At 37.5% G+C, this 43,992-nt stretch carries 36 protein-coding genes; 15 read left to right on the top strand and 21 right to left on the bottom strand.

Annotation, left to right across the window (positions count from 1 at the left end; translation table 11 throughout):
• Positions 1-2,371, top strand: a 2,371-nt coding sequence (locus BGO88_RS06595; RefSeq protein ID WP_286706361.1) for a GEVED domain-containing protein, incomplete at its 5' end; no start/stop codon positions are given.
• Positions 2,372-2,612: 241 nt separating this feature from the next.
• On the opposite strand, the gene holA is transcribed toward BGO88_RS06595, so the two are convergent.
• The 3 genes from holA to BGO88_RS06580 form a co-directional block, all read right to left on the bottom strand.
• Positions 2,613-3,617: a DNA polymerase III subunit delta gene (holA, locus tag BGO88_RS06590; protein ID WP_286706360.1), complete on the bottom strand. Its 1,005-nt coding sequence runs from the start codon at positions 3,615-3,617 to the stop codon at positions 2,613-2,615.
• A gap of 225 nt (positions 3,618-3,842) precedes the next feature.
• On the bottom strand, positions 3,843-4,205 hold the full coding sequence (locus BGO88_RS06585) for a hypothetical protein (RefSeq protein ID WP_286706359.1): 363 nt from the start codon (positions 4,203-4,205) through the stop codon (positions 3,843-3,845).
• A gap of 166 nt (positions 4,206-4,371) precedes the next feature.
• A complete protein-coding gene (locus BGO88_RS06580; protein ID WP_277017389.1) occupies positions 4,372-5,196 on the bottom strand; it encodes a helix-turn-helix domain-containing protein in 825 nt (274 codons plus the stop codon).
• A gap of 258 nt (positions 5,197-5,454) precedes the next feature.
• Between BGO88_RS06580 and BGO88_RS06575 the strand changes: the two genes are divergently transcribed.
• The 4 genes from BGO88_RS06575 (at position 5,455) to BGO88_RS06560 (ending at position 8,611) form a co-directional block, all read left to right on the top strand.
• Complete coding sequence (locus BGO88_RS06575) at positions 5,455-6,213, top strand: phosphatase PAP2 family protein (protein WP_286706358.1); 759 nt, start codon at positions 5,455-5,457, stop codon at positions 6,211-6,213.
• Positions 6,214-6,238: 25 nt separating this feature from the next.
• Complete coding sequence (locus BGO88_RS06570; RefSeq protein WP_056073165.1) at positions 6,239-6,682, top strand: type I restriction enzyme HsdR N-terminal domain-containing protein; 444 nt, start codon at positions 6,239-6,241, stop codon at positions 6,680-6,682.
• An 18-nt stretch (positions 6,683-6,700) separates the two neighbouring features.
• Positions 6,701-7,696, top strand: a complete 996-nt coding sequence (locus BGO88_RS06565) for a glycosyltransferase family 2 protein (protein ID WP_286706357.1) — start codon at positions 6,701-6,703, stop codon at positions 7,694-7,696.
• Positions 7,697-7,771: 75 nt separating this feature from the next.
• Entirely contained in the window at positions 7,772-8,611 is an 840-nt protein-coding gene (locus BGO88_RS06560; protein WP_056073162.1) for an OmpA family protein, read from the top strand.
• 213 nt (positions 8,612-8,824) lie between these two features.
• Here BGO88_RS06560 and BGO88_RS06555 read toward each other — a convergent pair whose 3' ends face one another.
• From BGO88_RS06555 to BGO88_RS06545, 3 genes are all read right to left on the bottom strand, one after another.
• Positions 8,825-9,445, bottom strand: coding sequence for an L-threonylcarbamoyladenylate synthase (locus tag BGO88_RS06555; protein ID WP_056073159.1), 621 nt, complete (start codon positions 9,443-9,445; stop codon positions 8,825-8,827).
• Positions 9,446-9,573: 128 nt separating this feature from the next.
• Complete coding sequence (locus BGO88_RS06550) at positions 9,574-11,910, bottom strand: ATP-dependent helicase (RefSeq protein ID WP_286706356.1); 2,337 nt, start codon at positions 11,908-11,910, stop codon at positions 9,574-9,576.
• Positions 11,911-12,018: 108 nt separating this feature from the next.
• Entirely contained in the window at positions 12,019-13,353 is a 1,335-nt protein-coding gene (locus BGO88_RS06545; RefSeq protein ID WP_286706355.1) for a peptide-N-glycosidase F-related protein, read from the bottom strand.
• Positions 13,354-13,562: 209 nt separating this feature from the next.
• Here BGO88_RS06545 and BGO88_RS06540 point away from each other — a divergent pair, with 209 nt between their 5' ends.
• The gene (locus tag BGO88_RS06540) at positions 13,563-14,084 is read left to right on the top strand and encodes a DUF7935 family protein (RefSeq protein WP_286706354.1); all 522 of its coding nucleotides are present in this window, start codon (positions 13,563-13,565) and stop codon (positions 14,082-14,084) included.
• A gap of 33 nt (positions 14,085-14,117) precedes the next feature.
• Here BGO88_RS06540 and BGO88_RS06535 read toward each other — a convergent pair whose 3' ends face one another.
• Both BGO88_RS06535 and BGO88_RS06530 read right to left on the bottom strand, forming a co-directional pair.
• Positions 14,118-15,020 (bottom strand): patatin-like phospholipase family protein, encoded by a 903-nt coding sequence (locus tag BGO88_RS06535; RefSeq protein WP_056073150.1) that lies wholly within the window; start codon positions 15,018-15,020, stop codon positions 14,118-14,120.
• 66 nt (positions 15,021-15,086) lie between these two features.
• Positions 15,087-17,156, bottom strand: coding sequence for a M1 family metallopeptidase (locus BGO88_RS06530; RefSeq protein WP_286706353.1), 2,070 nt, complete (start codon positions 17,154-17,156; stop codon positions 15,087-15,089).
• Positions 17,157-17,282: 126 nt separating this feature from the next.
• Between BGO88_RS06530 and BGO88_RS06525 the strand changes: the two genes are divergently transcribed.
• A complete protein-coding gene (locus BGO88_RS06525; protein ID WP_286706352.1) occupies positions 17,283-17,786 on the top strand; it encodes a hypothetical protein in 504 nt (167 codons plus the stop codon).
• 4 nt (positions 17,787-17,790) lie between these two features.
• Positions 17,791-18,477: an aspartyl/asparaginyl beta-hydroxylase domain-containing protein gene (locus BGO88_RS06520; protein WP_286706351.1), complete on the top strand. Its 687-nt coding sequence runs from the start codon at positions 17,791-17,793 to the stop codon at positions 18,475-18,477.
• 126 nt (positions 18,478-18,603) lie between these two features.
• On the opposite strand, the gene BGO88_RS06515 is transcribed toward BGO88_RS06520, so the two are convergent.
• Complete coding sequence (locus BGO88_RS06515; RefSeq protein ID WP_286706350.1) at positions 18,604-20,298, bottom strand: carbamoyltransferase family protein; 1,695 nt, start codon at positions 20,296-20,298, stop codon at positions 18,604-18,606.
• 157 nt (positions 20,299-20,455) lie between these two features.
• Here BGO88_RS06515 and recG point away from each other — a divergent pair, with 157 nt between their 5' ends.
• The gene (gene recG / locus BGO88_RS06510) at positions 20,456-22,561 is read left to right on the top strand and encodes an ATP-dependent DNA helicase RecG (RefSeq protein ID WP_286706349.1); all 2,106 of its coding nucleotides are present in this window, start codon (positions 20,456-20,458) and stop codon (positions 22,559-22,561) included.
• A gap of 22 nt (positions 22,562-22,583) precedes the next feature.
• Positions 22,584-23,450, top strand: a complete 867-nt coding sequence (locus BGO88_RS06505; RefSeq protein ID WP_101472704.1) for a bestrophin family protein — start codon at positions 22,584-22,586, stop codon at positions 23,448-23,450.
• 221 nt (positions 23,451-23,671) lie between these two features.
• On the opposite strand, the gene BGO88_RS06500 is transcribed toward BGO88_RS06505, so the two are convergent.
• A complete protein-coding gene (locus BGO88_RS06500; protein WP_056073127.1) occupies positions 23,672-25,615 on the bottom strand; it encodes a KUP/HAK/KT family potassium transporter in 1,944 nt (647 codons plus the stop codon).
• Positions 25,616-25,853: 238 nt separating this feature from the next.
• On the opposite strand from BGO88_RS06500, the gene pheT reads away from it, so the two are divergent.
• Positions 25,854-28,277 carry a phenylalanine--tRNA ligase subunit beta gene (gene pheT / locus BGO88_RS06495; protein WP_286706348.1) on the top strand — a complete coding sequence of 808 codons (2,424 nt, stop codon included), beginning with the start codon at positions 25,854-25,856 and terminating at the stop codon, positions 28,275-28,277.
• Between the two features lie 79 nt (positions 28,278-28,356).
• On the opposite strand, the gene BGO88_RS06490 is transcribed toward pheT, so the two are convergent.
• The 10 genes from BGO88_RS06490 to BGO88_RS06445 all read right to left on the bottom strand — a co-directional run bounded on the left by BGO88_RS06490 (position 28,357) and on the right by BGO88_RS06445 (position 40,956).
• Positions 28,357-28,914, bottom strand: a complete 558-nt coding sequence (locus BGO88_RS06490) for a fasciclin domain-containing protein (protein ID WP_101472706.1) — start codon at positions 28,912-28,914, stop codon at positions 28,357-28,359.
• Positions 28,915-29,137: 223 nt separating this feature from the next.
• Complete coding sequence (locus BGO88_RS06485; RefSeq protein WP_286706347.1) at positions 29,138-29,701, bottom strand: fasciclin domain-containing protein; 564 nt, start codon at positions 29,699-29,701, stop codon at positions 29,138-29,140.
• 148 nt (positions 29,702-29,849) lie between these two features.
• Positions 29,850-31,622 (bottom strand): 30S ribosomal protein S1, encoded by a 1,773-nt coding sequence (rpsA, locus tag BGO88_RS06480; RefSeq protein WP_056073082.1) that lies wholly within the window; start codon positions 31,620-31,622, stop codon positions 29,850-29,852.
• 279 nt (positions 31,623-31,901) lie between these two features.
• Positions 31,902-33,227 (bottom strand): nucleoside permease, encoded by a 1,326-nt coding sequence (locus tag BGO88_RS06475; protein ID WP_056073079.1) that lies wholly within the window; start codon positions 33,225-33,227, stop codon positions 31,902-31,904.
• A 68-nt stretch (positions 33,228-33,295) separates the two neighbouring features.
• Positions 33,296-33,991, bottom strand: coding sequence for a (d)CMP kinase (cmk, locus tag BGO88_RS06470; protein ID WP_056073076.1), 696 nt, complete (start codon positions 33,989-33,991; stop codon positions 33,296-33,298).
• 6 nt (positions 33,992-33,997) lie between these two features.
• Positions 33,998-35,017 carry a type IX secretion system protein PorQ gene (gene porQ, locus BGO88_RS06465; protein WP_056073073.1) on the bottom strand — a complete coding sequence of 340 codons (1,020 nt, stop codon included), beginning with the start codon at positions 35,015-35,017 and terminating at the stop codon, positions 33,998-34,000.
• A 142-nt stretch (positions 35,018-35,159) separates the two neighbouring features.
• Entirely contained in the window at positions 35,160-37,610 is a 2,451-nt protein-coding gene (gene lon / locus BGO88_RS06460; RefSeq protein ID WP_286706346.1) for an endopeptidase La, read from the bottom strand.
• Between the two features lie 188 nt (positions 37,611-37,798).
• Positions 37,799-38,680 (bottom strand): DUF6252 domain-containing protein, encoded by an 882-nt coding sequence (locus BGO88_RS06455; RefSeq protein ID WP_286706345.1) that lies wholly within the window; start codon positions 38,678-38,680, stop codon positions 37,799-37,801.
• 73 nt (positions 38,681-38,753) lie between these two features.
• Positions 38,754-40,055, bottom strand: coding sequence for an MFS transporter (locus BGO88_RS06450; protein WP_286706344.1), 1,302 nt, complete (start codon positions 40,053-40,055; stop codon positions 38,754-38,756).
• A gap of 82 nt (positions 40,056-40,137) precedes the next feature.
• On the bottom strand, positions 40,138-40,956 hold the full coding sequence (locus tag BGO88_RS06445; protein ID WP_286706343.1) for a M48 family metallopeptidase: 819 nt from the start codon (positions 40,954-40,956) through the stop codon (positions 40,138-40,140).
• A 258-nt stretch (positions 40,957-41,214) separates the two neighbouring features.
• Between BGO88_RS06445 and BGO88_RS06440 the strand changes: the two genes are divergently transcribed.
• The 4 genes from BGO88_RS06440 to BGO88_RS06425 are packed head-to-tail and all read left to right on the top strand — an operon-like array spanning position 41,215 to position 43,618.
• Positions 41,215-42,075, top strand: coding sequence for an alpha/beta fold hydrolase (locus tag BGO88_RS06440; protein ID WP_286706342.1), 861 nt, complete (start codon positions 41,215-41,217; stop codon positions 42,073-42,075).
• A gap of 5 nt (positions 42,076-42,080) precedes the next feature.
• Positions 42,081-42,569 carry a peptide-methionine (R)-S-oxide reductase MsrB gene (gene msrB / locus BGO88_RS06435; RefSeq protein ID WP_286706341.1) on the top strand — a complete coding sequence of 163 codons (489 nt, stop codon included), beginning with the start codon at positions 42,081-42,083 and terminating at the stop codon, positions 42,567-42,569.
• Between the two features lie 4 nt (positions 42,570-42,573).
• Entirely contained in the window at positions 42,574-42,966 is a 393-nt protein-coding gene (msrB, locus tag BGO88_RS06430) for a peptide-methionine (R)-S-oxide reductase MsrB (protein ID WP_286706340.1), read from the top strand.
• Between the two features lies 1 nt (position 42,967).
• Positions 42,968-43,618, top strand: a complete 651-nt coding sequence (locus tag BGO88_RS06425) for an endonuclease III domain-containing protein (protein WP_286706339.1) — start codon at positions 42,968-42,970, stop codon at positions 43,616-43,618.
• An 8-nt stretch (positions 43,619-43,626) separates the two neighbouring features.
• On the opposite strand, the gene BGO88_RS06420 is transcribed toward BGO88_RS06425, so the two are convergent.
• On the bottom strand, positions 43,627-43,926 hold the full coding sequence (locus BGO88_RS06420) for a hypothetical protein (RefSeq protein ID WP_056073048.1): 300 nt from the start codon (positions 43,924-43,926) through the stop codon (positions 43,627-43,629).
• Positions 43,927-43,992 lie beyond the last annotated feature (66 nt).

Raw genomic sequence — 43,992 nt, 5'->3', positions numbered from 1 at the left:
TACAACGGCACAGCTTTCCTGGATGGGTGAAGGAACCGTATTTGATGTGGAATATGGTCCTACAGGTTTCACGCAAGGAACAGGAACACTAATGTCTTCTGTAGGAAATCCTTATGATGCTACAGGATTAACATCAGATACTAATTATCAATACTATGTGCGTAGAGATTGTGGTTCCGGAGATAAGAGTCCATGGGCTGGACCATTTAGTTTCAGAACCGGATACTGTCTTCCAGCTGCTACATCTACTTCTTACTTTATCAGAGATTTCTCTACTACAGAAGGATATGTAAACATTAGCAATACAGGTACTGCAATAGGAACCGGAGGTTATTCCAACTTCTCAACCTTAAAAGTACAGCAATCTGAAGGCAGAACAATCAATTTTAGCGCAGCATACAGCGGTGGTTCCGGTTTTGCTATCTGGGTAGACTGGAACAAAAACATGGCTTTTGATGCTGACGAAAGAGTATTCAATACTACAGCCTATGGTGCATCATCTACAGGAACTATTACTGTTCCCGCTGGAACTCCAATAGGAAGCTACAGAATGAGAATCCGTATGGACTACAACAACAGCAGTCCTTCAGACGCTTGTGGATTTAATTCAGGAAATGGAGAAGCAGAAGATTATACACTTGAAGTAATTGCTGTGCCATCTTGTATACCTCCAACAAATCTAAACATTGCAAGTATGACTCCAACAACGGCACTTCTTGCCTGGACGAGCGACGGAACATTGTTTGATGTTGAATACGGACCAAATGGATTTACACAAGGCACAGGAACTACACGTACCGGTGTAACAAGCCCATACAGTGTTACAGATTTAACTGCAGATACTGCTTACCAGTTCTATGTGCGCAAAGACTGTGGTTCCGGAGACAAGAGCCTTTGGGCTGGACCATTCCGTTTTACGACTGCTTATTGTACGCCTGCTGCAACCTCAACAAGCTATTACATTAGTAGTTTTACGACTACCGGTGGAGCAACAAACATAAACAATACAGGTACAACTATTGGAACCGGAGGTTATTCTAACAATACTGGAATGAAAGTACAGCAGTATGAAGGTGCTTCTGTTGATTTTAGTGCAGCTTACATTGGTAGTTCTGGTTTTGCAATCTGGATTGACTGGAACAATAACATGACTTTTGAGTCATCTGAAAGAGTATTCAACACTACTGCTTATGGTGCTGCTGCTACGGGAACTATTACCGTTCCGGCGTTGACACCTGTAGGAAACTACAGAATGAGAATCCGTATGGATTATAACAACAGCAACCCAACTGATGCCTGTTCGTTTAATTCAGGAAATGGTGAAGCAGAAGATTATACTTTTGAAGTTATCACTCCACCATCCTGCCCTGCTCCAACAGGAGGAATTGCAGGAAGCCTGACAACTGCAACAGCACAATTATCATGGACAAGTTCTGGAACTTTGTTCGACATTGAGTACGGACCAAGAGGATTTACACAAGGTGCAGGAACTATGGCTTCGGGGGTACCTAACCAACACACCATTTCAGGACTTTCAGCCAATACTGCTTATCAATTCTATGTACGCAGAGATTGTGGTTCCGGAGACAAGAGCACATGGGCTGGACCATTTGCATTCAGAACTGCTTGCGGAACACAAACGGTTCCTTATCTGATTGATTTTGAAGATGCAACTACACCTGCATTGCCAGCTTGTACTTCAAGTCAAAATGCCGGAACGGGTAACAACTGGAAAACAGACAATATCAACAGAGGTGGATTCAACTCTAAAGTACTGAATTACAGTTACAATTCTTCAAATCCGGCTAATGCGTGGTTCTATACTAATGGTGTACAACTGGAAGCGGGAACTAACTATACGCTGAAATTCCAATATGCTAACAGTGGTAATACTACTTATGTAGAAAGTGTGAAAGTTAACATCGGAACTGCTGCAGATTTTAATGCGATGACAAGGAATTTAGCTGATTATCCGTCTATTGTAAACGACTCTCAGTTAGAATCGTCTACTACTTTTACAGTAGAAGCCAGCGGTATATATTATTTAGGTTTCAATGCTTATTCAATCACAGACAGGGCTCAGATTTATATAGATAACATCTCTGTTGATGTTTCTTTATCTAATCCTGATTTTGATGCGGCATCCTTTAAGGCATATCCAAACCCGGTTAAAAATATCCTGAATCTGTCTTATGACAAAAACATCAGCGATGTTGCCGTATTCAACCTTATCGGACAGCAAGTGATGACAAGAACAATAAACAATGACAAAGGACAAATTGATATGTCTGGTCTGCCAGCCGGTACTTATATGGTTAAAGTAACTGCTGATAATGCCATGAAGACTATCAAGATAATCAAACAAGATTAATAATTGGATTAAGTTTAGGTTTCTTTTAAATCGGGCATATAGCAGATAGAGATAGAAATAGGGCTTCTTGTTCTATATATGCCCAAATTATTAAGATCGCGGTGGTAGTAGATCTTAATGTCCAGAAACACTCCAGGTTTTCCTGGAGTGTTTTTTTATTAAGAGGTTATTTTCCTAATGAGTAAAAAAAATGCGTACTTTAAAAAAGTACGCATCAATTATAAATTGGTAATTTCTTCTTTTAACTGAAAATATTTGCCAGCATTTCTTTCATCAAATCACCGGGCGGTAACCCATTGGCTCCAACTCCCTTACTTTTAACATCAATATCCCGAAGAGAAGCCACAATATGGCTCACTTTTTTCATTGGGTAATTCTTAATAGCCACATCATATTCCTTCACAAAAAAAGGGTTAATACCTAAAGCAGAAGCAACGCTTTTTGGACTACGATCTTTCAAACCATGGTATTTGAGCAATTGGACAAAAAAACCAAAAGTCTGGCCTACTGTTAACACCAGTGGATTGTCTTTCGGATTGTCTGCAAAATATTGTGCTATCTGATAGGCTTTTTTTACGTTACGCTCGCCAATCGCCTTACGGAGTTCAAATACATTAAAATCTTTGCTGAAACCAATATTTTCTTCAATCACTTCCGGTGTTATGGTACTGCCTTGTGGTAAAATAATGGCTAATTTATCCAATTCATTGGCTATTTTACTTAAGTCTGTACCTAAAAAATCAACCAACATTGCCGCAGCTTTAGGCTCAATATTTAATTTTTTTCCGACCAATACCCGCTTTAGCCAGTCGCCTACCTGATTTTCATACAGTTTCTTGCTTTCATATACAAGACCGGTCTTATCTAAAAACTTGGTCAGTTTCTTTCTTTTGTCTAGCGTTTTATATTTATAGGCAATGACCAGCACTGTCGTAGGCATCGGATTTTCAGCATAACTTTCCAGTTTGTCAATGCTTCGCGAAAGTTCTTGAGCTTCCCTTACAATGACTACCTGACGTTCGGCCATCATTGGATAACGTTTTGCCGTAGAAACTATATCATCAACAGATACATCCCTTCCATACAGCACGGTCTGATTAAAACCTTTCTCATCTTCAGAAAGAAGGTTTGCTTCCATATATTCCGTAAGCTTATCGATATAATAAGGTTCCTCGCCCATCAGGAAATAAATTGGCTTGATGTTTCCTGCCTTAATATCATTGACAATTTTTACAACCTCATCCACTGCTTTTATATTTGGTATTTATCAAAAACCAAAAATAAGGCTTTAATAGCAGAACTATCAAAAAAAATACAAAAGCTCACATTATTTGTATTTGAGTTTTTTTTGGGGGATTAGACCTATTCTCAAATCCTTTTAATGATTATATAAAAAAAGAACTTATTGCCAAAACAGCAATAAGTCCCAAATCCATGACAGTGTAGGTGGCTGCCAGCTAAAACGATGATATTATCTGAGGTTGTGGTGAGTGCGAACGGACAAAATTGTGCCCGTTCCCACTTCTTCCTTTTTTAAAACACCATCTACAAATATCCGCAATTTTAATGTTGAAGCAGCATCTATTCCTACTCCATTCGCTGAAAAATTTACTACACTTGCATTTTCCGGCAGAGCAATTTCCAAACTTGTCCAGGTAGCCACGCCCAGGCCCGATACTGTAGTCTGGTTGGAATCATATCCATATAAAAGATGGCTGAGTGTTGAACCAGAAGAAGTTTCCGCTTTCAAAACCAATGTATGTGTAGATGCATTTGGTATATTTTCCGAACCTCCATCATCCTTGGAACATGCCGTAAAAGCGAGCGATATCATAGTCAAAATAAGCAAACTAGTAATTTTCTTTTTCCTTTTTTTCATAGTTGAATTAATGATTTTAATCTTTAAAGATTTGTTTCAGATAAATCTATCTTTGGGTTAAAACAGAATTCTTTTTCAAAATTAAAATCAGAAATGCGAACAGAATTGTATCAGAACGACATCAGGCCAATTCTTCAATATAAATAAAGGAGGCACTTTCAGAACCCAGGCTGGATTGCTTGACAAATTCATAAGGAGAAAGGCCGGAAAATAATTTAAAATCTTTTATAAAATGAGACTGATCTGAATACTCAAGATCATAGGCCAATTGGGTAAGGCTCCCATAATCTGTCAAAGACAGGGCCGGTAATGACTTTTCAAATTTTGCAACCCTGGCAAATTTTCGGGCAGACACACCCACATTTTGTTTGAACCTGCGTTGCAGCTGCCGTTCAGAAATCTGATAGTGAGAAGCAATTGTTGCCAGATTTTTTTCATTATCTAAACGATCTGCCCAATTTCCAAGGAAAAGATGGTCAATAACCACATCACCTTTTGATTTCGATATTCTTTTATAAAAATATTCGCTGAGTATCGAAACTCTTTCAAGGTGATTTTTAGCGTTTAATAATAAAACTGGGATTTCAGTCTTGTCCAGGAGCTGGATATCAGGCGTCTGATTGGTCAGTTCAGCAGCATTTATACCAAAAAGGAAATGTAAAGCATGCGGTTGGAAACTTACCCCAAAATGAGAAAAATGACTCTCCCAATAAGCATCAGTTGGCTGAGTATCTACGCCGCTCAAATAACATATGGGCTTTATAGTGCCTTGGGCATCTTTGATAGGCGAAAATGAACAAATATCCTGAAAAACAAGTCGTGGATAACGGTCAGCAAAAGAACGGATATGCAAAGCTTCTGTAGCCGATGTGCAAACATCATAACTCCAGAAATAACGGATCCAGTTTTTAAGGGCCGGATGTACGGGATATTGCTTATAATTCATAGTCCTGAATCCTCATTGCTTACAAATTGGCAGAATACAATTAATACATCAATGCTTCAATATTCTTCTGAATATTACTTATTTATTACATTCTACATCCTATTTCAATGCCAAATGTACAAATATTTAAGATTGAAAATAGCAGGCAAAAAAAGTTCATAAATCCAATCCTTAAGATTTGATTAAAGTAGTCATAAGCTCTCAATTAAAATTCTCCTGTTACGTTAAATCTGAAAGTAACCTTCATAATCTTAAATTATGTCTAAAAAAATCGTGCTACTATATATTGTCTGCAATGCAATAGCGACTTATGCCCAACAAAACGTAACAGATTCTATCCCGGTCTTAAAACCAGACAGCCTGAAATTTAACTACAAATCCTTAATTATACCGGGAGCCCTGATAGGATATGGTGTTATTGGACTAGAAAGCGACTGGCTCAAAGGATTTAACTCTGAAATCAAAGAAGAAGTTAATGAAGATATTGATAAAAAAATAACCATAGATGACTTTACGCAATATGCCCCTTTTGTATCTGTGTATGGTTTAAATGCTTTAGGAATCAAAGGAAAACACAACTTCAAAGACCGTTCTATTATTTTAGGCACATCTTATCTGCTAATGAGTGGAACAGTATTAAGCCTCAAAGGCATCACCAAGGTTGAAAGGCCTGATGGAAGTTCCAACAACTCTTTTCCTTCCGGACATACAGCTACTGCCTTTGCCGGGGCTGAATTTTTATGGCAGGAATATAAAGATGTCTCCATATGGTATGGTATTACAGGCTATGCGATAGCTACAGGAACCGGGCTATTCCGTATTTACAACGATCGTCACTGGCTTACTGATGTTGCTGCCGGAGCCGGAATAGGAATCCTCAGTACCAAAGTAGCCTATTGGCTCCATCCTTACATCAAAAGAACATTTTTTGGAGAAAAGGAAACCAAATCTACAGTAATGATGGCTCCATTCTATAATGGAAAACAGTTGGGATGTGGATTCGTAATGAATTTTTAAACCAGAATTTTGTTACTTTGCATTCATGCAGCAACTCAATTTCAACTCCTATGATTTTCGGTTTAGGAATACGGAAGGACGGATTTCCATATTTGACGAAATCCGAAAAAAGTTTATTATCCTGACACCGGAAGAATGGGTTCGTCAAAACGTAGTACAATACCTGCTGCAGGAAAAAAAATATCCGAAATCGTATATTAACGTAGAAAAGGTCATCAAAATTAACGGACTTGTAAAACGTTATGACGTAGTAGTCTTCCAACCCAATGGCAAATTATTTCTGTTAGTAGAATGCAAATCAACAGATATTGTCATAAACCAAACCACCTTCGACCAGATTGCCCGTTATAATATGGTACTGGAGTCGGAATATTTAATGGTAACAAATGGACTCAATCATTATTTTTGCCAGATGGATTATCAAAACGAAAAATATAATTTTCTAAAAGAACTTCCTGCTTTCAATTAGATGAAGCAAACAACAGTCATGAAAAAAACAGCAATCGTCATACTCAACTGGAACGGAAAAAAACTGCTTGAGGAATTTCTGCCTTCCGTTGTGCGATTCTCTTCCGAGGCCACTATTTATGTAGCTGATAATGCCTCATCAGACGATTCTGTTACTTTTATAAAAAATACTTTCCCGTCTGTCAAAATTATTCAAAATACAGACAACTTTGGTTTTGCCAAAGGTTACAATCAGGCACTCCGGTTTGTAGAAGAAGAATATTATGCCCTGGTGAATTCTGATATTGAAGTAACCGAAAATTGGCTGACACCTGTAATCGATTTATTTGACAGCGAACCCGAAACAGCTATCATCCAGCCCAAAATATTAGACTACAAAAACAAGCAAATGTTTGAATATGCCGGTGCCGGTGGCGGATTTATTGACAAATACGGTTTCCCTTTCTGCAGAGGAAGGATATTCCAGACATTGGAAAAAGATAAGGGTCAATACAATGATACTATTGATATCTTTTGGGCTTCCGGTGCCTGCTTTTTTATACGTAAAGAAATCTACAGAAACTTAGATGGCTTTGATGAAGACTTTTTTGCCCATCAGGAAGAAATTGATCTTTGCTGGCGTGCTTTCAATCAAAATCTAAAAGTAAAATATTGTGGAAAATCTACAGTATACCATGTGGGCGGTGCGACTTTAAAAGATTCAAATCCACATAAAACATTCCTTAATTTCCGCAATTCGCTTTGGATGATGCTCAAAAATCTGCCAAAAAATAAGCTCTTCCCTGTCCTTTTCCTGCGGCTTGCACAAGATGGGCTTGCCGGAGTTAAATTTATGACGGAAGGTAAGTTCTCCCATCTGTGGGCAATCCTCAAAGCTCATTTTTATTTTTATTTAAAATTTTTCCGATTCTTAAACAAAAGAGAATCAAAACAATACGACAATTACTACAAAATCAAAAGCATCACCTACCACTATTTTGTCAAAAAAGGCAAGATTTTTGAAAACAAATTTTAACAATAGTTTATACTTGTTAAACTTGAAACCCTATTTTTAATCCTTAAATTTGTTAAAATTTTAAAACCGAAACCTATGAAAAAAGTCATTTTTATACTTTCGATTGCAGCATTCACGCTGACTTCGTGTGGTTCAAAAAAGAAGATTGCTGAATTAGAAGCTAAAAACAAAGAAATTCAAGATTTACTAAACACTGCCACAGTAAAATTGAATACCTGTTTGACAGAGAGAGACGCATTGGCGCATCAAATCGATTTCCTGAAAAAGAACAATTCTGATTTGATCAACAATATGGGTAACCTGACTACCTTATCTTCAAAAGGAGCTGAAAATCTTGAAAAATCATTGGAGAGCCTGAAAGAAAAAGACTTAAAAATTACACGTCTTCAGGATGCCCTAACGAAAAAAGACTCTGTAACATTGGCTTTGGTAACCAGCTTAAAGAGTTCTGTTGGTATCAGTGATCCGGATATTCAGGTTAACGTTGAAAAAGGAGTGGTTTTCATCTCTATTGCAGACAAGCTTCTTTTCAAAAGCGGTAGCTATGTTGTAAGTGACAGGGCCAAAGAAGTATTGGCTAAAGTAGCTAAAGTAGTAAACAGCAAGCCTGATTTTGAATGTATGGTTGAAGGACACACTGATAATGTTCCTTATAAATCAAACGGAGTTTTGCTTGATAACTGGGATTTGAGCGTAAAACGTTCTACATCAATCATCCGTGTATTACAGGAATTGAACGTAAACCCAAAACAATTGATTGCTGCGGGAAGAAGCGAATACATTCCATTAGTTGATAATAATTCAGCTGAAAACAGATCGATCAACAGAAGAACCAGAATTGTGGTATTGCCAAAAATCGACCAGTTCTATGATATGATCGAAAAAGAAATGAAAAATATGACGGCAAAACAATAAGCCATCAGAATAAAGAGTAAATGAAAAAGCAGGCCCAAAAGCCTGCTTTTTATGTATCCCTAATTTTTTTTATTAATAACCAATTAAATATTTAAATTAAGAATAGCATATGGTATAAATCGTTATCACTAGTAGGATTCTTATTAATTGGTACTGCTAATTTAGCAATTATTTATCGCAACAGCCAAAATTTTGAGAAAAAACCCACACAGATTATAAAATATCTATACTTCCTTTCCCTTCTCTGACTACTACAGGTTCGCTTCCGGATAAATCGATTATGGTAGAAGCCTGATTATCGCCATAACCTCCGTCTATTACTACGTCCACAATATTTTGCCATTTCTCAAAAATCAATTCCGGATCGGTGGTATATTCTATCACATCATCATCATCATGAATGGATGTAGACACAATCGGGTTTCCTAACTGTTTTACAATTTCAAGCGCTATCGAATTATCAGGCACACGAATACCTACTGTATTCTTTTTCTTGAATTCCTTTGGAAGATTGTTATTTCCCGGAAGAATAAAAGTATACGGTCCCGGTAATGCCCTTTTCAATAATTTGAATGTAGAAGTATCGATCTGTTTCACATAATCAGAAAGGTTGCTCAAATCATGGCAGACAAATGAGAAATTAGCCTTTTCCAGTTTGATACCTTTGATTTTGGCAATGCGTTCCAATGCTTTCGTATTGGTAATGTCACATCCGAGTCCGTAAACCGTATCCGTTGGATAAATCACCAATCCTCCATCCCGAAGTACTTTGACCACTTTCGCGATTTCTTTTTCATTCGGATTCTGAGGGTATATTTTAATAAACTGAGCCATATGCTGTCATTTTATATTTAAAGTTAGTGATTTGGGGAACTTAAATACTTTGCGAGAAACTATTTCATGCAAAGCCGCAAGGACACAAAGTTTATCTTGAAACAAATAGCTTCGTATCTTATTTAAAGTTACGACAATATGTCAAGTCTTGCAAAACGAAGCAATAATTTCTTAATGCCTCCTACTTCAAATTTGATTTCTGCTTTTTTGTCTGCTCCGGCACCTTCAATATTCAGCACCTGCCCTTTTCCAAAACGTTCGTGCATCACAATATTGCCAACATTCAATTTAGTATCTGATGCTGAACTACCTGAACCTGTTGGCGGATTAGAAGCAACAGGTTTTAACTTTCGAATATTCAGATTAGGTGAAGGTTCGTCGTCATCGTATCTTTTTGGTGGTGTGCCATTAACCGGTTTTGACAACCTCAGCTTTGATTTGTCTACATCACCGAAAATATCCATGTCAATCATCGGCTTGTAACGATAATTGCTTTCTGCAGGGGTTAGATATTCTAAATATTCGCCCGTAATTTCATCTATAAATCGTGATGGCTCAGAATCCATTAATTTTCCCCAGCGATAACGTGACTGGGCATAGGTCAGATAAGCCTGGTGCTCTGCTCTGGTGAGTGCCACATAAAAAAGCCTTCTTTCTTCTTCCAATTCACTTCGTGTGCTGACACTCATAGCGCTTGGAAACAGGTCCTCTTCCATTCCCACAATAAAAACATACGGGAATTCAAGTCCTTTCGCCAGGTGAATGGTCATTAAGGCTACACGGTCATCATCTCCCGTATCTTTATCCAAATCAGTTGCGAGAGCAACATCTTCCAAAAATTCAGACAATGCTCCTCTTGCCCCGTCAACTTCTTTCTGACCTTCAATAAAATCTTTGATACCATTCAGCAATTCTTCAATATTTTCAAGCCTTGCAATACCTTCCGGTGTGCCATCTTTCTTCAGTTCCTGAATCAGTCCGGTCTTTTTGGTTACATGCTCGGCCAGATAAAATGCGTCATGGTTCTGGTCGATGACCTGAAAGCTCTTAATCATTGTGACAAAATCCTGTATCCTTGACTTCGTTCCCGAATTCAATTTAAGATCGATTTTGTCGATATGTTCCATTACTTCAAAAATTGAACGCTTGTAATGATTTGCTGCAATTGTCAGTTTTTCAACAGTCGTATCTCCTATTCCTCTGGCCGGATAATTAATTACACGTACCAATGCCTCTTCGTCCTTTGGATTGATAACCAACCTCAGGTAGCAAAGTACATCCTTGATTTCCTTTCTTTGATAGAAGGACAGCCCTCCATAAATCCTGTAAGGAATATCACGTTTTCTGAGAGCATCTTCCATAGCACGTGACTGCGCATTCGTACGGTACAAAATGGCAAACTGCCCGTTCATCATTTGAAGCTGCATCTTTTTTTCAAAAATCTCACTGGCAACAAATCTTCCTTCTTCACCATCTGTAAGGCTTCGGTGTACTTTTATCCTTGGTCCGTCAGCATTGGCAGTCCAAACCACCTTATCCAGTTTTGTTTTGTTCTTGTCAATAATAGAATTCGCCGCTTCTACAATATTTTTTGAGGAACGGTAATTCTGTTCCAAACGGTAGGTTTTTACTCCGTCATAATCCTTCTGGAAATTTAGGATATTGTTAATATTGGCTCCGCGGAAAGCATAAATACTCTGTGCATCGTCTCCAACAACACAAATATTCTGGAACCTATCTGATAAGGCACGTACAATCAAATATTGAGAATGGTTGGTATCCTGATACTCATCCACCAGAATATAACGAAAACGATCCTGATATTTTGCCAGAACATCCGGAAAACGAGTCAACAATTCATTCGTTTTCAACAGCAGGTCGTCAAAATCCATAGCACCGGCTTTAAAACAACGGTCTACATAATTTTGATAGATTTCACCCAGACGCGGTTTTTTTGACATGGCATCCTGCTCCTGCAATTCCGGATTATTAAAATAAGCCTTGACAGTTATCAAGCTGTTTTTATAAGATGAAATCCGTCCCAATACCTGTTTTGGCTTGTAAACATCTTTATCCAACTGCATTTCCTTGATAATGGCACCTATTAACCTTACGGAATCCTGAGAATCGTAAATCGTAAAGTTAGAAGGATAACCAAGCTTGTCCGCTTCTGAACGTAAAATTCTTGCAAAAACAGAGTGGAAAGTTCCCATCCAAAGGTTCTTTGCCTCACTCGATCCAACAATATCGGCAATACGCTTTTTCATTTCACGTGCTGCCTTGTTCGTAAACGTGAGGGCCAGGATATTAAAAGCATCAACACCCTGATGCATCAGATACGCAATACGAATGGTCAATACTCTTGTCTTCCCAGAACCTGCTCCTGCAATAATAATCATTGGCCCGTCTTTCTGAAGTACAGGCGCCTGTTGGGCTTCATTAAGCTGGCTTATATAATGCTGCATTTTTATTCTTTTTCTCTTGCAAAAATACGCATTTAGATTGTAGAAAAATAATTGGATTTTGGAAGAAAAACAGCAGATTATATCCCAATAATAATTATTCCGTTTTATCTATAGTTTTACGATTTTTTGAGTGGCAATTTCGTTATTCATAAATTCTATCCGAACAAGATAAGTACCTTGAGCAGCCTTTGACAAATCGATCATTTTACCGGTTCCTTTCAAAATTTCTTGTCCCAAAAGGCTAAAAACAGCATAGCCCTTCACCTCCTGATTCGTTTCTATTGCCACCACATTTCTTGTCGGGTTTGGCAAGAGGCTATAGACATTGGACTCAAACTTTTTTATATCAAGAGCCTGTCCTGTTCCCTGCAGGTATAACGAAACGGGGAAGTAACCTTCGCCTCCTACAAAAACAGCATCCGGTACTTCAATCTTAAAAGAATGCTGTCCGGCATTCAGATTACCTACAGAAATCTCCCTGATTGGAATAACAGAACCCGGACACCAGTTACTAAATGACTGCCATTGCTCTGGTGTTTTTGGTGCAGCTCCATAAATGCCGTTACCTTGTGTATTATAAATTCTATAAGGCTCACAAGTAGGTTCTCCGGGACGGTAAGTCAATACCGGAGTGCCGTCAAATGTGATATAATGTAATCTTCTATTGTATTCCTCTCCTCCGCTGTTAGCACCATGATTTGAAGTTATCAGATAAAATTTTGCATCTGTGATAGAATTAGGAAGGTTAAAATTTATTGTCCTAACAGTCTGACCTACAACATCGGTAGCATTTTCATTATAATTATTCAAATTCTTTTTGAAATTCAACGGAAGTAAAAAAGCAGGCAGCGAAGTTGTTGATGTACCCTCTGAAATAAGCTTTAAGGTTCCAAAAAATACATCATTCCTCCCGGAACATCCGGCAACCTGAGTATTTGCAGCATAAGGAACTCCAAAAACTTCCAATTCCATCCAAAAATCACAAGATGCATTTAAACCCGGATCATTTAATATTTGTGACAGATTATTTGCAGAAAAAGTATACGGAACTTCGTCCGGTTGCCTGTTTTTATTCATAAAAGGTGTGATAAACCTGCCTAATTCTATTCGTCTTACGTTATCAGGATTATAACTCACCAATCCTTTTGGAGCCAATACCAGATTCACATTTCCTATACGGTCATAATTATCACATGCCGCCTTAATTGTTACCTCAATAGTCATGGAAGATCCATAAGGCATCTGTAATCCTCCATTAATTCTTTTGGCATACAGATCATTTCTATGTCGAATAACACCATCGGGAGTCGGAAAATTTACGACTGCGGCATACCCGTCATAAAATAAAATCTCATCAAAAACAGTAAGTACATTTTGGGCTTGAACTTTTATTCCGGACAACATCAATAATCCGAAAGTTAAAAACAGTAGATTTTTTTTCATAAATTAATTTATTTTTAAATTCAAGTTATATTATAAAATATAAAAATACAAATATTTAAATAAAAATCAATTTTATAACAATTCAAAATAAAAACTATTTAACTGAACCTCTACGTATCAACTATACACTATCAACTATGCACTATCAACTAATAAATAAATAAACTATACTCAATTTATTCTATTTTTGCTTTCATTAAATAAATTCTATGGACACAACTAAAATAATTGAGCTGTTAAGCTATACATTACCTGCAGTAATAACAGGAGGCGTAGCTTTTTACTTTTTTAAACTACACACAAAAAACGAAGAAGGACGCCGCAGATATTTAATACAAAGAGATGCGCAAAAAAGTGCCCTTCCAATCCGATTACAGGCTTATGAAAGAATGGCCCTGTTTTTAGAAAGAATCAACCCATCCAACCTGTTAATCCGTATTGCACCAAATTCAAGTGACAAAATGGACTATCAAAATCTGGTTGTCATGCATATTGAAAATGAATTTGAACACAATCTTACACAACAGATCTATCTGTCAGACGAGTGCTGGACTATCATCACAACTGCAAAAAATGCCACAATCCAGATGATTCGAAAAGTAGCTTTAAATCCTGAAGTCGATACTGCCAATAAATTACGGGAAGCGGTGTTAAATGAATTGCTGGAAAAACAATCCCCTAGCAACAATGCGTTAGCCTATATAAAAGACGAAGTCGGCGGACTTTGGTAAAAATAAAAAAAGCCTCAAAATTTGAGGCTTTTTTCATATCTGGATCTGGCTCATAGTCTCGCTCTTGTTTTTAGCGTATTCATAGCCCTGATGCCACCAATCGTGCATCAACTTTTTATTAAACACCAATGGATTATCTGTCAACTTAGTGGGCGTATAATAAAAATTGAGCTTGACATTTTTAGCGGCTGCAGCCAACCTTCCAATAATAATATCTTTGCGTTCTACCTGATCAATAATTGTCCCGAACAAATCAATAGTGAGTGAGAATGGATTTTTTCCAATAACTTTTTCTGACGTATTCTGTTCTGTTTCCAATACGATGACATCTATTTCAGTTGCACCACGATTAATTGCTTCCTGTATCGGGATAACATTAGATATTCCACCATCGGCATATTCAAACCTGTTTTTAGTCACAAGACTCATAAACGGAATATAATTGCAGGATATCCAAATCCAATCGCAAAAATCTTCGTAACAGCATTCTAATATGGATTTATACTCCACACAGTTTTTAGTGATATTGGTAACGGCCACAACAATTTCTTTTGAAGAATTTTGTAATTGATCATATTCTTCCTTGGATAGATTGTCTTCAATATAATTTTTCAGGTTCTTGCTTTCACCAAAAGTGCGTTTGCCTTTCATAAACTGCATAATAACATTAAAGTGATTAATTGTAATCACTTCCTGGTTTTTTTTATGCTTAACGATGAAAGGATTAACACTGAAAATTTTATTCATGTCAATATTTGTACACAACTTAAATATTTTGTCTACTCTATTTAAAGCCAAATGCGGAATCAAAAGACTTCCTGCTGACGACCCTATAAATAAATCATAATCAATATTTTTTTCTTTCATGAGATATTGGGCCACGCCACCAGCAAATGCCCCTTTGCTTCCTCCACCCGAAATGACTAATGCTCGCATAAATTCTTCAAATGTTTTCTCTAAAAATAATGTTATTCTGTCAAATTGAGACGAACTTTAACAATCCTATGGATTTAACAATTTTTCCAAAATAGCTTTCTCATTATCCTGCAATGATGACAGAAGTTCTAAATAATACAATCTGTAGCGTTCTTTTTTGGCCAGTTCCCGTATTTTATCTCTTGCAAATTTTGAAAACTGCCATTTGTGGTGTGTCAGCGGATTGACGAGTGCTTTTAAAACATTTGTGTCATTCCCGTTTATATACAAAAGATTGGTAATGGCATTCTGTCGAATTGAACTCTCATAATCAGGTGAAGTATAATCTAAGAGTTCATCATAATAAGCAGGTTTGTGTTCAGGCTCAAAATCTTTTGTTGCCAAAGCCATTGTGAGCCACAGGATTCTAAGATTTTTATCATTCATGCCAATCCAGTTACGGGATTTGTCAAGATATTTGGCACGGTCATCCGGAAACTGTGACCATAAAACATTTAAGGCAATTTCTTTTGTCACATACGATTTGTCATCCAAAAAAGTTTCAAAATCAGGCCTGAATGATTCCGGAAACTGGTTGAGTGTTTTTGCTACAGCCTGCCTTACTTTAATATTGTTTGACTGCATGGCCTGTCTGATAATAGGTTCCTTTTCAGAAAAATCTACAGATTGTAACTGAAAAAGTATTTCTTCCTTTACCGGATAATAGACATCAGATACTATTATTTCCACAAAGACCTGCTGTTTCTCCGCCAAAGGCTTTTCTGCCATTGAAAGTACATTTAAATATTGTTCAATGAATTTATTTTTCTTCAATATTCCTAAAGCTTCTGCTACTTCAAATCCGGATTGTTCAAGCCAAACCTGTTGGAATCTCCTGGTATCATAATTGGAAACGGCATTGATTTCTTCCAAAAAATCGGCAGTATTCACATTTTTAAATGCATATTTTTCAAGGTATTTTTTAACGGCCTTGTTAAAGTTTTTAGCGCCTATATTTTCTCTAAGTACATGCAAAGCCCAGGCTCCTTTTTGATAGAATGTCAGCGAACTTGCTTTTTCATTTAGCAGCGGAATCGTATCATTTTTTGAGGCCTGTTGCAGCCTTTCCGCTATTTCATAAAGCTGCCAGTTAAAATGGTCTTCACCAAACAACTCTCTTTCTGCCAGCAAGGCATAATAGGTCGCAAATCCTTCCTGAAGCCAATGATGTTTTCCGGAAGTGGCCGTAATTAAATCTCCAAACCATTGATGGGCCAGTTCATGGGCATTTACGTTTATGTAATTCCTATCATTATAACCTATTTCATCCACCACATAATCCTCGGAAAAAATAGTCGCTGTGGTATTTTCCATTCCGCCATACAAAAAATCTCTTACAGGAACCTGACGGTAAATTCCCCATGGATATCTGACTCCAATTTCTTTCTCAAGAAAGTCAAAAATAGCCTTGTTGTATCTGTAGGTATATTCAAATTTTGAAGTATCTTCTTTAGAAAGGTACATTTCCAAAGGCGTACCGGAAGCTGCCGTTTCGGTTTGTTTTGCAAATTTTCCAATAGCAAGCATGACCAGATAGGAACTCATGGGCTTTTCCATCTGGTACTCCCATTGCTTTTCATTTCCTTTATCCGACACGCTTTTTAATTTTCCATTAGACAAGACTTCAAAATCTTTGTCGTATGAAATACTCAATCCAAAGACGACTTTTTCATTTACATCGTCAAAACTCGGTAGCCAATGGCTGGTATATTTCCCTTGTCCCTGTGTCCAGATTTGAAGGTGTTCTTTTTCTCCTATGAAATATAGCGTTTGCTTAGGAATGGCTTCATATTCAAATGTCAACGTATTTTTCCCTTTCTTAAAGCCTTTGTAGAGCTGCAATTCTTTACCCGAATTTTTAAATTCCGTAACGGCATTGTTAACCTTCAGATTTGAAAAAGCCATATTCCTGGCATCAATACGGATGGTGTCAATGGCTGAAAGTACTTCAAAAATATAGGTCACTTGTCCCGATATTTTTTTATGGGATGCATCTAAAGCAAGCGTAGCATTTAAGGTTTTAAAATCAACCTTTTGGAACTGCTGTGAAAAAAGACAAGAAGGAACAAGAAGGAAAGTATATAATAATCGTCTCATTTTAAAAATATCTTGATTTCAAAGTTACGAAGGTTTCAGAAACAATTGCTGTTCCTTTCTGAAGAACTTTTTTGATTCGGATTGCGATGGATTTGCTATATTGTATCGCGAAAACCTATCATAATTATGGTTGATAAAAATCCTGATTTGCAAAAAACGGTTCAATTCCTGGAGGGAATTGGTATACCGGTTACTGAAAAAAAACTGGATGACAGTACTTTCCTTCCCGGATTGGCTTTGGGGCCCGGAGTTATCTATGTGGATTATGAAAAGCTAAAATATCCCGGCGACCTGTTACATGAAGCAGGGCATTTGGCCGTTACAACTCCGGCAGAAAGAAATGTTGCAGGAACGGAACAAATGGCCCCGGAATGGCCCACACAGGGAGAAGAAATTGCGGCCATGCTTTGGTCATATGCCGCTGTAAAACATATAGAACTGCCTGTAGAATTTATATTTCATCCTAATGGCTATAAGGATAATTCTGAGTGGCTGATTTCTAATTTCGACAGTGAGAATTATATCGGATTGCCATTGCTGGAATGGGCAGGTTTGGCTTATGGAAAAGAACGTGCCCTGAAAGAAGGAAAGCAGGCTTTTCCTGTAATGACAAAATGGTTAAGAGAATAGCACCATGGAAAATTTAGTACGCTCCATAAAATTCCCATTGTTTTTTGATACCGAAAGGCTTAAAAACGACCTTAGTAAAATTATTGATAAAAATTGGACGGCCCATTATAATGCCAGGGATTATACAGGCGAATGGACTTCCATAGCCCTAATGTCTGAAAATGGAAAATCAGACCAGATTTATGCCTCGCCCGTTTCTGAAAAACTGGTACCTACCGAAATTTTAAATTCCTGTACCTATTTCCAGGAAATCCTTAATAGTTTACTATTTGAAAAAACAGCTGTTCGTTTATTACGACTGGCTGTGGGTGCCGAAGTGAAACCACATAGTGACAACTGCCTTGGTTATGAAGATGGGTGTTTCCGACTGCATATCCCGGTAATTACCAACAGCGAAGTCGAATTTATTTTGGATGGAAACCGGCTAGTGATGAACGAAGGCGAATGCTGGTATATTGACGCTAATTTTACACATTCTGTTGCCAATCGCGGTAAGGAAGACCGCATTCATTTAGTTATTGACGGGTTAAGAAATGCATGGACGGACGAATTATTTTTCAAAGAAGCCAAACCTGACGGATTTGTAAAACCGGAAGCCACCATAAGTGACGAACAAAAAAGACTGATGATAGCCGAACTGCAACGCATGAATACGCCTGCCGCCTTAGAACTATTAAAAACTCTGGAATAAGCTAACAGAAAGAAAGAAAGAAAGAAAGAAAGAAAGAAAGAAAGAACTATCCCACTTCTCCATCTTTGCGACTCTGCGCCTTTGCGAGAGAAAATTGCACGCAAAGGCGCTGAGTCGCTAAGCTAATTATTTTTCGACCACCGTATTTTCCATAACCAGCACATCAAGGTCTGTTATTCCAAACAAATAGAGTGCTTCTTCTGGCGTTTCAACTATAGGCATCCCTTTCTTATTCAGGCTGGTATTAAGCAAAACGGCAATACCTGTCTTCTTATAAAAGGCTTCTATAAGCTTGGCAAACCTGGGATTCCAGCTTTCTTCTACGGTTTGTACCCGGGCCGAACCATCTTCATGCGTGACATTTTTTAATTCTTTATAATGTATTTCACGCGTTCTGTCAACCAGAATCATATACGGACTATAACGTGCCGATTCAAAATATTCACCAACTTTAGATTTCAATACGGCCGGTGCAAAAGGGCGAAAATCTTCCCGAAACTTAATATCCAGATTAATATGGTCTTTCATTTTTTCAATACCGGGATGTGCCAGAATACTCCTCCTCCCTAAAGCTCTTGGCCCAAACTCTGAACCGGATTGAAACCAGGCTATGGTTTTACCTTCTTTTAGTTTTGCTGCGCAATAATCCAACAACTCCTCTTCATTGGTTATTCTTTTCGGGATATATTTTTTGTTTTCTTCTTTTTGGAATGCAGCATCAATTTCTGCTTCAGAATATGGCCTCCCAAAACAGGTGCTGCCATCATGAGGCATTTTTGGCATTTTCAGATATTCCAACCAGCCATAATAAGCACAACCCAAAGCCAGACCATTATCTCCTGCAGCAGGCTCAAAATAAATTTCGTGGACAATCCCGGAATCCTGCAGTTTTGCATTGGCCACGGCATTAAGTGCTACACCTCCGGTATAGCAAAGATTGGAATGGGGAAACTTTTCCAACCGGTTATGGATGCACTGCAATACAGCCTTTTCTACCTGTTCCTGTGCCCAGCGTGCAATGTTGGCATAGTATTCAAAATGTTCTTTAAAATATTCATATCCGGTTGACGGATTATCAAATTTTTTCTTCCAATCTTCCTTAACAAATAAATTTCCCGATTGAAATTCAAAAGCCTCAAAATCATATATGCCGGATTTTCCATACGGAGCCAATCCCATTAATTTGCCTACATCATCCATGTCGCCAAAAACATAATTGCTAACACTGGCATAAAAACCGCCTATTGAATGTTGGGTCGTAGGTAGTGAAAAGTTGCCTGATTGACTAGACATCAAACTGAAATCCTTAACCAGAGGCATTAGCTTTTGTCCATCAAAATGATAAAAGCTATCTTTTTCACAAAGCATCCTTACCTCATTTAAATATTCAGGAGCAATGTATTTCTCCTGCTCGGGATGCAACTTTAAAAACTGCTCAAGCGGGCTTCCACAACCATCAATTACCATCACATTGCATTTCGAAAAAGGAGAAGTTCCTACCGCGCTGTAGGCATGGGCTAAATGATGAGAAATATCTATAATCTCGATTTTTTCATGACCTGAAAAAATCCGCTCTCCTTTAAAATAATTCCGGTTCGGGATGTCAAAATTGGCACATTGAACCACAAGGGTAAGGTCATCTAGTCCTATTCCTTCAGCATCCAGACAATATTGTATTGCCAGCGTGTCATTACCTCCATCATGCTTTTTGCGACTCAAACGTTCTTTTTCGATACCTACACAAACACGCCCGTCTTTGAGTAAAACTGCCGAACCGTTATGTGAAAGACCTGTTCCCAGGATATATATAGGTTTTGCCATAATTTTGATTCCTATTTCTAAATTTCAAATATATCATTTTCTTTAGCCAAAATCTTACTTTCATAAATCAAAACCGCAATTGAGGAATCTGTTTTCCAATCAAAATACCATTTTATAGTTTTCAATTAATGGCTTATATTCGTGTTTTCATATAGCAATGCAAAACAATTTATTAGAAACCCCTATTGAATATCTAAAAGGCGTCGGGCCAGCCCGCGGCGAATTGCTTCGCAAAGAATTAGGCATTCACAAATATGGAGACCTGATAAATTTATTCCCAAACCGATATATTGACCGCACACGTTATTACAAAATAAACGAACTGCAGAATACCAATGCTGAAGTCCAGATCATTGGAAAGATTATCCACATCAAAACCGTTGAGCAAAAAAAAGGAAAACGCCTTGTTGCTACTTTTGTTGACGAAACGGGAGAAATGGAACTGGTTTGGTTTCAGGGACAAAAATGGATACGTGAAAATTTAAAGCTGAATACCGTATATGTTATTTTTGGGAAATGCACTTCATTCAATGGCCAATTCAATATGGCACATCCCGAAATGGAACTACTTGCAGAACACGAGCAAAACCTTCGTTCTGCCATGCAACCCGTTTATCCTTCTACGGAGAAACTGACCCAGAGAGGAATTTCAAACCGCACGATTAATAAAATCATGCAGCAGCTTTTTATTGAAACACAAGCCGCTTTTAAGGAACCACTGCCTAATTATCTTCTGGAAGAATTAAAGCTGATACCGAAAAACGCTGCGCTATTCAACATCCATTTCCCTAAAAGCCCTGACTTACTGGCCAAAGCACAATTCCGGTTAAAATTTGAAGAATTGTTTTTTATACAACTGCAGCTCATTACAAAAAATCTGATTCGAAAGAACAAGATCAAAGGGCATCCTTTTGAAAAAGTAGGCATCTATTTTAATGATTTCTATAACAATCATTTACCTTTTGACCTGACTAATGCCCAAAAAAGAGTACTGAAAGAAATCCGGAACGATATGGGAAATCCCGCACAGATGAACCGTTTGCTGCAAGGCGACGTAGGCTCCGGAAAAACTATTGTGGCTTTGATGAGCATGTTATTGGCACTCGACAATGGGTTTCAGGCCTGTCTTATGGCACCTACAGAAATTCTGGCAAACCAGCATTTTAACGGATTGGTAGAATTGGCTAAACCTTTGAATATAAATATAAAATTACTGACAGGTTCCACTAAAACTTCAGATAGAAAAATCATTCATGAAGAACTGGAAAATGGCAGCCTGCACATCCTTATTGGCACTCATGCCCTGTTAGAAGACAAAGTGAAATTCCATAATTTAGGTCTTGCTATTATTGACGAGCAGCATCGTTTTGGAGTAGAACAACGTTCCAAACTTTGGAAAAAGAACGAAATTCCTCCTCACGTTCTGGTCATGACGGCAACACCAATTCCAAGAACATTGGCCATGAGTTTATATGGCGACCTTGATATTTCTGTAATCGATGAACTCCCACCGGGAAGAAAACCCATTCAAACCGTACACCGCTATGACTCCAGCCGATTAAAAGTCTGGAAATTCATCCGGGACGAAATAGAAAAAGGAAGGCAGATTTATATCGTTTATCCCCTGATTCAGGAATCTGAAAGCATGGATTATAAAGACCTTATGGATGGTTACGAAAGTATTTCAAGAGATTTTCCTTTGCCAAAATACAGCGTGAGCATTGTACACGGAAAAATGAAACCGGCCGATAAGGACTCCGAAATGCAACGCTTTTCGCAAGGCAAAACCAATATTATGGTAGCCACAACTGTTATTGAAGTCGGGGTGAATGTCCCAAACGCCAGTGTTATGATTATTGAAAGTGCCGAACGCTTTGGCTTGTCACAATTGCACCAGCTTCGCGGACGCGTAGGTCGTGGTGCGGAACAAAGCTATTGCATACTGATGACAGGACACAAATTAAGCAATGACAGTAAAATTCGCATGGAAACGATGACAAAAACCAATGACGGATTTGAAATAGCCGAAGTTGATTTAAAACTTCGTGGCCCGGGCGATATTATGGGAACCCAGCAAAGCGGTGTATTGAACCTGCAAATAGCTGATTTGGTAAAAGACCGGGAAATCCTGCAACTGGCCAGACATTGTGCCGTTAAGTTATTAAAAGAAGATGCACCAATGGTAAAACCGGAACATCAGAACCTGCGTCAGGCTTTTATCGAAATGTCAAAAAAGAAGAATATTTGGAACTATATCAGTTAAGAACCCTTAAACCTCAAAATACATGATTTCATACAACCCTAAAGAATGGCTTTCGTTTATCTTCTACTTTCATAAGGGCGATACTTTCCGGAAGCTTTTCTGGATAATGATTCTTATCGCCCTCTATTCAGCCGGAATTGCCTATCTGGAATTGGAGTACTGGAAGCTGTCTGCCAATAGCCTTGTGAAAAACATAACGGTAATGCACAACATGCTCGGGTTTGTCATCTCCCTTTTATTGGTTTTCAGAACCAATACCGCTTATGACCGCTGGTGGGAAGGCAGAAAAATGTGGGGCGCATTGGTTAACAACAGCCGTAATCTGGCTATAAAGCTGTCCGTAATGCTGACGGATAAAGAAGACAAAGAGTTCTTCAAGAAAATCATCCCTGCCTATGCTTCTGTACTGAATCTGCATTTAAAGATGGAAAGTATCAGCCACGAACTTTTTGACGATAAAACCTTATCACAAGACCACTACAAACACAAGCCTAACCAGATAGCCAAAACAATGATACAGCGCATCAACGAAATGTATAAGGATGGGAAAATTACCGGCGACCAGCTCATTGTCCTGAATGCCGAAATACAATCTTTTACTGATATCTGTGGTGCTTGCGAAAGAATCAAAAACACTCCTATTCCCTATTCCTACAGTGCCTTTATTAAAAAATTCATCTTTACGTATGTACTGACATTACCTTTTGGCTATGTTTTCCAATTGGGCTACTATGTCATTCCTGTAGTTGTTTTTATCTTTTATGTACTGGCGAGTTTGGAGCTTATTGCAGAAGAAATTGAAGACCCTTTCGGAAATGACCCGAATGACCTGCCAACACAGAAGATTTCTGAAAACATTCAAAAAAATGTGGAGGAATTGATTTATTGATTATTGCCACTATTGGGACTCCGGATCTTTGTGTAAAAATGTTGCTCGCAAAGGCGCAGTGTCGCTAAGAAAGTAATTGAAGTGAATATTCTTTTTTATCTTCTTTTTGATGATAACTCTTTAAATCTGTGTCATCCTTTTAATCTGCGGCTAAAAATTCCGGTTTATTAGTATAAAAAAGTCGAAGCAATGCTTCGACTTTTTATTTATTTCTATCAAGATTAATCAACCCTTGTCAGGCAAATTTCTCTAGGAGCCGTAATCAATAACGGGAACGACTCAATAGTTACGGAACTGGAATCGAGACCAAATGCTTTCTCTTCTGAAAGTCCCATTTTCTTCAGGATGTTATAGCAGTCCAAAATCCATTTTTCATAGAATGGCAAATCGTTATCATAAGAAATAAATTTCTCTATCAATATAAACCTAAAGTCGCCAATGATATTGTTTTTATTTAACGAAGCATAACGGCTGGTTACGTCTACTTCCTTATTTTTCACCATGTCCTCTACTACCTTTTTAAACATCAGGCTGATTCTTGGTGCCACACGGAAACCAAGCCTGAAATCAATACGAATTACATCATCGTGAATAAATTCATTTACACGATATTCCATTGTATACGGCTCATCAACAACATGAACATGGACAAACCAATAAATATCGGCACGTTTTGGCTGTTTGTTCAAAATCGAATACATGATTTTCGATTCAATTTCAGTCCTGTGGTCAGCGCTTGTCAGATAAACCAGGTTCGTAGCATATTTTGGCACGCTCAAATCTTTGCTCAAATCTTCCAGAACCGGCAGGTAATCTGACAGCTTAACGAACACCAGGTATCGGTTTCTGATTTTTCTGGCAAAGTACCAGACAAACATTGTTGCCATAAGCATCATTGCAATAAGCAATGTGATATAACCTCCATCTGAGAATTTATGAAGATTGGCAATCAGGAATGAAATTTCTATAACGGCATAGGTCGTAATCAACACCGCAATAAAAATCTTATTGTATCTTTTTAGAATCAGGTAGTAATTCAAAAGCGAAGTTGTCATCAACATCGTCATTACAATTGCCAGACCATAAGCGGCCTCCATACCTGAAGATTCCTTAAAATATAAAACTACCAGAACACACCCAATCCATAACATCCAGTTTAATGATGGAATATATAACTGTCCTTTTAGTTCCGTAGGATATTTGATTTTTACTTTTGGCCAGAAATTTAAACGAATGGCTTCGTTAATCAATGTAAATGAACCGCTGATCATAGCCTGGCTGGCAACAACAGCAGCCAAAGTCGCAATTCCAATTCCGAAAGGCAGAAACCAATCCGGCATAATGGCATAAAACGGATTCGTTACTCCGGCCTCTTTCAGGGTTTTCCCTTCATGTGAAATCAGCCATGCTCCCTGTCCGAAATAATTGAGCAAAAGCATACTTTTTACAAAAATCCAGCTTACACGAATGTTTTCTTTTCCGCAATGTCCTAAATCAGAATACAAGGCTTCTGCTCCTGTCGTACATAAAAACACAGCGCCTAAAATCAGGAATCCCTGCTTATGGTTCATCAAAAGTTCATAAGCATGATAAGGGTTAAAAGCCGAAAGGACATTGATGTTTGTACTCAATTGGATTCCTCCCAGAATTCCGAGCATCGAGAACCAGGTAAACATAATTGGTCCGAAAAATTTACCAATAAGTTTGGTTCCGAATTGCTGTAAACCGAAAAGAATGGTGATAATAGCAATAACAATAGGAATAGTAGGAATGTCGGGATTGATTACCCTAAGACCTTCAATTGCCGAAGAAACTGAAATCGGCGGTGTAATAATGCCATCGGCCAAAAGCGTACTTCCTCCTATAATAGCCGGAAAAAGCAGCCACTTTACTTTCGTTTTTCTGATTAAGGTATATAAAGAAAAAATTCCACCCTCGCCCTTGTTATCAGCCCGAAGTGTTATAATTACATATTTTACGGTAGTCTGTAATGTCAGTGTCCAAAATATGGCCGAAATGGCACCTACGATATCTCTGGAATTAATGGGATCGCTCCCAACTATCGCATTTAAAACGTACAACGGAGAAGTTCCGATGTCACCAAAAATAATCCCTAAAGTAACTAATAATCCGGCAGCAGATAATTTGTGAATATGTTTTCCCACGGAAAGTCAATTTAAAAGAGACAAAATTACAAATAATTACCATATCCAAATTAAAATCAGGCAGGTATTATTTTAACAAAATTTTTAGAAGTATGAAACATTGTATTTTCCTGTCCGATATTGTTCGGTTTCCAATAATTTTAAGACATTTTTCTTTAATTTAGAAGCCTTAAAATTCTTTGAAAAATCAAAAAAACCTATCTTTGCAACCTTACAAAAAATAATACCAAAAACAACAATGAAAATTTCATATAACTGGCTTAAGCAATTTATCAAAACAGATTTAAAATCTGATGAGACCGCATCACTCCTAACCGATTTGGGATTGGAAGTAGAAGGTATTGAAAAATACCAGTCTGTAAAAGGCGGTTTGGAGGGTATTGTTGTAGGCCATGTCCTGACGTGCGTTCAGCATCCAAATGCCGACCGTCTGAAAGTAACTACGGTAGACCTTGGAACCGGTAGCCCGGTGCAGATTGTTTGTGGCGCATCCAATATAGCTGCCGGACAAAAAGTGCCTGTAGCTACTATAGGAACTACACTATATGACAAAGATGGAAATTCATTCCAAATTAAAAAGGGAAAAATCAGAGACCAGGAAAGCCACGGTATGATTTGCGCAGAAGATGAATTAGGCCTGGGAACCAGTCATGACGGAATTATGATTCTTGACGACAAATATGCTCCGGGAACACCAGCATCAAAAGTTTTCAGTATTGAAAATGACGAAGTATTTGAAATAGGACTGACTCCTAACCGAGCCGATGCAATGAGCCATCTTGGAGTAGCCAGAGATTTAAGAGCCGGTATGCTCCAGACCAATGCACATACTGAATTGATTACGCCTTCTGTCAGCAACTTCAGGGTTGACAAAAGGACGTTAAAGATGGATATCAAAGTCGAAGATGCAAAACTGGCACCAAGATATTGCGGTGTGACAATTTCCGGAATCGTCGTAAAACAATCACCGGAATGGCTGCAAAACCGACTAAAGGCTATTGGATTGACTCCAAAAAATAATATCGTGGATGTTACCAATTATGTAATGCATGAATTGGGACAGCCTTTGCATGCTTTTGATGCTGCCAAAATAAAAGGTAATAAAGTAATCGTAAAAACAGTAGCTGCCGGAACAAAATTCACAACTCTTGATGATGTTGAAAGAACACTTCATGAAGAAGACCTGATGATTTGTGATGAAAATGGGCCAATGTGTATAGCAGGTGTTTTTGGTGGTAAAAACTCAGGGGTTTCAGAAAACACAACTTCTATTTTCCTGGAAAGTGCTTACTTCAATCCGGTTTGTATCAGAAAATCTGCCAAAAGACACGGATTGAATACCGATGCTTCTTTCCGTTTTGAAAGAGGTATTGACCCAACCATTACCGAATATGCGTTAAAGCGTGCGGCATTATTGATTCAGGAAGTAGCCGGAGGCGAAATTACTTCTGACATTATTGATATCTATCCAAAAAAGATCGAAGATTTCCCTGTATTCCTGAATTTTGCAAAAGCAACAAAAATTATCGGGCAGGAAATATCTAAAGAAACCATTAAGAAGATTTTGGTTTCGCTTGACATAAAAGTAAATAGCGTATCGGATGCGGGATTAGGTCTGATTATACCTTCCTATCGCGTTGACGTGCAACGTGAAATTGACGTGATTGAAGAAATACTAAGAGTTTACGGCTATAATAATATCAACTTCACTAAAAAATTCAACGCTACCGTTTCCAATGCGGCAAGAACAGAAGATTATAAGGTGCAGAATATTATCGCTACCCAATTGAATTCACAGGGATTCAATGAAATGATGGCCAATTCGCTTACTTCACCGGAATATGTAAAACTATCTGAAATGCTTCGCGATGAATTCAACGTATTAATCATGAATCCGTTGAGCAATGATTTGTCGGCAATGAGACAGTCGTTACTATTCTCCGGATTAGAAGCTGTTTCTTATAACATTAACCGAAAAAATTCAGACTTAAAATTGTTTGAATTCGGGAAATCCTATCACAAACTACCTTCCGGATATACCGAAAACAAACACCTTACCCTGTTTACGACCGGAAATCGTTTGGGAGAAAGCTGGAATACGCCTCAAAAACCTTCGGATTTCTTCTTATTCAAAGGTTATGTAATGGGAATCCTGTCAAGACTGGGGATTGAAAAAACAAATAACAAGCCGGTTGAATCTGACGTATTTGCAGAAGGAATTGCCATTGCTGTTGGAAACGATATCATTGTGGAGTTAGGAACAGTAAAAAAATCGGTTCTTAAACATTTTGACATCAAGCAGGAAGTTTTGTTTGCCGACTTTAACTGGAATTCAATCTTGAAATTGATTTCAAACAAAATTAAGTTTACCGATATTCCTAAATATCCTGAGGTAAGGAGAGATTTGGCGCTTTTGGTTGACCAGAATGTAGCATTTGATTCTATTTACACTGTTGCACGCCAGACTGAAAAATCTTTACTCAAAGACATCAATCTGTTTGACGTATATGAAGGCAAAAACCTTCCTGAAGGTAAAAAATCCTATGCGGTTAGCTTTATTATTCAGGATAGTTCAAAAACCCTTACAGATGCCCAGATTGACAAGATTATGGGCAAATTAAAGAACAATCTCGAAACAGAGCTTGGAGCTGTTCTTCGTTAAGACTTATTTTATAAAATAAAAAAATCCCGATTGTATCGGGATTTTTCATTTATAATTCAAAAATAGTATCTAGTTTGAATTATGCTTTTGGCATCACTACAGTATCAACCACATGAATAACTCCGTTAGACTGATTCACATCAGCAATAGTAACTTTTGACTTATTTCCGTTTTCATCTGTGATATAAAGAGTTTTGCCATCCATCCATGCTGTCAGCTTACCGCCTTGAACAGTTGCGAGCACAGCCTTTCCGTTTCCTTTCTTTATGGCTTTAGCAATATCAGCTGAACTCATTTTTCCTGCTACCACATGATAAGTTAGAATAGATTGCAGTTTTGATTTGTTTTCCGGCTTTAACAAAGTCTCAACGGTTCCTTTAGGCAATTTGGCAAAAGCTTCATTTGTTGGAGCAAAAACGGTAAAAGGTCCTTTTCCCTGTAAAGTCTCTACAAGACCTGCTGCTTTTACTGCTGCTACCAATGTGGTATGGTCTTTTGAATTTATTGCATTTTCAATAATGTTTTTTGAAGGATACATTGGAGCTCCTCCTACCATTACTGTTTTTTCTTTTTGTGCAAATACGGCAGTTCCGAATAGTAATGCAATTGCGATTGATAAAAATTTGGTGGTTTTCATAATTAAATGTTTTTTTGTTTATACAGGCATTTACGCAAATACATTTGCTTTGGTTTTAAATATTCTGGATTTATGTTTTTTTTGATTTTTGATTTATGATTTTAGACATTGGGCTTTAGACTTTAGACTTTAGACTTTAGACTTTAGACTTTGGACTTTGGACTTTGGACTTAACAAAAAAAGCCCCGCTAATGCGAGGCTTCTTTTATTGTAAATTCTTCTATTAGTTAGGAGAAAAAGTTTTGTCAATACCGTGAATAATTCCATTACTTTGGATGGCATCTGTGAACACCAGTTTTGCCTTATTTCCTTTAGCATCTGTCAAATAGATAATACTGTTTTCAAGAGTAAGTACAAGGATATCGCCATCTGCCGTTTTGATTTCACCTCTTCCTTTACTCATTCGGATTAATTTCCCGAAATCAGAAGCATACCACTTACCCGGAATCATATAGTAAGCTGCAATATCTTTAGTACGGTGAATATTTTTTGGATCAGTCATGAATTCTAAATTTTCTGAAGACCTGCTGATGACATCATTGCTAGGTGCCAAAATGGTATAAGGTCCTTCTTCGCGCAGCATTTGTTCAAACTCTGCAGCTTTAAAAACCTTTGCTAAAGAAGAATAATTCTGCGAAGCCGTAAGGTTATCGATAATATTTTTAGTTGCGTCAAACTTTGGGTTAACGACATTCATATTTGCCCTTTTTTGGTTCTTTTGGGCAAATGATGCAACGCTTAACAATAATGCAAAAAGAATAATTGCCAGATTTTTATTAGTCTTCATAGTTAGTTTTTAAAAATACATTGGTAATAGGGAACAGAATTCCTTTATTTTAGGATTTCAAATGTAAACAAAATTTTAATATTATCATTTAAAATAATTAAAAAAGCCCCACATTTCTGTGAGGCTTTCGTATTAAAATCAGTCAGGATTAGTTCCCTCCTTTTTCCATTTTAGCTTTCAATTCAGCAAGAATATCATTGTTATCTCCTAAAGTAGATGCAGTAGCATTACTTGAAGACATTGTAGTATTCTCAGAAGCAGCTTTCACGTTTTTCTCTTCTTCTTCACGGAAGATAGCAGTGTGAGAAGCAACTACTCTTTTGAATTCTTTGTTGAACTCGATCACTTTGAAATCAGCTGTTTCACCTTTTTTCAATTTCTTACCGTCCTCTTTTTCAAGGTGACGGGTTGGGATGAAAGCAACGATATCATCACCGAATTCTACAGTAGCTCCTTTGTCAACGATTTCAGAGATTTCTCCAGTGTGGATAGTTCCAACAGCGAATGAATCTTCGTATTTATCCCAAGGGTTAGCAGTAGTCTGTTTGTGACCTAAAGATAATTTACGTCCTTCAACATCCAACTCCAATACTACTACGTCAAGTTTTTCACCAACGCTTACGAATTCAGATGGGTGCTTGATTTTCTTAGTCCAGGAAAGATCAGAAATGTAGATTAATCCATCGATTCCTTCTTCCAATTCTACGAAAACACCAAAGTTTGTAAAGTTTCTAACGATACCTGTGTGTTTAGAACCTACAGGATATTTAGCAGTGATATCAGTCCATGGATCTTGAGTCAATTGCTTGATACCAAGAGACATCTTACGATCTTCTCTATCCAAAGTCAAGATAACAGCTTCAACTTCATCACCAACTTTTACGAAATCCTGAGCACTTCTCAAGTGAGTTGACCAAGACATTTCAGAAACGTGGATTAGACCTTCAACACCTTCAGCAACTTCGATGAAAGCACCGTAGTCAGCGATAACTACAACTTTACCTTTCACTTTGTCACCTACTTTCAGGTTAGCATCAAGTGCATCCCATGGGTGAGCGTTTAATTGTTTCAAACCAAGTTGGATTCTTGTTTTCTCATCATCGAAATCAAGGATAACAACGTTTAGTTTTTGGTCTAATTCAAGAACTTCGCTTGGGTGGTTGATTCTTGACCAAGAAAGGTCAGTAATGTGGATCAATCCGTCAACACCTCCAAGGTCAATGAACACACCATAAGAAGTAATGTTTTTAACAACACCTTCTAATACTTGTCCTTTTTCTAATTGACCGATAATTTCTTTTTTCTGTACTTCGATATCAGCTTCGATAAGCGCTTTATGAGAAACAACAACGTTTTTGAACTCATGGTTGATTTTCACAACTTTGAATTCCATCATTTTGTTTACATACTGATCGTAATCTCTGATTGGCTTCACGTCGATTTGAGAACCTGGCAAGAAAGCCTCGATTCCGAATACGTCAACGATCATACCACCTTTAGTTCTGCATTTAACGAAACCGTTAACGATTTCACCTGTTTCATTAGCTGCAATAACTCTATCCCAAGCTTTGATAGTACGAGCTTTTCTGTGAGAAAGAACCAACTGACCTGTTTTGTCCTCACGAACGTCAATTAATACTTCTACTTTGTCTCCTACTTTTAAATTTGGATTGTAACGGAATTCGTTTAAAGAAATAACACCTTCAGATTTAGCGTTGATATCAACGATAGCATCTCTGTCAGTGATTCTAACTACAACACCTTCAACTACTTCTTCCTGATCTGTAGAGATAAAAGTTTTTTCAACTAACTCTTCGAATTCTTTCAGGTTTTTTTCGTCAACAGCATCAATACCTTCTTGGAAGTTGTGCCAGTTAAAGTTCTCTAAAAATTCCGCTTGTGCTTTTGTTTGTTCAGACATTTGTTCTGATAAAAATTTGTATCCTATGTTTTCTCGAGTTTCTTGATGCAATAGAAAACACAGAAGTGTTTTACATAAATAGTTGATACCTAAAGGAAACTCTTCTTCGCCAAAAGGTGCGCAAAATTAATAAATATTTTTTAATCTACCAAATAATTTCAGAATGAAGCTTTTATCCTAAATATTTATAAATCAAAACTTAAGAAGAATGGCTATTATTTAACTCCCAAAACATTCAATAACAAAAAAGAGCCTCAATCTGAAGCTCTTTTAGTTTTTTTAATGTGATATATTTTCAACATCTTCCGGCTTGTGCTTGTGTTTGAACATTACCGCAAAGGCAATGGAAATTATCAACGCATACAGGGCAAAAGAAAGCCATATACTATGCCAGTCTTTAGTTTCTCCGTGAGTAAAATATTTATCAATAGCATAACCGCTGATAACACTTCCCAAATACGCCCCTACACCATTCGTCATCATCATAAACAATCCTTGTGCGCTGGCACGAATTTTAGAATCGGTTGTTGTTTCAACAAATAAGGAACCTGATATATTAAAGAAATCAAACGCCATTCCGTATACGATACAGGAAAGAATAATCATCCATAAACCTTGTACCGGATCGCCATAAGCGAAAAGCCCAAAACGAAGTACCCATGCTATCATGGAGAACAGCATTACCTGTTTGATTCCGAAACGTTTCAAAAAGAAAGGAATCGCCAGAATGAACAAGGTCTCAGAAACCTGCGAAATCGACATGATTATTGTTGAATATTCAACCACAAAAGAGTCTTTATATTCCGGAATCTTAGCAAAATCATTTAAGAAGGCATCGCCATACATATTGGTAAGCTGCAAAGCACCTCCCAAAAACATGGAAAATATAAAAAACAACGCCATTTTATAGGAACTGAACAGTTTGAAAGCATTCAACCCTAATTGCTCCACAAAACTTGCATCTTCTGCAATTGATTTTTGTGGTGGACATTTTGGCAAGGTAAACGAATAGATACCCAGCAAAATAGCTACAAAAGCGGCAATATAAAACTGATTAGCATAAATAGGATTACCTGATACGGAAGACATTGCATTACCTACACTCAATCCTAAATCCTTAAAGATATTAGGTGGCGTTGGCGAACTGAAAATATTCGTAATCCACATGGCTACGATAAAACCTATAGTTCCCCAAACACGAATTGGTGGAAAAACCTTTACCACATCATATTTATTGTTCTTTAATATAGTATAGGCTATGGAATTGGAAAGCGAAATGGTTGGCATGTAGCAAATCATTGCTCCAAAAATAACGTAGAATAAAATGGAAGGATCATTAACTTCAGGGACATATAAAAGGATAAGACCATATAATATGTGGAGGATTCCGTAAAGCTTTTCAGCATTGAGCCATTTATCGGCTATAATTCCGGTCAATGCCGGCATAAATAAAGAAGAAAGGCCTAATGTTGAAAATATAGCGCCAAATTCAGCACCTGTCCAGCCTTTTGCATTAAAACAATATGTTCCAATTGTGATAAGCCAGGCTCCCCAAACAAAAAACTGGAGAAAGCTCATCAAAGTTAACCTAAATTTTATTCCCATAAATAAGTTTGTATGTTGAAAAAATAACAGCCCGTAAATCTACTATTAAAAATGAGATAAACAAAAAATTACAACGTTTTAGCTACAGTATTTACCAATCCTAAAACTTTGTCAAACTGTTCCTGTATAGAAAGGTGCGAATTATCTATTTCAATAGCATCATCCGCTTTTGTTAAAGGTGAGTCTTCCCTGTGAGTATCAATATAATCGCGTTCCTGAACGTTTTTAAGCACTTCCTCATACGTCACTTCCTGTCCTTTTTGAAGCAATTCCTCATAACGCCTTCTTGCTCTGGTTTCAGGACTTGCCGTCATAAACAGCTTTAATTCGGCATCTGTAAAGACAACGGTTCCTATATCTCTTCCGTCCATTACAATACCTTTGTTTTTTCCCATATTTTGCTGTTGTTCGACAAGCTTGGCACGAACTTCCGAGATTTCGGCTATCCGGCTCACAAAATTGGATACTTCAAGTGTCCTGATTTCGGCTTCAACATTTTTTTCATTGAGAAAAATCTCGGCATAACCCAAATCGGGATTAAAAAGAAACTGAAGACTGATTTTAGGAAGTCTTTCTATCAATGCTTTTTTGTCAAAATGGGTATCCGAAATAAAGTCATGCTGCATGGCATATAATGTCACAGCGCGATACATGGCTCCCGTATCGACATAGATATAGCCTAAGTATTTGGCCAGTTGTTTTGCCAGCGTACTTTTTCCCGTAGACGAAAAGCCATCAATGGCAATAGTAATTTTTTTATCCAAAATAATTTATTGAAGGTTAATCATTAATCCGAAAAGGCTCGTACTTGCCGCAGCGGTATATCTGGAATAGGAATAATCAAATCTGATTTTATTGAATCGTAATCCGAAACCGGCTGAAAGTCCTGAAAAATTACGTTGTTCTACAATACGCAATTCTTCCGCTCTTCTAAAATTATATCCTAAACGAATGGAAAAACTTTTTTCAGGAAAAAGTTCAGCTCCTACTATAACGTGTCTTAAAGCATTATTTAAAAAACCGACTTTTTCCTCCTTACTTCCACCATCTAATGAGCCTTCCGCCCTGTTTGGATTGGAAAAAGCGATATTCCATTGCTGGAGATTTTCGAAAGTCAGGTGCCAACGGATTGGCACATTTTCTAATTCCTGAGAAATTCCGGCTACAATTTCCATCGGCAATTTTTCATTCGTATCCTGATAGGGTTTTATCTGGACACCCACATTGCGTATGGCCAGTCCAATATTGATATCATTATAATCATCTACATACAAGGCTCCCAGGTCCATAGCCGCACCAAAAGAATTGTAACTTTCCAGTGTTGAGGATATTAATTTAAGATTGGCTCCTATAAAAATGTCGGTCCAGGGAACATTATAGGCATATCCTAAAGAAAGTGCAATTTCGCTTCCTGTAAAATCAGCCGTTTTTTGTCCGTTTTCGTCATATCCTTCAAAATTGCCATAATTGACATAATTTACGCCGGCATGGAAAGTCTGGACATGGCGGTCATAGGTATAGGCATAGGCTGCCGTTCCATAGGTTACTTCTCCGAAATAGCTGCCATAATTTACGGAAAGATGATTATCCATTTCCGGATTGATGGTTGCAGGGTTAAAGAATCCCTGATTGACATCATAGTCATAAATCGTTACGGCCTTTCCTCCTAATGCTGCCTGTCTTGGCGAAGTCATCAAATTTAGAAACTGATAAACATATTTACCGCCAATCTGGCTGAAACCTTCAGCACAAAACAGCAATAAAAAAACAATAAACAGTTTCTTAAACATCTAGGGATTTTCCTTATTTTTCTGAATATATAACGCAGATGCGAAGATATTATTTTTTAAGGCAAAAGATAAAACAGAAAAGGCAAAAGTTGAAAATTAATTCACTTTTGCCTTTATAATATAAGCTATGCGTTTCTAAAGATTATAACGCTTTTGCATTTTTAGCTTTCTGGTCTGTTATGGCTATTGCCAGAACCTCGCTCATCTCCTTCACATAATGGAAAGTCAGTCCTTCCAAATATTCAGGTTTGATTTCATCAATATCGCGCTTGTTTTCATGGCAAAGAATAATTTCCTTAATATTTGCCCTTTTGGCAGCCAATATTTTTTCTTTAATTCCTCCCACCGGCAATACTCTTCCACGAAGTGTTATTTCTCCGGTCATAGCAAGGCTTTTCTTTACTCTTCTTTGTACAAAAGAAGATACCAAAGAAGTTAACATGGCAACTCCGGCGCTTGGTCCGTCTTTTGGAGTAGCTCCTTCAGGAACGTGAATGTGTACGTTGTAATTCGAAATTACATCGGGTCCTATTCCTAGTCGTTCGGCATTGGACTTGATGTATTCCAAAGCAATCGTAGCCGATTCTTTCATTACCGTTCCTAAATTCCCTGTCATGGTCAAACTTCCTTTTCCTTTTGATAAAATCGATTCTATAAAAAGGATATCTCCGCCAACACTTGTCCAGGCTAATCCGGTAACCACACCTGCTACCTCATTATTTTCATACTTATCGCGTTCCATTCTGGCCGCACCAAGAACTTTTACAATGTCTTCGTCTGTAACTTTTACGTTATACTCTTCTTCCATTGCAATAGATTTGGCCGTATTTCGGACCATTTTGGCAATTTGTTTTTCCAAACCTCTTACACCGGATTCTCTTGTATAGCCTACTACAATCTTTTCCAACTGTTTTTTTCCGATGGACAAATCTTTAGTAGTCAGTCCGTGCTCTTTCAATTGTTTTGGAAGCAAATGCTGTTTGGCAATTTCTACTTTTTCTTCAATGGTATAGCCTGTCATGTTGATTACTTCCATCCTATCTCTTAAAGCGGGCTGGATTGTTGACATATTATTGGAAGTAGCAATAAACATAACACGGGAAAGATCAAATCCCATTTCCAGAAAGTTATCATAGAAATCTGAATTTTGTTCCGGATCCAGAACTTCCAGCAAGGCAGAAGACGGGTCGCCATTATTACCGCTGGAAAGCTTATCTATCTCATCCAGTACAAAAACAGGATTCGCCGTTTTTGCCTTTTTTAGACTCTGGATAATTCTTCCGGGCATGGCTCCGATATATGTTTTTCTGTGTCCTCGAATTTCAGCTTCATCGCGCAGGCCTCCCAGAGAAATCCTTACATATTCCCTCCCTAATGCTTCGGCAACGGATTTTCCAATCGAGGTCTTACCTACACCAGGAGGCCCATACAAACAAAGGATTGGAGATTTCATGTCATTTCTGAGCTTTAAGACCGCAAGATGTTCAATCATTCTTTTCTTCACATCTTCCAATCCAAAATGATCTCTGTCTAATATTTTTTGTGCTCTTTTCAGGTCAAAATTATCTTTAGAAAATTCATTCCAAGGCAGTTCGAGATAGAGCTCAAGGTAATTTCTTTGTATACCGAAATCCGGAGATTGCGGATTCATACGCTGCATTTTTGAAAGTTCTTTTTCGAAATGGGTTTTCGTTTTTTCGTTCCATTTCTTCTTTAGTCCTTTCTGACGCATTTCTTCGATTTCTTCCTCCTGAGAAACGCCACCCAATTCTTCCTGAATAGTTTTCATCTGCTGATGAAGGAAATATTCACGCTGCTGTTGGTCCAGGTCAAAGCGAACTTTAGACTGTATATCGTTCTTCAATTCCAGTTTCTGCAACTCGACATTCATATAACGAAGTGTCGACAAGGCTCTTTCTTTCAAGTCGTTAATTATCAACAAATCCTGTTTCTCTTTAACCGAAAGATTCATATTGGAAGAAACAAAATTGATCAGGAACGACTTGCTTTCAATGTTTTTGATAGCGAAAGTAGCTTCCGTAGGAATGTTTGGACTCTCTTTAATAATCTGGATAGCCAAATCTTTTACCGATTCGATAATAGTCGCAAATTCAGCATCATCATTATCAGGACGCTTTTCAGGAACCTCTTTGATTGTAGCTTTCAAATAAGGCTGTTCAGAAGTGACAGCATCAATTTCAAAACGTTTTTTTCCCTGTAGGATTACGGTTACGTTTCCATCAGGCATTTTTAAAACACGTAGGATTCTGGCTACGGTTCCTATTTTATTGATATCTTCCGGTGACGGATCTTCATCTTCCTCATTGATTTGGGAAACCACTCCAATAACCTTACCTCCGGCATTGGCATCATTAATTAATTTAATGGATTTATCACGTCCGGCTGTAATTGGAATTACAACACCCGGAAATAGCACGGTATTTCGTAATGGCAGAATCGGAAGGTCCTCCGGAAGCTGCTCATTATTCATTTCTTCTTCGTCTTCAGGAGTTAAAAGAGGGATTAATTCTGAATCGTTGTCGAATTCCTGGAGTGACAGATTGTCAAGTGTGATTATTTTTTGATTTGGCATACTATATTTAAGTCATTTTGTCATTAAACATTTTTAGAGACGGTTTTACTTTGCACCCGTAAAAACAATATCTCTTTGAAAACCAATAGAGTACTATAACGAAAATACTATTGGCTTTTATATGAAATCAATCTTTATGCCATAAAAAAATCCGCAATATTGCGGATTTTTTTATTAGATGTAAAAAATTATTCTTCAATTGTGTAGGGAACATTAGTAAAAACCCCATTTGTCAACTGTTTTGTTTCAATAATTTCCATTGTTACCGGATCTACCATAGATACCTTACAATTAAAAGTCCCAGAAATTTTTTTATTTACTGCATCATTGGTTGTTATCGTTATATTACCAATCTGTTCACCATTATCAGTAAGTCCCATATAATATCCTAACGGGTTTGTAACATTTGGTGCATACACAACAGCAGCTCCATCATCTCCTGGAAGATTATATGAAGTTTTATTTAATTCAAGAAACTCAACAGTTACCATTTTTAAATTCGTATATCCAGAAATGCTATATTGAATCAAACGATCGCCTGTTTCTGGGTTTACTTCAGGCAGATTTGTATTGGGATTAATTGGCATATGTTTTACTGCAACTACATTGTTTGCTACAAAATCAACTCCGTCAATTTTTACTCGAAAACTTCCTCCTGTTGTACCCCCAGGCGTACCTCCAATGCTTGTTCCTACAGAAATTGGTCCAATCCAGGAACTAACTTCGCTTTCTGAACAGTTGGAACGTACATAAAAATGATAGGTGTTTGTGGAAACCAGACCCGTGATAGTGACATTGGTAACATCAGAAAAAACAGATGTACCTTCTCCAATAGCAAATCCGGTTGGGCCATATTGTACTTCCCATGAAGTTGCCTCTGAACTTGCTACCCAGCTTAGATTTACATTAGTACCTCCGATAAAATTACTGGCCTGAAAAGATGTTGGCGCCACACATGACGGTTGCGGATTAGGGTCAATTGCACTGTCTAATGGCTCATTATCACAGGATGTAAAATTAAAAGCTGTGAAAATCAGCACAAAAGCAGTTAAAAATTTTAATTTATTCATTCTATTTTTGTTAGGTTGGGTTAATTAGGTTTCCAAATATATATTTTTTATTTGAAACGCATAAAATATATTTTTATTCTTTCACTACTGACTTTGGCACCCTAAAAAGCAAAAGAACTCCAACGATAAAAAAGACAGCAAGGAAAACGATAGAATTCCTCATGGAGCCCGTAATCTGGTCAATCAGACCATAAACACACATTCCTATTACAATACCTATTTTTTCGGCTACATCGTAAAAACTAAAAAATGAAGTGGTGTCTTCCGTTTTTGGAAGAAACTTAGAATAGGTAGAACGTGACAGCGCCTGAATTCCTCCCATCACAAGACCTACAAAACAGGCTGTTACATAAAAGTGAATCGGTTCCGTCACAAAATAAGCACAAACACAGATTACTACCCAGATTGAGTTGATAACAATCAAGGTTTTTATGTTTCCGAATTTATTAGATAGTCTTGCCGTCACTATAGCGCCAAGTACCGCTACTAATTGGATAACCAAAATACTAATAATCAAACCTTTGGTTTTTTCTTCCGTATCTGCCCAATTAATTTCCTGCTCTCCAAAATAAGTAGCCACCAGCATTACCGTTTGAACTGCCATACTGTAAACAAAAAAAGCAGCCAGATATCGTGATAATGATAAGTGTTTCAGGAGTTCATTTTTTACTTTCTTCAATTCCCTGAAACCACTCAAAAGGATGTCTTTTGTAATTTTGTCTGCGTTCTTATTCCCTTTTGGAAGATAATAAAAAGCATATTGGCTAAACAACAGCCACCAAACACCTGTGAGGGCGAAAGAAACTTTCATCATCTCAAGTGCTTCCACACCTTCTTTGCTTAAAATCAGGTACAAGCAAATGAGTAATAATATGACACTGCCAATATATCCCATAGAGTACCCTCTTGCACTCAATCCGTCCTGCTGTTCTGTAAAAGCAATATCCGGCAAATAGGAATTATAAAAAACCAAACTTCCCCAAAAACCTATAAGCCCAAAGAAGAAACAAGTTATACCAAAATATATATTATCAACCGTAAACCAATACATTCCTATACAGGAACTGGCTCCCAAAAAGCAGAAAAATTGCAGAAATCTTTTTTTATTACCTACAAAATCTGCTATTCCTGAAAGAAAGGGAGAAATAAAAGCTACCACCAAAAATGCGAAAGCGGTAACAAAACTTATTAGTGCCGTTGCCTTGAAATCATATCCTAAAAACTGTACATCAGGAGTTTCTTTTGGGAAAAGAAATCCAAAATACAAAGGAAAAATAGCCGAAGATATAACCAGAGGATACACTGAATTTGCCCAATCATAAAATGCCCAGGCATTCATTAATTTCTTACTTCCCTTAGGTAAAGCTGTTTGCATAAGTTTGTTTTTTAGGTATAAAAAAAGCTGTCCGTAGAACAGCTTCGAAGATATTATTTTTTTATCTAATCCAGATTATCTTTTATTTAAATGTCACACCGTATTTTGCAGCTTCAGCTTTTGCCTGTGGAATCAACGCTTTAAGGTTCGCGATTCTTGTCGCATTAGACGGGTGCGTACTCATAAATTCCGGTGGTGCGTTGCCTCCTGAATTTGCCGCCATTCTTTCCCAGAAAGCAACCGACTGTTCCGGATTGTAGCCCGCTATCGCCATTAAGGTCAGCCCTACTTTGTCTGCTTCGCTTTCATGGCTTCGGCTAAACGGCAGGGTTACGCCATATTGTGTACCCACTCCATAGGCCTGCATTGCAATTTTCTGAATAGATTCGCTTTGGTTTCCTACGGCAGCTCCAACTCCAACGCTTCCTAACTGCTGTAATACATCGGCACTCATTCTTTGTTGTCCGTGATTTAGCAAAGCGTGCGCTACTTCGTGTCCCATAACGACTGCCATACCCGTTTCATCCTTTGTAATAGGAAGGATTCCTGTATAAAAAACAATCTTTCCGCCAGGCATACACCAAGCATTCACTTCTTTACTTTCTACCAGCTTATATTCCCATTGGTAATCTTTCAAATAACCTTTATAACCATTGGCATTCAGGTATTTTTCGGCAGCATTTTTAATTTTTGTTCCTACAGTTACCACTCGCTGTGCGTCTGCAGTTCCGGTCACCACTTTATTTTCCTTTAAAAAAGCACTATACTGCTGAAAAGCTGATGGTAAAATCTGCGAATCAGGAACCAGCGCCAATGTGCTTTTTCCGGTAAACGGATTGGTCGCACAAGAATAAACAATACCAAATATTGCAATCGGTATTAACAGATATCTTCTTTTCATGAGAACTATTTTGATTGGTTATTACTCAAATTTACTAATTTACTTTGATACTTAATTTCTAAGAAATCTTTATTTATTGTTAAAATATTAACAATCTCCATGCCAGGCTTCGTTATTTGAAACGGCTCAACCAAATATCAAAGCAACCTGTTGATTTAGAAATGATTCTATTTATAGATTTTGAACATGGAAATATCTTTTATATTTAATTTATGATTCCTAAATTTAATATACTTTAACTTGCATAAAAATTGGAGTATGTCTGAAAAACCAAAAACGCACCAGCAGTCACTCAAAATACCAAAACCCATCCTGATAACTGCCAAAATAACCGAAGCAATTTCGCCAAAACTGGCTATGAAATTTGCAGCTAAACTTTTTACTTCGCCTATCAAACACAAACTCCCAAAACGAGAAATTGGGATGGATAAGAATTCACTTCAGCAAAACGTATTCATTCAAAACTTAGGTAAAGAAATTGTCGTATATAATTATGGTAGCAGTGATAAAAAAATATTGCTTGTTCATGGTTGGTCCGGCAGAGGTACCCAATTGGTTAAAATTGCTGATGAAATGCTAAAATTAGGGTATTCTACCCTAAGTTTTGATGCACCGGCACATGGAAAATCTTCTGGAAAAATCAGTAATATGGCTGAATTTATCGTCAGTATTCTGGAATTAGAAAAAAAATTCGGACCATTTGAATATGCTATAGGCCATTCATTGGGAGGTATGTCAATTTTAAATGCTATAAAAAGAGGATTAAATGTAAAAAAAGCGGTGATTATTGGAAGTGGCGATATTGTGGAAGATATTATGGATGATTTTATTGAGAAATTGGGAATGAATATTGCTATCAGTAAAAAAATGAAAGCCAGTTTTGAAAAGAAAATCAAGGAACCTATGGATAATTTTTCAGCCTACAGGGCCGCAAAGGAAGTAACCATTCCTGTATTGGTTATCCATGATAAAGAGGATGAAGACGTTCCTGTTAAAGCAGCCTACCATATCCGGAAAAACTTAAAAGACGGCGAATTAGTCATAACAGAAGGTCTTGGTCACCGAAAAATATTGGGTGATACTAAAGTCATTAAAAAAATTATAGAATTTCTAAATTAAAAAATATGAGACACTATATTGTATTGTTGGTTTCGCTTTTTGCTTTTGCATCCTGCCATAGTCAGGAAAAAAAAGAAATTTCGAAAAAAGAAACACCAAAACAAATTCAAAAAACCGATGCGGAATGGAAAAAAGAATTGACACCGGAACAATATGAAGTGCTTCGAAAAAAAGGAACCGAAAGGGCTTTTACCGGAGAATATTATAATCACTTTGAAAAAGGCAATTATGTTTGTGCAGCATGCGGAAATGTTCTATTCACTTCTAATGCCAAATTTCATTCTGATTGCGGCTGGCCTTCTTTCGATCAGGCCATTAAAGGTTCTGTAATCTATAAGGAAGATACCAGTTTTGGAATGGTCAGAACGGAAGTCATGTGTGCTAAATGTGGCGGACATTTGGGTCATGTCTTTGATGATGGACCTGCTGAAACCACAGGAAAACGTTTCTGTACTAACTCAGTTTCTATAAAGTTTGTACCTGCTAAAAAATAATGCTATGAAATATCCAGTAAACAAAACCGAAGAGGAATGGAAAGCCGAGTTGGGTTCCGAACGTTATAAAATTTTACGTCAAAAAGGAACTGAATTTCCCCATTCCGGAAAATACAACCTGTTTTTTGAAAAGGGAACCTATTGCTGTGGCGCTTGTGGAGAGCCATTATTCGAAAGCAGTTCTAAATTTGATTCGCATTGTGGATGGCCATCTTTTGATGAAGCATTGCCTGGAAAAATAGAATATGTTAAGGATACTTCACACGGTATGCTGCGTACTGAAATTCTATGTGCAAATTGTGGTGGCCATTTAGGCCATGTTTTTGATGACGGTCCAACAGAAACGGGACAACGCTATTGTGTCAATTCTTTATCTGTAGACTTTAAAGAAAAGTAATATGGACCTATTTAATGAGCAGACAGATTGGGCAACAGCACTTAAACCATTAATTGCTAAATATAAAAACAAACAACATCCGTTAGAGTATAAAAACTTATATCAGTTGTTGGTTATGGTTGTGCTATCTGCTCAGGACAGTGATGCACATATCAATAAAATAGCACCCAATTTGTTCCAGGCATTTCCAAATATGAAATCTCTGGCTCAGGCGGATGAGAAATCCTTACTTCCTTATATTGAAGAAGTTCGCTTTCATGGTAATAAAATCAAATGGCTTCTTGAAATTGCTGACAGCATAAAACAGGATAAAAACATTCCTGCAACTATGAAGGAATTAACTGCCCTGAAAGGTATTGGGAGAAAATCTGCCAATGTCATCATGAGAGAAGCAGGAGTTCCGGCTGAAGGTATAATGGCCGATTTGCATGTGGTGAGAGTAGCTCCCCGATTAGGAATTGCTAAAGGAAAGGATGCTGACAAAATTGAGAAGGAAATGATGGAAATATTGCCAAAATCGATGTGGTCAGAAGTTGGAATGGCAATATCATTTTTGGGCAGAGAAACCTGCAGGCCGTCCAATCCAAAACACAGTGAATGCCTAATGAACTCTGTATGTGAATTTTATAAAAACAAAAAATCCGGTAATTAAACCGGATTTTATTGTAATATTTTAATTAACTCACCATTTGCTGTAAACAGGGCTGTAATGGAAGCATTGTCTTTTTTTAAGACCAGTTTATACTCTCCATCAGCAGCAACACCTGCTTCAACTATTTGGTAATCACCATATTTTGCCTTTATATTGATAAGGGCTTCTTTCTTAACTTCTTCCGGAGCTATCTTTTTATATTCCTTTTCCTGTATAAATGAATCATTTTTCAGGGCTTTTACACTTTCAAAAGAAGCAAACAAACCTAAACTCAGGAACAACATCGATAAATAAAGCAACTTTTTCATAGCATTGAATTTTATGTTACCATATAAAGTTACCTTATTCCGAATTGGGGTAAAAGAATTTTAGAA

It is taken from the genome of Flavobacterium sp. 38-13 (genome assembly GCF_001899155.1).
Lineage (GTDB): Bacteria > Bacteroidota > Bacteroidia > Flavobacteriales > Flavobacteriaceae > Flavobacterium > Flavobacterium lindanitolerans.
The sequence above is the reverse complement of the archived record's forward strand: the minus strand, read 5'-3'. Positions and strand labels throughout refer to the sequence as shown.

Excerpts from the sequence above, each read along its gene's own strand:
- BGO88_RS06585 (WP_286706359.1), bottom strand. The coding sequence starts at position 4,205 with ATGATATCGCTCGCTTTTACGGCATGTTCCAAGGATGATGGAGGTTCG.
- BGO88_RS06580 (WP_277017389.1), bottom strand. The coding sequence starts at position 5,196 with ATGAATTATAAGCAATATCCCGTACATCCGGCCCTTAAAAACTGGATC.
- BGO88_RS06575 (WP_286706358.1), top strand. The coding sequence starts at position 5,455 with ATGTCTAAAAAAATCGTGCTACTATATATTGTCTGCAATGCAATAGCG.
- BGO88_RS06570 (WP_056073165.1), top strand. The coding sequence starts at position 6,239 with ATGCAGCAACTCAATTTCAACTCCTATGATTTTCGGTTTAGGAATACG.
- BGO88_RS06565 (WP_286706357.1), top strand. The coding sequence starts at position 6,701 with ATGAAAAAAACAGCAATCGTCATACTCAACTGGAACGGAAAAAAACTG.
- BGO88_RS06560 (WP_056073162.1), top strand. The coding sequence starts at position 7,772 with ATGAAAAAAGTCATTTTTATACTTTCGATTGCAGCATTCACGCTGACT.
- BGO88_RS06555 (WP_056073159.1), bottom strand. The coding sequence starts at position 9,445 with ATGGCTCAGTTTATTAAAATATACCCTCAGAATCCGAATGAAAAAGAA.
- BGO88_RS06550 (WP_286706356.1), bottom strand. The coding sequence starts at position 11,910 with ATGCAGCATTATATAAGCCAGCTTAATGAAGCCCAACAGGCGCCTGTA.
- BGO88_RS06545 (WP_286706355.1), bottom strand. The coding sequence starts at position 13,353 with ATGAAAAAAAATCTACTGTTTTTAACTTTCGGATTATTGATGTTGTCC.
- BGO88_RS06540 (WP_286706354.1), top strand. The coding sequence starts at position 13,563 with ATGGACACAACTAAAATAATTGAGCTGTTAAGCTATACATTACCTGCA.
- BGO88_RS06535 (WP_056073150.1), bottom strand. The coding sequence starts at position 15,020 with ATGCGAGCATTAGTCATTTCGGGTGGAGGAAGCAAAGGGGCATTTGCT.
- BGO88_RS06530 (WP_286706353.1), bottom strand. The coding sequence starts at position 17,156 with ATGAGACGATTATTATATACTTTCCTTCTTGTTCCTTCTTGTCTTTTT.
- BGO88_RS06525 (WP_286706352.1), top strand. The coding sequence starts at position 17,283 with ATGGTTGATAAAAATCCTGATTTGCAAAAAACGGTTCAATTCCTGGAG.
- BGO88_RS06520 (WP_286706351.1), top strand. The coding sequence starts at position 17,791 with ATGGAAAATTTAGTACGCTCCATAAAATTCCCATTGTTTTTTGATACC.
- BGO88_RS06515 (WP_286706350.1), bottom strand. The coding sequence starts at position 20,298 with ATGGCAAAACCTATATATATCCTGGGAACAGGTCTTTCACATAACGGT.
- recG (WP_286706349.1), top strand. The coding sequence starts at position 20,456 with ATGCAAAACAATTTATTAGAAACCCCTATTGAATATCTAAAAGGCGTC.
- BGO88_RS06505 (WP_101472704.1), top strand. The coding sequence starts at position 22,584 with ATGATTTCATACAACCCTAAAGAATGGCTTTCGTTTATCTTCTACTTT.
- pheT (WP_286706348.1), top strand. The coding sequence starts at position 25,854 with ATGAAAATTTCATATAACTGGCTTAAGCAATTTATCAAAACAGATTTA.
- BGO88_RS06490 (WP_101472706.1), bottom strand. The coding sequence starts at position 28,914 with ATGAAAACCACCAAATTTTTATCAATCGCAATTGCATTACTATTCGGA.
- BGO88_RS06485 (WP_286706347.1), bottom strand. The coding sequence starts at position 29,701 with ATGAAGACTAATAAAAATCTGGCAATTATTCTTTTTGCATTATTGTTA.
- rpsA (WP_056073082.1), bottom strand. The coding sequence starts at position 31,622 with ATGTCTGAACAAACAAAAGCACAAGCGGAATTTTTAGAGAACTTTAAC.
- BGO88_RS06475 (WP_056073079.1), bottom strand. The coding sequence starts at position 33,227 with ATGGGAATAAAATTTAGGTTAACTTTGATGAGCTTTCTCCAGTTTTTT.
- porQ (WP_056073073.1), bottom strand. The coding sequence starts at position 35,017 with ATGTTTAAGAAACTGTTTATTGTTTTTTTATTGCTGTTTTGTGCTGAA.
- lon (WP_286706346.1), bottom strand. The coding sequence starts at position 37,610 with ATGCCAAATCAAAAAATAATCACACTTGACAATCTGTCACTCCAGGAA.
- BGO88_RS06455 (WP_286706345.1), bottom strand. The coding sequence starts at position 38,680 with ATGAATAAATTAAAATTTTTAACTGCTTTTGTGCTGATTTTCACAGCT.
- BGO88_RS06450 (WP_286706344.1), bottom strand. The coding sequence starts at position 40,055 with ATGCAAACAGCTTTACCTAAGGGAAGTAAGAAATTAATGAATGCCTGG.
- BGO88_RS06445 (WP_286706343.1), bottom strand. The coding sequence starts at position 40,956 with ATGAAAAGAAGATATCTGTTAATACCGATTGCAATATTTGGTATTGTT.
- BGO88_RS06440 (WP_286706342.1), top strand. The coding sequence starts at position 41,215 with ATGTCTGAAAAACCAAAAACGCACCAGCAGTCACTCAAAATACCAAAA.
- msrB (WP_286706341.1), top strand. The coding sequence starts at position 42,081 with ATGAGACACTATATTGTATTGTTGGTTTCGCTTTTTGCTTTTGCATCC.
- msrB (WP_286706340.1), top strand. The coding sequence starts at position 42,574 with ATGAAATATCCAGTAAACAAAACCGAAGAGGAATGGAAAGCCGAGTTG.
- BGO88_RS06425 (WP_286706339.1), top strand. The coding sequence starts at position 42,968 with ATGGACCTATTTAATGAGCAGACAGATTGGGCAACAGCACTTAAACCA.
- BGO88_RS06420 (WP_056073048.1), bottom strand. The coding sequence starts at position 43,926 with ATGAAAAAGTTGCTTTATTTATCGATGTTGTTCCTGAGTTTAGGTTTG.